Source organism: Azospirillum himalayense (assembly GCF_042657465.1).
Lineage (GTDB): Bacteria > Pseudomonadota > Alphaproteobacteria > Azospirillales > Azospirillaceae > Azospirillum > Azospirillum himalayense.
In genome coordinates this window covers 1-55,769 of the sequence record NZ_JBHSLC010000036.1, presented here as the reverse complement: position 1 = coordinate 55,769, position 55,769 = coordinate 1, and the positions used below count along the sequence as shown (strand labels likewise).

Genomic DNA, 55,769 nt, shown 5'->3' with positions numbered 1-55,769 from the left:
CGTTCTCGCGGTCGTCGCGCTGGATGGAGACGAGACGGGCCACCTGCTCGCTGACGTCGCCCGCGGCCTTGGCCATGGTCTTGGAGGCGGCGCGCTGGCTCTCGCTGGTGGTGACGAGGGCGGCGAACTCCCCATCGAAGGCCTGGGCGGCCTCGGTGATGGCGGCGATCAGCGCGCGGCCTTCCGAATCGACGAGCACGGCTCCGGCCTGGGTGGCGAGGGCCAGTGTCTCCTTCACCGCGCCATGCACCCGCGCGCGGGCATCGTCCCCGTTCATCAGGATGAAGTCGCGCTGCCCCAGCATCGCGGACTGCGCGCCCTGGATCAGGCGCATGGCGATGCCGCGCAGCAGGACGGCCTCGTTCACTTCGCTCTGGGCGAAGTTCGCGGCCTCCTGCAACGCGGTGGAGACCATCGCCTGATTCTCCTGCATCTCGTGGGCGAGGTTCTGGATTTCCTGGGCATGGCGGTCCAGCGCCTGGATGCGGCCGCTGGCCGAATCACCGGCACCTTCGGCGCCGGTTTGCTCGAACACCATCCGGTAGGCGCCGGCGATCGTGACGATCCTCTGGGCCAACTCCTCGTCGTTGGTGCCGACGAGATCCTTCTCGATGGTTTCCGCGTTGGCCAGCAGGGCGGCGATGGCCTCTCCGGCGGCCGCCATCGTGGCGGGGTTGCGGGTGTGGGCGAAGTCGGACTGGAGGCGCCGCGCCTCCAGCACCATCTCGATCAGCCGGTCCGCGCGGTCGGAGGTGTCGCGGCTCTGGCGCACGGCGTGCTCCGCGTCCTTCAGGCTGACCATGTTCTGGTCGTAGCGCTCGGACTGCTGGTTGCCGATCTTTTCCGCGATTTCCCGCAGGGCCTGGGCGCGCGTCTCCATGCTCTGGGTGCGGGCGCGGGCCTCCTTGTCCTGGGCGACGAAGTTGCCGAAGGCGCTGCGATAGCCGGCGATGCCGGCCAGGATCTCGTCGACCAGCCGGATGCTGCCGGCGTCCTCCAGCGCGGACCGCGTGCCCTGCGCCTCGTCGCGCAGCCGGTCCAGCATGCCGGGCACGTTGTCGGCGGCCTTGGAGTCGCGCTCGGTGACGAAGCGGGCTTCCTCAATCCGCACGGTTTTCAGCCGGGCGTCCAGTTCGGCGGTGTGGGCCGCCAGATCGACACGTCCGGCGTAGGTGCGCAGGCTGTTCCAACCAACGAACGCCACGGCAACCGTCATCAGAAGGACCGCTGCAAAACCGAGCGCAATCCGCGTTCCAATCGTCATGAAATCGGGCTCCCCCGGATCGTACGGCCTTATGCGATGGCCGTCGTCATGCCTTTGTCGCTAAGGGATACATCAGAAAGGGTTAATTTCTGGTTTGATAAACACGACTGGTATCACCGCTTCAGAACCGGTCCGGCATCCAAGGCGCCGGACCCGAGAAAAACAGCGACGCCAGCGCCAACGCCTCTTCCCCTCCGCGCAAAAGGCCGACCTGACGGAGAACGTGAGGCCCTTTGTGCCCGCTGTAGAGGCAGGCGAGCGCGGCGATGGACAGCGACAGCACCGCTTTGCCCGTCCTCCCGCCGGCCTTGTCAGCGTTGTTCAGCGCCCTCGGCAATGGCCGTACGGAAGCCTTTCCATCGGACAGGCTCAACCGGAAGCAGCCGGAATTCTCCGGAATCAGCGCGTCCGACACGTCCAGGGTCAGCTCTCCGGCAACCCCTGGTGGGTATCCGCGGCTTTCCAAAGCACGCGGCAGGTCGAGAATGCGCAACAACCATTCGTCGCACGCATCGGCACGCACCCCACGCTCCGCCGCCAGCAGAACCAGCGGGTCGTCGGGGCCGCCGCGCCACGTCACGCGGTCGACCTGCGCCCGGTAGCCGCCCAGGAAGCCCTGCGCCAGCCGCACCGCCCGCGGGCTGAGAAGGCAGAGATCCGCAACATTGAGTTTCCTGTCAGCCGGCGGCGCCACCGCAATGTAACCCTCAAGACCGCCAGAACCACCCAAAGTGTAAACATCGGACGGCGCACCATCCGGGCAGAGGGCGAAACTCCACAGGCCCTCATTGCGCTCGACCAGACCGTTGGTCGTGGTGAACAGGCTGCGGCGTAGCGCCGCAAGCTGGCCGGCGTCGCTGGCGTCGGTGCGGCGAATCCACCCGTCCCTCGGCGGCGGCCCGGCGGACAGCGCGGCCGGCGGTGCGCTCCAGTCGAAGGACACCCCGCCCCGTCCGAAGCCCAGACGGGTGTAGAGCGGCAAGGTCGCCGGGTAGAGCACCGACAGCGCGGCGCCCCCGGCCCGCGCCTCCTCCAGCAGGCCGCGCATCAGGGCGGTGCCGTAGCCGCGCCCGCGCTGCGCCGGATCGACGGCGACCGCCGCCACACCGCAGGACGGCACCGGACGTCCGCCGAACCATTGGTCCATCGGCCAGACGGCGGCGCAGGCCACGAGCCCGCCGGCGCTGCCCGCCTCCGGTCCGGCGCGCAGGCCGCGCATCACGCCCGGCCCGAACAGCTCCACCGACCGGTCGAAATACTCGCGGGGAATGCCGAAACCCTGGCGGACCAGGGTCGCGGCGTCCACCCGATCCTCGGGCAGAAGGGGGCCGAAGCCCCCGGGCACAGCGGTCACACCTTCGCTCCGTTCAGCGCGCGGGCCTGATCGCGCAGCACGTATTTCTGGATCTTGCCGGTCGAGGTCTTCGGCAGGGCGGTGAAGACGACGGTGCGCGGGCACTTGAAATGGGCCAGATGCTCGCGGCAATAGGCGATCACCTCGGCCTCGGTCAGCTGCTTGCCCTCCTTGACGGTGACGAAGGCGCAGGGGGTCTCGCCCCACTTCTCGTCCGGGCGGGCGACCACGGCGGCCTCGACGATGTCCGGGTGCTTGTAGAGGACCGATTCGACCTCGATGGTCGAGATGTTCTCGCCGCCGGAGATGATGATGTCCTTCGAGCGGTCCTTCAGCTCGATGTAGCCGTCCGGATGCCAGACGCCGAGGTCGCCGGTGTGGAACCAGCCGCCGGAGAAGGCTTCCTGCGTCGCCCGCGGGTTCTTCAGATAGCCCTTCATGACGGTGTTGCCGCGCATGAAGATCTCGCCCATCGTCACGCCGTCCTTACGGGTCGGCTGGAGCGTGTTGGGGTCGGCGACCATCAGCCCTTCCAGCGTGGCGTAGTTCACGCCCTGCCGGGCCTTCAGCGCCGCGCGCTCCTCCAGCGGGAGGTCGTTCCAGTGCTCGTGCCAGGCGCAGATGGTGACCGGGCCGTAGACCTCGGTCAGGCCGTAGACGTGGGTGACGTCGAAACCCAACCGCTCGATCTTCTCGATCACCGCGGCGGGCGGGGCGGCGCCCGCGGTCATCATCTTCACGCCGCGCGGGATCTCCCGCTTCTGGTCCTCCGGCGCGTTGACGATCAGGCCCATGATGATGGGGGCGCCGCACATGTGGGTGACGCCGAGGTCGGCCAGCGCGTCGTAGATGCCCTTGGCGGTGATGGTGCGGACGCAGACGTTGGTGCCGGCCATGGCAGTGACCGTCCAGGGGAAGCACCAGCCGTTGCAGTGGAACATCGGCAGAGTCCACAAATACACCGGATGATGCGGCATCGCCCAGGTCAGCACGTTGCCCATGGCGTTCAGGTAGGCACCGCGGTGGTGGTAGACGACACCCTTGGGGTTGCCGGTGGTGCCGCTGGTGTAGTTCAGCGCGATGGCCTGCCACTCGTCGGCCGGCATCGGCCACTCATAGGCCGGGTCGCCGGTTTCCAGGAACTGCTCGTAGGTCTGCTCGCCGATCAGCTCGCCGCCCTTGGCCTGCGGGTCGTCGATGTCGATGACGATCGGGCGGCGCTTCGGCTCCAGCATGTGGACGGCCTTGGAGATGACACCGGAGAATTCCCGGTCGGTCAGCAGGACCTTGGCCTCGCCATGCTCCAGGATGAAGGCCAGCGCCTCGGCGTCCAGACGGATGTTCAGGGCGTTGAGGACCGCGCCGGCCATCGGCACGCCGAAATGCGCCTCGAAGGATTCCGGCGTGTTGGGGGCCATCACAGCGACCGTGTCGCCCAACCCGATGCCGCGCTTCGCCAGCGCCGAGGCGAGGCGCACGCAGCGCTCGTAGGTTTCCGCCCAGTTGCGGCGGACCGGGCCGTGGATCACGGCGAGGCGCTGCGGATAGACGGCGGCGGTGCGGCGCAGGAAGGAGAGCGGCGACAGCGGCACCGTGTTGGCGGCGTTCTGGTCGAGGTCGGTCTCGTACGGGTTGTGCCGGGCGTCAGTCACGGATGCCTCCCTGATGCGTCTCTGTTCAAGAACTCGTTGGAAAGAGTCTTGCCAGAGAATCCAGAGGCTTGGAAGGGGGGTGACCCGGCGATGCGCGGTCATGCCGCGCTGCGGCATCCTGCCCGGTTGACCGGCGCGATTGTCGGATGGTCAGCCCTTGCGGATGGCTTCGACCCGCCCGCCGGTGATGGTGACGAGTTCCGCCGGGGTCAGGCGGAAGACAGCGTTGGGGGTGCCGGCGGCGGCCCAGATGGCGTCGAGGCCCATCAGATCGGCGTCGATCAGAACCAGCGGCGGCACCGCGTGACCGATGGGCGGCACCCCGCCGATGGCGAAGCCGGTGGCCTCGCGGACGAAGTCCGGATCGGCCCGCTCGATCGTCTCGCCGATCAGCCGGCCCACCGCCTTCTCGTCCACCCGGTTGGCCCCGCTGGCCACCACCAGCACCGGCCGGCCGCTGTCCTTCGCGCGGAAGATCAAGGACTTGGCAATCTGCGCCACGGCGCAGCCGACGGCGTTCGCGGCGTCCTCCGACGTGCGGGTGCTGCCCTCATGCTCGACCACGCTGTGGCCGTGGCCGAAGCCGTCCAGCAAGGCCTGAACCCGTTGGGCGGAAGGGCTGAGGGCCGCCATGGCGCGTTACTTCGCCAGTTCGCGGGAGCGCTTCGCGGCGGCGGCAACGGCGCGGTCGAACAGCGGCTGCATGCCATCCCCGGCCATCAGGACGTCGAGCGCCGCCTGGGTGGTGCCGTTGGGGCTGGTCACCGCCTTGCGCAGGTCGGCGGCGGCGGTTGGGGACTGGTGGAGCAGTTCGCCCGCCCCCGCAACGGTGGCCCGCGCCAGACGCATGGCAAGCGCGGCGGGCAGCCCGGCGGCCTCGCCGGCCTTCGCCATCGCCTCGACCATCAGGAAGACGTAGGCGGGGCCGCTGCCCGAGACGGCGGTCACCGGATCGAGAAGCGACTCGTCCTCCACCCAGGCCACGTCGCCGACCGCGCGCAGCAGCGAATCGCACAGCGACGTCTGCGCCTCGGTCACCACCGGGTTGCCGACGGCGACGGTCATGCCGCGGCCGATGGCGGCGGGCGTGTTGGGCATGGAGCGGACGATGGCCGCGCCCTCCCCCAAAGCGGATTCGAAGGAGGCGATGGTCTTGCCGGCGGCGACGGAGAGGAACACCGTGCCGGGGCGGACCAACACCCGGTAGGCCGGCAGGACCGAGTCCATCACCTGCGGCTTCACCGCGAGGACCACCACGTCCGGTGCGAAGCCGGCGGGCAAGGCGTCCGGGCCGCTCGCCAGGACGACGGCGGGGTTCGCGCGCAGGGACTCCGGCAGGCCGGACGGCTCGACCACGGCGACGCTGGACGCGATGCCGGCCTTCAGCCAGCCGTCGAGCATCGCGCCGCCCATCTTGCCGCAGCCGGCCAGCAGCAACGTGCAGCCCTGCGTCCCAGCTTGCGCCCCACTGTGCGTCATGGCGGTCACGCCTCCCCGGCGGTGTCGAGGATGGCGGCGGACACCGCCTCCGACGCCGACTTGCCGCCCCAGATCACGAACTGGAAGGCGGGGTAGAAGCGCTCGCATTCCGACAGGGCGATCTCGACGAGGTCCTCGAGCTGCTCCACCGTCGCGCCGCGCGAGCCGCGCAGCAGCATGGTCTGGCGGAACATCGGAGTGTGCTCCTCGGCGCAGACGTCGAAATGACCCAGCCACATGCGCGCGTTCACTTCCGCCAGCAGATCGTTGACGGAGGACCGGCGCGCTGCCGGGACCTTCATGTCGAACTGGCAGGAGAACTGCATCGCGCTGACGTCGGACTGCCAGACGAAATAGAGCCGGTAATCGCACCAGCGCCCGCCGATCTCGACGATCAGCTCGTCTTCGCCGGCCCGCTCGAAGGGCCATTCGTTGGCGGTGACGATCTCCTCGACGATGTCGAGGGGATTGTGCGCGGATGAGGGGGTGTCGACGGCAACAGCCGACATATCGGCGTCCTCCTGTAAAGGCGCGGTGGACGGAACCGCCCCGGGGCCGGTCCGCCTTCGCGCAAGAAGGGGAAGCCCCGAGATGTTGTGGCTGGCAGACGGATGGATACCACCAAGAGCACCGTGCCAAAAGGGTCTGGCCGGCGCAACTGGTTTTCGGCGGTGCATCCGTGAAGAAGTGGAGGCGTGGCGGAGTCCGGGTCAGACCGGCCCGCTGCCCCCTCCGGCGATGGGACCGACCGCCGGAGCGGAGGCGCCCGCTTGCGGCTTAGGATCGTGTTCGGCCTTGAGCGCCGCGACCGTGGCTTCCAGCGCGGCGAGCCGCTCGGCCATGGTTTCCTGCTCCTCGCGAGCCTTGGCAGCCATGGCGCGGACAGCCTCGTATTCCTCGCGGCTCACCACGTCCATCCGCGACAGAACGCGCTCGAACTGCTGGCGCATCTGCGCCTCGGCTTCCTCGCGCAAGGACGACAGCGCGCCGAGCGCGCCGCCCGCGACGCGGGCCAGATCGTCCAGAATCTTATTGTCCACCTGCATCGACTCAAAATCCGCTTCTTGTCTGCCGCATTATGGGACCCGTCCCACGGAACTTCAACGGGCTTGGACGCGATGCGTCACGGGGCTTGGACGCGATGCGTCACGCGCGTCCACACTCTCAACGCCTCAGACCGTCGATCAACCCCTTCAACAGCGCGTCCGGCTTCGGAGCGTTGCCGCCGCCGGGAATCGGCAGATCCTTCGGCACCACCCTGTTCAGCAGTCCCTCGGCGGCGCGGCGGGCGAAATACTCCTGCACCTCCTGCATCTCGAAGGATCGGGTGGGCTTGTCGAGCGCGCCGGTCATGCGGACGGTCAGCGGCGGCAACGACTGGTCGGACTGCACGGTCAGGCGGACGCGCATGTCGATGGTCTGCGCCGGCAGGTTGACCTGCCCCGCCGCCACCGCCTCGCCCAGGTCGGAGGTCAGGCGCATGTCCTCGGTGCGCGCCACGCCCTTGTCGATGGCGAAGCTGCCGTCCAGCCGGGCAAAGCGGGTCTGCCCGCCTTGAAGGCCGCCCATCACGGCGCCCAGCAGCTCCTGCGGGCGCTCCAGCCTGGTCAGCCGGTCGCGCAGGGCGCCGAGGTCGAAGCCGCGCAACAGGCCGTCGCGGGCGCTGATCCGGCCCTGGCCGGCCAGCCCCTTGAGCATGGCGTCGCCACCGGCCCCGCTGGTCGTCAGGTTGGCCTCGGCATCCAGCACGCCCCCGGCGATCTCCAGCGCGCCGCCGCCGAGGCTGCCCCCCGCCGCCTCGGCCAGCTTGGCCTTGGACAAGGTGATCGTGGCCTCGGCGGTCGGCGTCTGATTGCCCGGCGCGGCGAGCCGGCCGGTGGCGCCGAGCTGGCCGCCCATCAGGGCGCCGTCGAAGCGCTCCACCGTCAGCACGCCGTTGGTCACGGTGGCGCGCAGGGCCGGGTTCTCGATCCGCGTGCCGCCCTTGACGAGGGCGGAGGCGGTCAGCGCAAAGCGTCCATCGAAGCGGCGCAGCCCGCTGAAATCCCCGGTCGCGGCGGCGGGCGCGCCCGGCGACGCCTCGGCCGCCGGGGAAGAGGCCCCCGCGGGACGGGCCGAAGCCGCGGGAAGCGCCGCCAGCCGATCCAGCTCCAGGTCGCCGGTCTGCAGGTCGGCCTCCACCCTCGGCTTGCTGCCGTTCAGGTCGGCGCTGGCCTTGCCCTTGACGGTGACGCCGGCCAACACGCCCTGGATGTTGCCCAGGGTGAAGGCTTTCCGCGTTCCCGCCAGTTCCGTGTAGAGGTCCAACGGGCCGTAGGAGCCCGACGGGTCGTCGGCGAAGAGGCTGGCCAGCCGAGCCAGTTCGGGATGCTTGACGCGCAGCTTGAGGTCGGCGCCGAGGTCCTTCTCGACGTTCAGAAGCGTACCGCCCGCCTCCAGGGTGGCTTCGGCCGCGTCAACGCCCAGTTCGACCGCCAAACGCTCCGCATCGCCCGACAGGCGGGCCTGCGCCTTCACCGCACCCAGCCGCTCCGGCGAAGGGGCGCCCTCCGGCCAGGGGACCGCCCGGGCGACCCCTTCCAGGCTGGGGGCCTCGGCGTTCAGCGTCAGATGCGCGCCGCGCAGCGGCTCCAGCCCGGCGATCTGCCCGTCCAGGCGGAGCTTCACCCCGGCGGCGTCCTGCACCGTCGCCTCCTTGATCGACAGGGCGCCGCCCGCGGCGGTGGCGTCCAGACGCAGCCCCTGGACCGGCGTGTTGCGCACGGTCAGTTGCCCGACCGACAGCTCCAGATTCGCATCGACGCCGGCCAGCAGCCGGGCCGGAGTCATCGGCGAACTCCCGGACGCCCCCCCTGCCGAAGTCCCGTTGCGACCAGGCGCCGGAGTGGCCGTTCCGTTGGCGGCCGCCGGGGCCGTGCCGCCGGTCGGCGGCGGCAGATAGGCGTCGAGATTCAGCCGGTCGAGGTCGAGCCGCGCCCCGAAGGCGGGCCGGCCACGGTCCACATAGGCGACGGCACCGCTGAGGCGGCTGGCATCCACCCGGAGATCCAGGCCGTTCACGTCCAGCCGCCCCGGACGCCCCTGCAGCTGCGCGGTGACGGACGCCCGGCGCAGGCGGTCCGCCGGCACGGCGCGGACGTCCACCCGCAGCCACTCCAGCAGGGCGCGCAGGTTGTCGGCGTTCGCCTCCATCCGCAGGTCGAGATTTGGCTGGCCGTTGGCCGACGCCAGTTCCCCCGCCGCCACGATGTCGGAGCCGCCGGGCAGGAGCGCGCTGACGCGGTCGATGTTCAGAGTGCCGCCGGCCAGGCTGGCCTCCACCCGCCCCTGGCGGATCACGCCGCCGTTGTAGGTGATTCCGTCCACCGCGAGGTCGAGCTTGGCGTCCAGCGCATCCGGCAGGGCGAACCCGCCCGGCTGCGCCGTGCCGCCGGATGCGGCGCCCCCGGATGGGGCGCCACCTTGAGCGTTGGGCGTCGCGCCCTTGGCACCGTTTCCATTGCGTGCGTTGGACGGGGTGGCGGCTTCCGAGCCGCCGGCCCGCGCACGGTCCAGCCAAGCGTCGAGGTCGAGCCGGTTCAGGGCCAGCGTCAGCTCCGCCCGTGCCGGCGTCCCGCTGCGCAGGGTCGCCGTGCCGGTGGCGCGCGTGTCGCCGAGTTGCGCCTCCAGATTGGTGAAACTCGCCCCGGCGGGGGACGCCTCGACCACCGTGCGGATGCCGAAGGACTGGGCGAGCAGCGCGTTCGCCTTCTTGTTCTCGCCAGCCGCCGAACCGCTGCGGACCAAAGCCAGCGCGCGGGACAGGTCGCTGCCCTCGGCGCGCAGGTCGCCTTGGGCGCGCGAGCCGCCGCTGCCCGGCGGATTGGTCACGATGCCGGCGAAGCGCAGCGTGGCGTCGGTGTCGGCCATCGACAGGGCCGCCCGGACCTGCACGGCAGCGCCGTCGATCAGGCGGCTGACGAACATCTCCCCGCGCAGCGGCACGCCGCGCGCCCGGAAGCTGCCCTGACCCTGGAACGGTCCGGTGAAGCTGCCGGCAACGATCCGCGCGTCGATCTGGTCGATCACCTCGGATTGGCCGGTGCGGGCGTCGCGGTACTGGACGGTGCCGTTCTGCACCGTCACCTGATCGAAGCTGACCGCCGAGGCCAGCCCGTCGCCGGACCCGCTCCGCGCGCCGCCATCCGGACGCCCGGCGCCGGACAGGTCCCAGTTGAAGCGCCCGTCGGGCAGCGTTTCGAACAGGAAGGTGGGATCGATCAGGCGGATGCTCTGCACCTGGATGTGGCCGCTGAGCAGCGGGCCGAGCGCCACGCGGACGTCCAGCTCCTTCAGACGGGCCATGTCCTGCTCCGACCCGCCGGGCGCATTCGCCAGACGGGCGTCGCGCACCGTCAGCGCCGGGGCCGGCAGCAGCGACAGGCCTATGTCGCCCCTCAGCTCCACCTCGCGCCCCGTGGCGGCGGACACCCGCTCCGCGATCTGGGATTTGTAGGCGTTCCAATCGACGACGCTGGGCACGACCAACACCGCGGCCACCAGCAGACCGACGAGTATCAGAGCTGCGATCAGGAATCTCTTCACCGGTTGACCCGCCTTCCCCACCGTTCGGCTGTTGAGTCGCCGTATTTCCGCCACAAGCCGCGAGAACCGCTGGCGCCCGCTCCGGTCTTCCGGGTGGCACGGGGTTCCGCTAAACTATCGTCCCGAAAGAGAACAAGCAATTTGGGCATTCCAACGGCCGAATTGTCCAAAAGACGATATGCCCCGCCCGCAGGAGACGCGCCCTATGGCCGATGTCGTGAACCTGAACCGCTTCCGGAAGATGCGCCAGAAGGAAGAGCGTGAAAAGACCGCCGAGGAGAATCGCGTCCGCTTCGGGCGCACCAAGGCCGAGAAGCTGCGCGACCGTCAGGGCGCCGAGCGCCGCGAGGCGGAGCTTGACGGCAAGAAGGTCGAGGGCAGGACGTTCGGCGCCGAGCGGGACGATGGGTGACGGCCGAGCCCGTGCTTTGGTATCGCTTTTGTGACAATTTGGTACTCTAACAATTCGTCCATAAGACAATCTGGATCGTTGCGGACCGCTTTGCTACAGTTCCCCTCACGAGAGGCGCAATGGGCAAAGGGGAGGACCATCATCATGGTCGACATGTCGTCTCACCGCGGTGCGTCCCAATTCCATAGGCCGGTCCGGCGCAAGGCGCCCTCCGAATTCCACAAGCCGGCATCCTATCTTCCACGAATCCGCAGCGTCGACGTCGACCGCCCCTGGCTGTGGCTGAGCGCCGGCTGGCGCGACATGTGCGCCAGCCCGACGATCAGCGCCGCCTACGGCCTGCTGGCGGTGCTGTCCAGCCTCGCGCTGGTGGCGGTTCTGTCGATGCAGGACATGCAGTATCTGGTCCTGCCGATGGCCGCGGGCTTCATGCTGCTGGGGCCGGTGTTCGCCGTCGGCCTCTATGAGACCAGCCGCCTGCTGGAGCGGGGGGAGACGCCGACCCTGATGAAGGTCGTCGGGGCCTACCGCCGCAACGGCGTGCAGATCGCCGGGATCGGACTGGCGCTGATGCTGGCCATGCTGGCCTGGATCCGCATCGCCTTCCTGCTGTTCGCGCTGTTCTTCGCGACGGAGCCGCCGGCCTTCGACCAGCTCGTCGACCGCATCTTCTTCTCGGCCCAGACGATCCCGTTCCTGCTGACCGGCACCCTCGTCGGCGGCGTCATCGCGACGGCGGTCTTCGCGATCAGCGTGGTGTCGATCCCGATGCTGCTCGACCGCGAGACCGACAGCTTCACCGCCATGGCGACCAGCGTCGCAGTGCTTCGCGAGAATCTGCGGACCATGGCGGGCTGGGCCTTCCTCATCGTGCTGTTCACCGCGGCCGGGATGGTCACCGGCTTCCTCGGGCTGGCGCTGGCCCTGCCGCTGATCGGCCACGCCTCCTGGCACTGCTACCGCGATCTGGTCGGCGCGGACTGAGATATATGGCCTTAAACCCCTCTCCCGTCCCGGGAGAGGGTGGCCCGAAGGGCCGGGTGAGGGTAAGGCCGATCATATGACAGCCCGTTGCCGGCCCCTTCACCCTTCCCGCGCCTTTGCGCGGGCCCCTTCCCTCTCCCGGGGCGGGAGAGGGAAAATCTTCACTCCCCCTCCTCAGGACGGCTTCTTGAAGAAGGCTTCCGCGGCGTTCTTCTGCACCTCCTTGGCGGCGATGGCGGCGCGGGCGCGAACGATCTCGGCCTCCAGCCCGGCGATGTAGTCCTTCAGCTCCGCCACGCCCAGCGCGGTCAGGTCCTTCAGCGCCGGCTTGGCCTTGCGCGGCTCCAGATCGTCGATGTCCATAGTAGAGCTTCTCCTCCCGCTTTCGCGCATCCCTGCCCCGCGCCGTCCGCTTCCCGCTCGTCGGAAAGGCCGGCGAGGCGTGCTTGTCAGCGCCGGTGCGGAATTCTAACTTTGGACGCCTGCGGACACAAACGGCCCGGCCGCCTGGATTGGAGATGACCGGACCGGTGGACGCCGCGTCAACGAGGAATGGGGGAGACATCATGGGCATCGCCCTGCCGGACAGCATGACCTGCGTGGAAATTTCGCAACCCGGCGGCCCGGAAGTCCTGCGCACCGTGCAGCGCCCCGCCCCGGTGCCCGGCCCCGGCGAGGTTCTGGTGGCGGTGGAGGCGGCAGGCGTCAACCGTCCGGACATGCTGCAGCGCCAGGGCCGCTATGACCCGCCGCCGGGCGCCTCCGACCTGCCCGGCCTGGAGATCGCCGGGCGCGTCGTCGCCCTCGGCGAGGGCGTCACGGAATGGGCCGCCGACGATGCGGTCTGCGCCCTGATCTCCGGTGGCGGCTATGCCCAGTATTGCGTTGTTCCGGCACCGCAGCTCCTTCCCGTTCCCAAGGGCTACGGCATGGTCGAGGCCGCCGCCGTTCCGGAGACCTTCTTCACCGTCTGGACCAACGTGTTCGAACGCGGCGCGCTGAAGCCCGGCGAGACGCTGCTGGTCCATGGCGGTTCCAGCGGCATCGGCACCACGGCCATCCAGCTCGCCAAGGCCTTCGGCTCACGAGTCTTCACCACCGCCGGCAGCGCCGAGAAGTGCCGCGCCTGCGAGGAACTGGGCGCCGACCGTGCCATTGACTACAAGACCGAGGATTTCGCCGCGGTCATCCAGAAGGAGACGGGCGGACGCGGCGTCGACGTGGTGCTGGACATGGTCGGCGGCGACTACATCGCCCGCGACATCGGCATCATGGCCCCCGACGGGCGGCACGTCTCCATCGCCTTCCTCCAGGGGCCGAAGGTCTCCATCAACATGTTCCCGGTGATGACCAAGCGCCTGACCCTCACCGGCTCCACCCTGCGCGCCCGCTCGGTGGAGGAGAAGGGCCGCATCGCCGCCGCCCTGCGCGAGAAGGTCTGGCCGCTGCTGGAAGGCGGCACGGTCAAGCCGGTGATCCACAAGGTGTTCACGCTGGAGCAGGCGGCCGAGGCGCACGCCCTGATGGAATCGAGCGCGCACATCGGCAAGATCGTCATGACGGTGGCCTGAGGGCGCGGGCTGACCGTCGCCGCACCCGCGAACCACTCAATTGCGAAGGGAATTCCCCGCCTGCACAGCCGGGAATTCCCCTTTCAAGCATTTTTTTCGCTTCATTCTTGTTCCCGGACAGCCGGGTGGGCTTGCTAAAGCGCGCCAAGACGGTTAGCAGAGGGATCGGTGTCCGGGTTTTCCCGGCCGCCTGCCCGAGCACGCTTACATCGACCGGTTCCGGCCCTATATGGAGGGCGAAGCTCGGGACCATCCGGTAAAGTATGGCCGATCGCGCCACCCGCCAGCGGGTGCGGTCGGGTTGGAGTTGTCAGGAGGGACGATGGCACTGCCCTTGATGCCGAAAGCGACGGCCGTCTGGCTGGTCGAGAACACATCCTTGACCTTCGAGCAGATCGCCGCCTTCTGCGGCCTGCATTCCCTGGAGGTCCAGGCCATCGCCGATGGCGAGGTGGCGGTCGGCATGGTCGGGCTGGACCCGGTGGCCAACGGTCAGTTGACCAAGGGCGAGATCGAACGCTGCGAGCGCAACCAGGATCTGCGCCTGAAGCTGCTGGTCCCCGACCTGCCGCTGCCGGCGGCCCGGTCCAAGGGGCCGCGCTACACCCCGATCACCAAGCGCGGCGACAAGCCGGACGCCATCGCCTGGCTGCTGAAGCACCATCCGGAGCTGTCGGACGCCCAGCTCTGCCGCCTCATCGGCACGACCAAGCCGACCATCGCGGCGGTCCGCGACCGCACGCACTGGAACGCCCCGAACATCAAGCCGCGCAACCCGGTGCTGCTCGGCCTGTGCACCCAGCGCGAGCTGGAGGAGGCCCTGGCCCTGGCCGTCCGCCGCGGCGGCGTCCCTCTGTCGCAGGAGGAGCGCGAGGCCCAGGACGGCGAGGACGGCTACGGCGACGAGTCGCCCTATTCGGAGCAGGAAGAGGCGCGCTGACGCCGCCTTCCCGGCCCCTCTCCCCCGGCGGGAGGGGGGCTTTTTGCTTTTGTGCGCCGGGTGCGGCCCGTCCCTCCGCCCCCGGCGCCGGGCCCGTGAAGGGGTCCATAGGACCGCGCCCTGGACGACGCCCGGCCCACGCGCTACTTCTTCGGCATGACTGCACCCTCCCGTCTTGTCGTCGGCATCAGCGGAGCCTCGGGCGTGATCCTGGGCATCCGGCTGCTGTCGGTGCTGCGCCGGATCGGCGTCGAATCGCACCTCGTCGTCAGCCGCTCCGCCGAAATCACCCTGGCCCATGAGACGGACATGAAGGTGGCGGAGCTGCGCGCTCTCGCCGACGTGTCCTACGCCGCCGCCGACATCGGCGCGGCCATCGCCAGCGGCAGCTTCCGCGCCATGGGCATGATCGTCGCCCCCTGCTCCGTCCGCACGATGAGCGAGATCGCCACGGGCGTGACCTCCACCCTGCTGACCCGCGCCGCCGACGTCACGCTGAAGGAGCGCCGCCCGCTGGTGCTGATGGTGCGCGAGACGCCGCTGCATCTGGGGCACCTGCGCACGATGACCCAGCTGGCCGAGATGGGCGCGGTGATCGCCCCGCCGGTCCCCGCCTTCTACAGCCGCCCGCAGACCATCGACGATCTGGTGGACCATGCCGTCGGGCGGGCGCTGGACCTGTTCGGGCTGGACGCGGGCATCGTCCGCCGCTGGGGCGAGCCGACGCCTGCGGAGGTTCTGGAAACATGACCCGGCCTGGGCTATACCGCATCCGCTAAATCCCGACCGAAGAGGGGTATCAGAACGATGCCACACACCCGCGACCAGGACGTTCCGATTCGTCAGCTTCTCGCCGGGATGAAAGGCTTCCGCGCCCGCTACTACGAGCGCCGGCCCGACAGCATGCGCCAGCTCGTCGAGGAGGGGCAGAAGCCGAAGATTCTGATGATCGGCTGCTCCGACAGCCGTGTCGATCCGGCGCTGCTCACCCAGGCGGAGCCGGGCGAGATGTTCGTCGTCCGCAACGTCGCCAATCTCGTCCCGCCCTACCAGCCGGACGGCAGCTACCACGGCACCTCGGCCGCCATCGAATACGCGGTGCGGGTGCTCCAGGTCAGCCACGTCATCGTCCTGGGCCACGCCCTGTGCGGCGGCATCCAGGGGCTGATCCGCCTGCGCAAGGGCGAGCCGGACCAGAACGACTTCGTATCGCCCTGGGTGTCGATCGCCAGCGCGGCGCTCGATCCCTACATCCCGCCCGCCCAGGGTGACACCGACGAGGAGCGGCGCAAGGCCGAGTTCGAGCGCCTTCAGCAGAAGCCCGACGTGATCGAGCGCGCCGCCGTCCGCACCTCGGTCGACAACCTGATGACCTTCCCCTTCGTCCGCGAGCGGGTGGAGGCCGGGACGCTGGAACTGCACGGCTGGTGGTTCGACCTGGACAGCGGCGACCTGTGGGCCATCAACGCCCAGACCAAGATGTTCGAGCCGGTCGATTGAGGGCGATGGGTGGGCGAAAGCTGCCCAGCGGACGGTGATAAGCCAAGTCCGCCGGGAAATTTCTGCCCATCCCTTGGTTTCGGCGGCCTGAGCAAACCCCTCCCCCACCACGGAAGAGGGTTGTTTCAGCGGCTCCCCGCCTTCTGGCACGACGATTGCAATTCCTTGTTCGGCGCGTTCCGGCGGACGCGCGCGGACGGGAATGAGGCGGCCGGACCATGGGCATCACCACGATCTTCAACAATGGCGTTCTCGGGCTGACGGCGCAGAACCGCGCCCTGGGCACCATTTCGAACAACATCGCGAACGCCTCCACGTCCGGCTTCAAGGCGTCGGAGACGCAGTTCTCCGACTTCGTGCTGAGCGACCGCACCGGCAACAAGGACCCCGGCAACGGTGTGCGCGCCTTCGAGCGGCTGGACCACAGCGGCGGCACCGTCACCCAGACCGGAGTCACCACCAACGCGGCCATCGTCGGCAACGGCTTCTTCCTCGTCCAGGACCTGGATGCCCAAACCGGTACGACCGCGACGGCCACACAGACGAGCGACGATACGGTCTTCCTGACGCGGTCGGGCGACTTCTCTCCCGACAAGGAGGGCCGTCTGGTGAACGGCGCCGGCAAGGCGCTGATGGGCTTCAAGCTCGACCCCGCCAGCGGCACCGGCTCCTTCGGCAGCCTCAGCAGCATGACGCCGGTTTCGTTGAGCGGGTTGCAGGACTACCGCGAAGCCTCGACCCAGGCGTCACTGAACCTCAACCTGCCCTACGACCAGGAGCCGGTCACCGGCGAGATCACCACGGCGAACACCACCGGCGTCGTTCTGAACATGATCGACAAGAACGGGGCCGACGGGGCGATGGCCCTGCGATTCCTCAAGACCGGGCAGGCGGAGGACGGCACCTCGACATGGCAGGTCTTCAACGCCGGAGTCGTCGGCGCCGACGGCAAGCCGGTGGGCAGCGGCAACGTGAACGACCCCACCACCTGGCAATCGCTCGGCACGCTGAGCTTCGCCCGCAACGGCACGCTGACCGGCGGTCCCACCGGCACCCCGGCGACCCTGACCCTGAATCCCGGCGGCGACTTCGCCCAGACGACGCTGGATCTCGGCTCCTATGGCAAGATGACCAACTCCATCACCAGCATCGCGGGCATGGAACTGGGCATCGTCCAGGGCAACAACGGCATCCGCGCCGGCACCTACCAGGGGTCGGAGCTGACCGCCGACGGCTTCGTCGCCGCGAATTTCCAGGGCGGGAAGCAACGCCACATCTACCGCATCCCCGACGCGACGGTGATCAACCCGACCGACCTGGAAAGCGTGTCCGGCACCATGTTCCGGACCACCGCCAATTCAGGCGCCATCCGCCTGAACTCCTTCGGCAACCTGTCGAATGAGACCGGCACCAGCGCGCCGAAAACCGTCGGGGCATCGCTGAGCACGGCCAGCGTCGAGGGCTCCAACGTCAAGATCGAGGAGCAGTTCACCACGCTGATCCAGGCGCAGCGCACCTACTCCGCCGCCTCCAAGCTGGTGTCCACCGCTGACGAGATGACCCAGACGACGATCACCCTCAAGTCGTAAGAGCCGCGGCACGCAGCGCGTCGGCGACGCGCCCGGCCACCTCCGTCCAGTCGCCGCTCCGGGTCTGGCGGAACAGGCGGGCGGTGGGGTACCAGGGGCTGTCCTCGCGCGCCAGCAGCCAACGCCAATCCGGCGACAGGGGCAGCACCACCCAGACCGGCACCCCCAGCGCCCCGGCCAGATGGGCCGGCCCGGTGCAGGAGGAGATCACGAGGTCCATGTTGGCCATGATCGCCGCCGTATCGGCGAAATCGGCGATGTCCGGTCCGAGGTCGGTGAAGGAGGACGGCATCGCCACCCGCTCCAGATCCTCCCGCCCCGGCCCTTTCTGAAGACCGAAGAAACGCACCCCCGGCACGTTCAGCACCGGGCGCAGCCCGGCCAGTCGGGGCGAGCGCAGCGCGTCGCCGGGAAAGCGCGGGTTGCCCGCCCAGACCAGCCCCACCCGCAGCCCCTTCCCGTCCGACAGCCGCTCGCTCCAGGCGGCGGCGCGTTGCGGATCGGGGCGCAGATAGGGCACGGCAGCGGGCACGGCGCCCAGGTTGGTGCCGAAGGCGCGCGGCAGGCTCATCAATGGGCATTCCAGATCGAAGTCCGGCAGCGGATCGCCACGGGCGATCAGCCTCTCCACCCCCGGCAGGCCCGACAGAACGCTCATCAGGGGTCGCTGCACCTCCAGGATCACCCGTGCCCCGCGCTCCGCCACCAGCGGGACGTAGCGGACGAACTGCAGGGTGTCGCCCAACCCCTGCTCGGCGTAGAGCAGGATGGTGCGCCCGGCGACGTCCCCGCTGGTCCATGTGGGCTGGGCGAAGCGGCGCCAGGGCGGCTCCGCCCGTGTGTCGTTGCGGCGCCAGTCGAACTCTGGCCAGCCGCCGTCGTAATCACCGGCCAGAAGCCGGGCGAATCCACGGTTCCAGCGCATCCCGGCGTCGCCGGGGCGGGCCTCCAGCACCCGGTCGAAATCGGCGAGAGCCTCAATCGGCCGGGCCATGGCGAGCAGGGCGTTGCCGCGCGCCGACCACAGGGACGGTCCGGAGAAGCCGCGCTCCTCTGCCGCGGCGAAGGCCGCCAGCGCCTCGTCGAAGCGGGTCCGCCCGGCCAGCAGCGAGCCGAGATTTCCCCATGCAGCGCCATAGCCGGGGGCGATATCCAGCGCCGCGCGGTAAGCGGCCTCCGCCTCGTCCCAGCGCTTTTGTGCCGCGCAGGCGGAGCCGAGCATCATCCGGGCCGCCGGCGATCCCGGCGCCAGCGCGGCAGCGCGGCGGGATGCCCGCCCCGCCTCCTCCGCCCGCCGTTCGGCCAAGGCCGTTTCGGCGAGATTCACGAGGGCGTCCGCCGAGGCGGGGAGCAGCGCCAGGGCCCGCCGCGCCGAACGGGCAGCCTCCGGCACCCGGTTCAGGTCGCGCAGGGCGCCGGCGCGGCTGGCGTGGGCGTCGGCAAACAGCGGGTCCAACCGCAGGGCGCGGGCGTAGCCGGCCTCCGCCCCCGCCGCGTCGCCCATGGTCTGAAGCGCGCCGGCCAGGTTGGATTGCCCGCCCGCCGAGTCGGGACGCAGCGCCAGCGCCCGGCGCAACAGCCGCGCCCCGTCCGCCGGGCGGCCCGTCTGCGCGTGGAGCACGCCCAGGAGCTGGGCGGCGTCGGGCTGCTCCGGATCGGCCTCCAGAATCCGCCCATAGAGCGTCGCCGCCTCGGCCGGACGGCCCGACTGGTGGTGGTCGATGGCGGCCAGGAGGGCCTCGATGATCGTCGCCATGGGATGTGACCGATGGAGTGAGGGGTACCGGAAGCCGATGAAACAGGCGGGTCCACTGACGGATTGGTCACAAGTCCTGCCGTTCCCGCAACCCACCCACGAGAAGCCCCGCGTTGCATTTCACTTTTGCAAAATTTATTCTGCACCCCATGCCCTGGAGCATACTGGGGTATTCAGCGCGAGGACCGGTTCCCGCTTATGAAAAGTATACCGTCGATGACAAGCACCTTGAACGTCTGTGCCCTTGCCCTGACCTGCGCCCTCGTCCCGGCGATCCTGACCGCGGCACCTGCCGCGGCCAACGAAAAGCCTGCCGGCGGCGGATGCCCGTGGGCGCAGGACGTCAAGCTGGACCTCAACGGCAAGACCCTCACACTGAACCAGGATGCCTTCTCCGCGAAGGGGGAGCCGCTTGACCTCGAGGGCTATCAGATATTCCCGCTGCTCGACCAGTTGAAACTGCGCATCCTCGGCCCGCGCGGGCAGGAGTGGGAAGCCGGGCTGACCCGCTTGTCCGGCGGCAAGCGTTGCCAAGCCTTTTACGTCGGCAAGCCCTTCCAGGTCTCCGACGAGACGGGCGATCGCAACAGCCTCATCCTGGTCCGCTGATCCCCGCATCCATTCCGGTCTGCCAGCGGTCGCGCCCGATCCGGTAGAGGACGTGCCGCTTCAGACGATGCCCGTCGGGAACCCGCGGGTGGTCGAAGTCGCCCGCCGCATCGCGCTCCATCCCCAGCCTCTCCATAACCCGCTGCGACCGCCGGTTCTTTGGCACGGTGAAGGCCACGATCTCATCGAGCCCGACCGCATCGAACCCGTGGGCCAGCGCCAGTTCGGCGGCCTCGGTCGCCAGTCCTTGCCCCCAATGGGCGGGGTCGAGCCGCCACCCCACCTCGACAGCGGGGGCGAAGGCTGCGTCCCACGTCACGAGGGCCAGCCCGACGAAGCCGATGAACGGGCTGTGGCCGGGCCGCTCCACCGCCCAAAAGCCGAAACCGTGCCGGTCGAAATGCTCGCCGATGCGCCGAATCACCGCGTCGCTGGCCTCCCGGTCGGGAAGCGGCAGCAGATGCTCCATCACCGCGGGGTTCTGCGACAGCGCGTGGAAAGCGTCGCCGTCCCCGTCGCGCCAGGGACGCAGGATCAGCCGGGGCGAGGTGAGGACGGCCGGAGTCGTCATCGCACTGGCTCCGTCAGGGCTCGGGCGGCGTGTCGAGCGCCGCGAGCAGAGCCATCACCGCCGGGTCGCCCTCCGGCACCAGCCGGAAGAGGTTGGCCGCGGCCAGCGCGACACCGCCGCCCGGCGCGGGGGTGAGCCCGGACAGGGCGAAGAGACGGTCCTGCTGGACGCGCTCCGCCTCCAGTTCCGCCGCCTTCAAGCGCTTGTAGAGGGCGTCGTCCTCGCCTTTCGCCCGGCGGCGGACGGCGCGCAGCGGGCGGACCACCTCGTCCCGCCAGGGGGCGACCGCGGAGTCGATCCGCGCCAGCTCCTCCCCCGGCAGGTCGGCGTTGCAGGCCATGCCCGCCCAGGCGGCGAACAGCAGAAGGTTCACGTCCCGGCCGAGCCGGTCCTGAAGGTCGAGGCAGGCGGCGGGCACGCCCGGCCGTCCGTAGACGGCGAGCGAGAAGTCCCAGAGCGGGTTTTCCGACATCGCCGCGCCTGCCTCCCCATATGCCTCCCCACAGGCCTCCGCTCAGTCGCCCAGGCTGATGCCCAGGCCGCGGGCGGTCTTGACCATGGCGCCGTCCAGCTCCACGCAGGCGTATTTGGCGATGGCCTCGGTGATCGGCACGTCGATGACGCCGCGGTCCGACCAAGCGACCATACGGTCGAACTTGCCCTCGGCGATCAGGTCCACGGCGTGCACGCCGAAGGCCGAGGCGACCAGACGGTCGCGCGGGCTGGGCATGCTGCCGCGCTGGACGTGGCCCAGGACGGTGACGCGGGTCTCCGCCCCCGTCGCCTCGGCGATCTTCTCGCCGATGTAGTCGCCGATGCCGCCGTAGCGCTTCTGGCCGCCCTGGAACAGCTTCTGCACGCCGGTGCCGTCCACGGTCTTCACCGCCTCCGATACCACGACCAGGGCGAAGTTGCGGCCGGTCGAGCGCACCTGCTTGATCTTCTGGGCGATCTTCTCGATGGAGTAGGCGATCTCGGGGATCAGCACCACGTCGGCGCCGCCGGCGATGCCCGCGGCCAGCGCGATGTGGCCGGCGTCGCGCCCCATCACCTCCAGCACCATGACGCGGGCGTGGCTGGCCGCGGTCGGCTGGAGCCGGTCGAGCGCCTCGACCGCCACGCCGACGGCGGTGTCGTAGCCGACCGACACCTCGGTGAGGCCAAGATCGTTGTCGATGGTCTTGGGGATGCCGACCATCTGGAAGCCGCCCTTGTCGGCGAGCTTCTTCAGGATGGCGAAGCTGCCGTCGCCGCCGATGCCGATCAGCGCGTCCAGCCCCAGCTCGCGGTAGCCGCCGATGATCTCGTCCGACCGGTCCTTCTGCGTGCCGTCGGCCATCGGATAGGCGAAGGGGTCGCCGCGGTTGGTCGTGCCGAGGATCGTGCCGCCCATGCGCATCATGTTGCCGTCGACCTGCGGCAGGTCGAGCACCTGATACTGCACCGGACGCTGCAGCAACCCCTGGGTGCCTTCCTTGATGCCCAGGACCTGCCAGCCGTAGGTCAGGACGGCCCGGTGGACCACCGCGCGGATGACCGCGTTCAGCCCGGCGCAGTCGCCGCCGCTGGTGAGAATGCCGATGCGCTTGCCTGCTGTCATGGATGACTGTCCCGTGTCGTCTGGAACCGCTGCGAAAGGTAGTCATACCAGAACGTTGCTCCACCGCAATGGTTCTGGTCCTCCGAGTATATTACATTCCGGCGGCCGGATTATAACCCTGCGAAGAATGCGTGGTTTCGCACTGCCGTTGCGCCGGAAATCTGGTATAGTCCCCGCCGCTCAGCCAGCGGGCCCCGCGCGTATGAACGAACAAGAGATGCTGAAGGAAAAACTGGCCACGCTTCGCAGCGAGCATCGCGACCTCGATGACGTGATCGCCCGACTGCACGAACGTGCGCCGTTCGACCAGCTTCAGATGCAACGTCTGAAGAAGCGCAAACTCGCGCTCAAGGACCAGATCATGGTGCTGGAAAGCCGTATGCTGCCCGACATCATCGCCTGACGCGACTTTTCGGCGGGGAACATGGCCCGGCGCATCGCGTCGCGCTGGACTCCGCGTGCGCGCTTTCTATAATGCGCCGCTTTCCGGACCTAGAGGAAAGCGCGCGCCGTGTCCGCATCCATCGCCGCCACCACCGACCGCAAGCCGCTGGTCGGCATCATCATGGGCAGCCAGTCGGACTGGACCACCATGAAGCACGCCGCCGAGACGCTGAGCGCGCTCGGCGTCCCGCACGAGGTCCGGATCGTCTCCGCCCACCGCACCCCGCAGCGTCTGGTCGAATACGCCACCACCGCCCGTGACCGCGGCCTGAAGGTGGTCATCGCCGGGGCCGGCGGCGCCGCCCATCTGCCGGGCATGGCCGCCTCGATGACCCCCCTGCCCGTCTTCGGCGTCCCGGTGGAAAGCCACGCGCTGAAGGGCATGGACAGCCTGCTGTCGATCGTCCAGATGCCCGGCGGCGTTCCGGTGGGCACGCTGGCCATCGGCAAGGCCGGCGCCATCAACGCAGCATTGCTCGCCGGTTCGGTCATCGCCCTGATGGACCCGGCGGTTGCGGAAGCGCTGGACGCTTGGCGCGCCCGCCAGACCGCCGCCGTCGCCGAAGCCCCCGTCGACGAGCCCGCCTGAACCATGGCCCACCGCATCCTTCCGCCCGGCTCGACCATCGGCATGCTCGGCGACGGGCAGCTCGGCCGCATGACCGCGCTCGCCGCCGCCCGTCTGGGCTACAAGACGCACGTCTACGCGCCGGGATCGCAGGGCAGCCCCGGCGCCCAGGTCGCGGCCGCCGTCACCTCCGCCGGCTGGGACGACCTCGACGCGCTGGAGGCCTTCGCCCGCTCGGTCGACGTGGTGACGCTGGAGTGGGAGAACGTCCCGGTCGCCGTGGTCGAGCATCTGAACCGCTTCACCCCCGTCCACCCCGGCGGCAAAGTGCTGTCGGTCGCCCAGGACCGGGTGGAGGAGAAGTCCTTCGTCAACGCGCTGGGCATCGGCACCGCCCCCTGGCGCCCCGCCCGCAGCGCCGACGAGGTGGCGAAGGCGGTGGCGGAGATCGGCCCGCGCTGCATCCTGAAATCCACCCGCCTCGGCTATGACGGCAAGGGACAGGCGCGCATCGAGCCGGGCAGCGACCCGGCGGAGGCGTGGGCGGCCATCGGCTCCGACGCCGGCATCGTGGAGGGCTTCGTCTCCTTCACCTGCGAGGTGTCGGTGATCGTCGCCCGCGGGCTGGACGGCGGCATGGCCGCCTACCCCGCCGTGGAGAACCGCCACAAGGACGGCATCCTCGACAGGACCATCGCCCCGGCCCGCGTTCCGGCGGAGACCGCGGCCGAGGCCGAGCGGGTCGCCCGCCGCATCGCCGAGGCGCTGGACCTCGTCGGCGTGCTGGCGGTCGAGATGTTCGTGACTCCGGACGGCGGCGTGCTGGTCAACGAGATGGCCCCGCGCCCGCACAATTCCGGCCATTGGACCATGGACGCCTGCCATTCCTGCCAGTTCGAGCAGCTCGTCCGCGCCGTCTGCGGCCTGCCGCTCGGTTCGGTGGAGCGGGTGGCCGATGCCGAGATGGAGAACCTGATCGGCGCCGACGCGGACCGCTGGCCGGCGCTGATGGCCGAGCCGGGCGCCCGCCTGCACCTCTACGGCAAGGCGGAGTCCCGTCCGGGCCGCAAGATGGGCCATGTGACCCGGCTCCGTTCGCGCGCCTGAACGCTCCGTTCGATTCCCCCCGTTTGATCGTCACGGCGGGCCGTTTCCTGTTCGGGAACGGCCCGCCTTCCTTTTTTTCGCGCGACGGGTGCGATAATCCGGCGCGGCTCAAAACCACATTTCTCGCTAAATCATTGAAAATTCTACGTTCCGATTTTTTGTTCGGAACGGCGGGGCAAATCTTGCCGCTTTTTTCAGAACGGGAACACAGCTAGTCTCCATTCAATGAATGACGCAATTCGATAAACTTTTTCTCAATTTCGGACTATTGCCGATGCAGCTTGCGCATGACTCGATCAGACGCCCGGTGCCGCAGACCAATACACAGGTCCGGCGCCCGTCGCACCGCGAGCGCGACCGCTTCGTCGGCTTCGCCTTCGCCGCGGCGGATCTGCTGATCGAGACCGATGCGAAGGGCACCATCCTGTTCAGCGCGGGTGCGCGCTGCCGCCTCACCGAAGGCGACGTGGCGGGTCTGGTCGGCAGCAGCCTGCTCGACGTCGTGGCGCCCAATGACCGCAAGTATGTCACCGTCCTGTTCAAGCGCATCCAGGACAAGGGCCGCATCAAGCCGGCGCGCGTCGTCTTCCAGGGCTGCGACGGCAACCGCTTTCCGGCGTTGCTCGGCGGCTGCCGGCTCGACTCCTGCCCCGGATCGCTCTTCCTGACCGTCCTGCTGGCCTCCGGCCCGCGCAACACGAACGAGGCGCTGGCCGCAGCCGGCCAGCTTCTCGACGGCAACGCCTTCACCCACATCCTGGAGGACCGCATCCTCAAGGCGCGGGAGAAGGGGCTGGACAACGCCCTGACCCTGCTGCTGATCGACGGGCTCCAATCGATGGTGGACGCCCTGCCCGAAGGGGCGGCGAGCGAGGTGATGCAGGGGATCGAGGCCTATCTGCGGGCGATCTCCGCCAACGGCGACAGCGCCGGGCAACTGGCCACCGACCGCTACGGGATCGTCCACGCCTCCGACATCGACGGGCAGGAGGTGCAGGATCACATCACCCAGATCATCCAGAGCGCCGGCGGCGAGCTGCCCGGCGGGATCCGCACTTGGTCGCTGGACGTGTCGGACGAACGGCTGGACCCCGCCGACGCGGCGCGCGCGCTGGTCTACACCGTGCAGGCCTTCGCCTCCGCCCAGGGCGGCGAGTTCACCATCTCCAGCCTGGAGGACGGTGCAAAGCGCATGCTGTCCGACGCGGTGGACCGCATCGGCCGGCTGCGCGCGACCATCGAGAAGCGCGACTTCTTCGTCGTCTACCAGCCCATCGTCGACATCGGGACCCGGACCGTCCACCATCTCGAAGCGCTGACGCGGGTTGAAGGTATGCCGTCCCCGGCGGACTTCATCACCTTCGCCGAGGATGTCGGGCTGATCTACGACTTCGATCTGCTGCTGACGCAGTCGGTGCTGGACACCATGCACGCCCACCGCAAGGAACCGACCCTGCCGGACGTGGCGATCAACCTGTCCGCCAAGACGCTGATGAGCCCGATCTTCCTGCGCCAGTTCATGGCGGTGACCGAGCCCTATGGCGAACTGGCCCGCAAGCTGCTGATCGAGGTGACCGAGACCGTCGTCGTCACCGACATCGCCAAGCTGAACGAGGTCCTGCAGAAGCTGCGCGCCGCCGGTTTCCGCATCTGCCTGGACGACGTCGGGGCCGGTTCGACCTCCTTCCAGTCGCTCTACGGCATCCAGGCCGACTTCGCCAAGATCGACGGGCATTTCGTCCGCGGCGCGGTGCACAACGGGCGCGACATGGCGATGCTGCGTTCCATCGTGGGCGTGTGCGGCCAGCTCGGCCTCGGGCTGATCGGGGAGCAGGTGGAAGGGCCGGAGCACGCGCAGCTTCTGACGGAACTGGGGGTGCCGCTGGCGCAGGGCTACCTCTACAGCCGCCCGTCCCGCGACTTCGCCTATTTCGCGAAGGATTGGGCGAAGATGGCCGGCACGGGCGGCAAGGTCCTCAGGAAGGGCTGACGCGCGGCGGGGGCCGGCCACGCCCGTCCGACGTCAGGCCAATTCGTGCGCGGCGTCGATGCAGTGGCGCGCCTGATCGAGAAGCTCACGGTTGCGGTCCATAAACTGCTTGGCGGCGCCGCAGGCCCCCGGATGCAGCCGGACTTCCGCCAGAAGCCGCTCCGCCTCGTCCAGCGAATTCAAGACCGAGACCGCTGTGTCGATGTCCATGGCCAACCCCCTTGAGCATGGCGTGCTGCATTGCACGCGTTCATCAGGCGGCTATGACAAAAGCATTAATTTGCGCTGCAGCGTATTGGCCATAACGTCGCAGATTTAGAACATTTTAACATATTTCTCACCAAAAGCGTGCATCATGGTCCTTTGCGTCTCTCCAGCGCATCCACCTGTACGCGGATGACCTTCTCCGTCGCGGAGAAGCCCTGCCGGCGGGTCAGGACGACGATCACCGCCGCGGTGGACACCATGAAGAACCAGGGGCCGAGCATCCAGGCCAGCGCCGCCATGGCGAAGTAATAGGCGCGCATGCCGCCGTTCAGCGCCTTGACAGCCAGCGTCATGGCGGCGGCGATGCTGTCCGCCATCGCCGTCTTCTCCTCCGGGGGCACCGGGGGCAGCGGGGCGGAGCCGATCAGGGCGCAGCAGTAATTGTACTGGCGCAGTGCCCAGGTGAATTTGAAGAAGCCGAAGGTGAAGATCGCCACGAGCAGCAGCATCTTCAACTCGAAGAACTCGCGCGTGGTCTGCACCGTGAAGGACAGCGTGCCGACCAGCTTGTGGGCGTTCTCCACCGCGCCGAAGGCGCCGACCAAACCGGCCAGCACCAGCATGTTCGTGCTGGCGAAGAAGGTGCAACTCTGCATCGTGTGGCCGACGAGCTGCGAATCCATGATGCGGTTGTCGCGCTCCAGCATCCGCTCCATCCAATGACGGCGCACCTTCTTCAGATGCTGGTTGACGACCATGCGCCCGCCCAGCATGTGGTCCTGGATCAGCGTGAAACCCGCCCAGCAGGCGAGGAACCACAGGAAGGCGACGGTGTCGAGGAGGGTGATGTCGGGCGTCACGGGCGGACACTCTGGCGCGAGGGGAAGGGGACGGTCCGGCGCAAGGGTGTAGCCGCCCCCCCGCCGCCTGTCCAGGGGCGCCCGGCGGGGACAGGAGGCCCCTACCCCCGCCCCTGCACCGCGTTCAGCACATGGACGCGGATCGCGCTCGACAGGTTGCCGCTGCGGGTCGAATCGATCTCCTCGATCAGCGCGTTGACCGATATCCTCCGCGCCTGCGCAAGGCCCTTCAGCGCCTCCCAGAATTCCTCTTCCAGGGAGACGCTGGTCGGGTGACCGGCGATGAGGACGGAGCGCTTCTTCATGGACGGCGCATGGCCCCGGTCACCGGGGCTTCACCATGGTTTCCGGCTTGACCCACTGATCGAACTGCTCCTCGGTCAGCAGGCCCAGCGCCACGCCGGCCTGTTTCAGGGTCGTTCCCTCCTTGTGCGCCTTCTTGGCGATCTTCGCCGCGTTGTCGTAGCCGATGTGCGGGTTCAGCGCGGTGACCAGCATCAGGCTCTCGTTCAGCAACTGGCCGATGCGCTCGCGGTTGGCCTCGATGCCGACCACGGCGTTGTCGGTGAAGCTGTTGCAGGCGTCGGCCAGCAGCCGGATCGACTGCAGCACGTTGTAGGCGATCACCGGCTTGAAGACGTTCAGCTCGAAATGGCCGGTGGCGCCGGCGATGCTGACGGTGGTCTGGTTGCCCATCACCTGGGCGCAGACCATGGTCATCGCCTCCGACTGGGTGGGGTTCACCTTGCCGGGCATGATCGAGGATCCAGGCTCGTTCTCCGGCAGGGCGATCTCCCCGATGCCGCAGCGCGGGCCGGAGCCGAGCAGGCGGATGTCGTTGGCGATCTTCATCAGCGACACCGCCAGCGTGTTCAGGCTGCCGTGGGCGTCCACCAGCGCGTCGTGGGTCGCCAGCGCCTCGAACTTGTTCTCGGCTGTAACGAAGGGCAGCCCGGTGATCGACGCCACCTCCGCCGCGAAGGCCTCGGCGAAGCCGGTCTTGGCGTTCAGCCCGGTGCCCACCGCCGTGCCGCCCTGGGCCAGCCGGTAGAGCTGCGGCAGCGACGCTTTCACCCGCTCGATCCCGTAGGCGATCTGGGCGGCGTAGCCGGAGAACTCCTGCCCCAGGGTCAGCGGCGTGGCGTCCTGGAGATGGGTGCGCCCGATCTTCACGATGTCGGCGAATTCCACCGCCTTCGCGGCCAGCGCCGCGTGCAGGTGCTCCAGCGCCGGCAGAAGCTCGTGGTGGATCTGCTCGGCCGCGGCGATGTGCATGGCGGTGGGGAAGCTGTCGTTGGACGACTGCCCCATGTTGACATGGTCGTTGGGATGGACCGGCTTCTTCGACCCCATCTCGCCGCCCAGCGCCTCGATGGCACGGTTGGAGATGACCTCGTTCGCGTTCATGTTGGTCTGGGTGCCGGAGCCGGTCTGCCAGACCACCAGCGGGAAATGATCGGCCAGCGTGCCGTCGATCACCTCCTCCGCCGCCTCGACGATGGCGCGGCCCAGCCGGGGGTCGAGCACCTCCAGCGCCATGTTGGCGAGCGCCGACGCCTTCTTCTGGATGCCGAGCGCGCGCACCAGCGCCGGCGGCATGCGCTCCCCGCCGATGCGGAAGTTGCGCAGCGAGCGCTGCGTCTGGGCGCCCCAGTAACGGTCGGCGGCAACCTCGATCGGTCCGAAGCTGTCGGTCTCGGTGCGCATCCCGGTCTTCCCGGTCATGGTCAGGTCCTCGTCGGTTCGAACATCGTTCCGGTCAGCGCATTTTTTCCCGAATCGCCCGCCGGGCAAGGGGAATCAACGCGGAATCCCCTTTGGGCAAGGGTCCGGCCGAATTTGTTCTTGTTGCGTTCCGTTTCCTGCGTTACCGTTTCCGCGTGACCGGCCCTGCCGCCCCCGTTCCGCTGATCCCGTCCAGCCCTGGGAGATTCGAATGAGCGATTTCGCCATGGACCATGTCCGCGCCTTCATCGCCAAGACCCGCGTCGCCGAGATGACGGCGAAGGGCTGGCGCGTGGTCGGCCCCGGCGAGGAAGGCTCCCTGCTGATGGAAGGGCCGCAGCTTGGCGGGGCACCGGTGCGCCTGTCGGCCTTGGTCAACGATCTGTTCGACGACCTGGTCGCCCAGGCGCTGGAGCGCGCCGACCGCATCGACCACGCCGCGGGCCGGCTGCCGCGCGCCGCGTAAGGAGCTACGCCCGGCGCACCGGGCCCCGCAAAGGATGTACTCCGCCCGGCGGGACGGCCTGTTAACGCCCCGCCGCGGCGGCTTAAGGCTTGCGGACGCCGCCGTTCAGGCTCCGCCTCCCTCCCGCCTATGCCGGTCCGGCCGCTACGACCTTCGACGGAAGTCCTTGAAAAGTCTCGCAGCCTCAGAAAGGCGCCCGCTTGTTTAAAGAAAAGTGGTAATCCTTCCGGGTAAAAACTCCCTATATTTGTCGGTCGCGGGGTTACCCCTCAAGACACCAGCCCCGCGGAGCCCCCGTTAGTAAGTCGTTAACCGGGGCATGGCCAAATAGAGACATCACGAACACACAAGACAAAACGGAGTTTTAAAATGCTGATCGCCACCACCACCGAACAGATTACCTCCTCCTCTCGCGTTCACATCGCCCTGGTCGATGAGTTCATCCAGCTGGCGCTGAACCGGATCGACGGCCAGAACGACCCCTTCGTCCGCGAAAGCCTCGCCGACCTGCTGTCCACCCTGCGCGAAGAGCGGTCCGGCTACCTGGACCTGCTGAACGCCGCGATGCCGGCCAAGGCCGCCTGAGGGTCCCGGACGACCTGGGCATAAGCACCCGGGCATAAGTACCGCGTGGTGGCGATGAGGTCGGGGCCATCGACAAGCCCCGACCGTCAGCCCACCGAAGCAGAACAGCGCTTTCGTTCCCTCAAGCCTCATCCGCCTGCGCGGCCAGTGCCGCGATCGCAGCGCCGGTGAGACGGTAGGGAAGCCACTCCTCCATCTGTTTGAAGCCGATGCGCAGATAGAAGTCGCGCGCCGGGTTCCAGTGCAGCACATTCAGGTCGACACGGCGGCAGCCCCGCTCGTCCGCCAGTTTCGCCACCGTCGCCAGCAGCTTGCGGCCTACGCCATAGCGCCGCGCCTCCGGGGTGACGTAGAGATCCTCCACGAACAGACCGGCCCGCCCTTCCCAGGTGGAATAGTTGCGGAAGCACAGCGCGAAGCCGACGGGCTCCCCGTCCAGTTCGGCGATCAGCGCCTCGAACACCGGACGCTCGCCCCAGCCGTCGCGCCGGAAGTCCGCCTCGCTCGCCTTCACGGCGTGGGGTTCGTTTTCGAACGCGGCGAGTTCCCGGACGAAGCGGAGGATGGTCGTGCAATCGGCCTCGATGGCCGGACGGACGGTCACGGTGGGCATGGCAACTCCAGGTCTCACGATGGCGCGACGATAGCCGCGCCGGCCTCACGGCAACAACCGCTTTGCCATCGCCCCCGGGCGGGCCTAGGCTGCGCGCCATGCGGGACATCCAGACCATCGGCGGCTTTTCCATCCGCGAAGCCCGGCCCGGCGAGCGCCACGCCCTGCTGGCCCTGGTCGCGCGGATCGACGCGGAAAGCGATTTCCTCCTGCGCGAGCCCGGCGAGCGGCCCTTCTGGGCGCGCGACCTCGCCGCCTTCCAGGCGTCCGGCAACTCCACCATCTTCGTCGCCGAGGCCGCCGGCAACCGTCCCGCGGACCTCGTCGGCTATCTCAGCGCCCATGGCGGGCGGTTCCGCCGCAACCGCGGCGCGGTGACCCTGGCGGTCGGGGTGCGGCGCGACTGGAACGGGCGCGGCGTCGCCACCGCGCTGTTCGCCGCGGCGGAGACCTGGGCGCGGCGGACCGGCGCGCACCGGCTGGAACTCACCGTGGCCGAGAGCAACAGCCGCGCCCTGTCCCTTTACGAGCGGCTCGGCTTTCTCGACGAAGGGCTGATGCGCGACGTCCTGCGCGTCAACGGCGCGTGGCGCAGCGAGCGTCTGATGGGCAAGGCCATCGGAGCGGAGGGTGTTTCCGAATGGCCCGTCCCGATGCCCGATCCGACGGTCGGAGCGCCGCTCCCGGCGCGGATCGGGCGGCTGGAGATCCGCCCCGCCCTGCCCGCCGACGCCGCCGCCTATCTCGCCTACGACCACGCGGTGCGGAGCGAAACCCACTTTCTGATGCGCAGCGCCGCCGAATCCCTGCCGGACGTTGCGGCGGCCCGGCGGTTCCTTGCCGAACAGAGGATCGGCGACCGGACGGCCACCCTGCTGGCGATCGCGGACGGAACCATCGCCGGGTCGCTGTCGCTGTGGACCGGCGCCTACGCCCGCACCGCGCACGAGGCCGGTCTGGGGCTGGCGGTGCGCCGGGACTTCTGGGCGCTGGGCGTCGGGGGACGCCTGATCGCCGCGGCGGAGCTCTGGGTGCGGGCGCGGCGGCTGCACCGTCTGTCGCTCTGGGTGTTCGGCCACAACAGCCGCGCCCGGCGCTTCTACGCCAAGCACGGCTTCGAGGAGGAGGCGGTGGCCCGCCGCCACAGCCTGATCGACGGGCGGCTGGCCGACCAGCTGTCGATGGCCAAGCTGTATTGAACCAAACCGTAAAGGGGGAGTTACGCCACTCCCGCCGCTGCCCCCACCCCTCCCCCGACCAGTTCCTCGAACCGCGCCAGATAACGTTCCGTCATGCCATCCAGCGAGTAGCGGGCGCGGGCGACGGCGCGGCAGGCGTCGGGGTCCAAGCCCTCGCAATCCTCGATGGCGCGGGCCATCTCCTCGGCGTCCTTGACCAGGAAGCCGGTGACGCCCGGCTCCACGAGGTCGGCCAGGGCTCCGGTCGGGAAGGCCACCACCGGGGTGCCGCAGGCCAGCGCCTCCAGCGCCGCGACGGGGGTCGGCTCCGACATCAGGCTGGGCGCCAGCAGGCAGCGCGCCGCCCCCAGCATCCAGCGCTTGCGCCCGAAGCCGATCCGCCCGAGGAAGCGGCGCTTGGGGTCCAGCCGGGGCCGGATCTCCTCCTGAAGGTAGCGCTGCTCCTCGGCACCGCGGGACAGGCCGCCGCAGAGAAGAAGCTGCATGTCGATCTGCCGCGCCGCGTCCAGCGCGATGTGGAAGCCCATCTCCGGTTCGATGTCGCCCAGGCAGACGGCGAAGCGACGCTTCGGCACACGGATGTGCAGGCGGTCCACCGCCACCCCGATCTCCAGCGGCGGCAGGAAGGTCAGCCCCGGCGAGGCCCCGCGCACCTGCGCGGCGGACACCGGCTGGAGGTGCAGTTTCGCCCGCCGCGACGTCAGGGCCTCCGGCCGGTAGCGGTCCAGCGGCTGGTAGAGCGTCGCCAGGACCGGCACGTCCTGCGGCGGCAGCAGGGCGTCGAAGTCCCGGACATGGATGTGGACGAGGTCGGGCGCATGGTCCTCCACCGCCCCGGCGACCACGGTGGCGACGCGCCTCAGAACGGCCGCCTGCGCCCGCTCGTCCGGCGCCTGCCCATGCGCCCCGCCATGGACGCGCGCCAGCGGGATGTGCGTCCCGGCCACCGCCGAATCCTCCGGCGCGATGACGATCGAGCGGTGCCCGGCGCGGACCAGGGCGGCGTCGATGGCGCCGGCCACCTGCTCCGCCGTGCCTTCGTTCTCCGGATCGGCGCCGATCGGAGCAAAGGGCGACGCCACGGTGAGAATGGTCAATGCCATCGCAGCGCCTCCAGGAAAGGAAGGCCTGAAGGGGCGCCGACGCCCGGGTGAGTGTCTCCTGCCGGGCTGTTCCTACGCTTCACCGCTTCGTTCATCCCATGTCCCTGTGGTGTTATTCATTGGAACTTATTGTCTGACGCACGCCCTTCTTTCTCTCCGACATTTTGGCGGCCCGGAGAACAGCCGGAATCGGGACAGTCCAGTCGCGATAGCACCCTCTTTGTTTTCTACGAAAAAGGGCTTCCGGTAACCGGGGTATTGGAAGTGGTTCGACTCGCGGAAGGGATAGCCGTCCTGCACCGGGCTGCCGACCTCGGAACCGGAAACCCGACCGGACGTCCACAACGCCCAAGGCGGCTTACTTCCAACAGAGGCAAGCCGGGCAACAGAGGCAAGCCGGGCAACCGGGGAACGTCGGATCAATCATCACCGCCCCCCTTGATGTCGAGGATGGAGCGCAACTCCCGCACGCGCCGTTCCGCCGTGTGCTCCTCCAGAACGCGCGACCGCGCGCGCTGGGCCAGCGTGGCCAGATGGCCGCGCGGCAGCATCATCGCTGTCGTCACGTCGTCGGTTTCCCGCGCCACCAGGATGTCGCGCCCCGGCTCGAAGAAGGCGCCGATCCCCTCCCATTCGTCAGAGATCACCGGAACGCCGCTGGCCGCCGCCTCGAACAGCCGGACGGACGGGCACCAGCCCATTGCCTTCAGGGGTTCGCGCGTCACGTTCAGCGTCAGGGTGGAGGAGCAGAAGAAGGCCGCATGCTCCGCCGGGGGCAGATGCTGGACACGCTGGATGTTGGCGCCCCAGGACGCGTCGTCGGGGTAGCCGCCGCCGGCCAGGATGAACCGCCGCCGCCCCAGCCGCCGGGCCGGCTCGAAGAACAGCGCCTCCAGCGCCGCGCGCCGGTCCTCGACCCAGGCGCCGAGATGACAGAGGTCACCGAGATAGCGCCGCACCGGTTCGGCGGGCCGATGGAGGTCCGGGTCGACCCAGGCGTAGAGCGGCGCCACGAACCGCGCGCCCAATTGCGTCTTCAGCGCCTCCAGCGCCTGCCCGCCGGTGCTGCTCAGCACGGTGTCGAATCCGCCCAACCCCTCCGGCGGCAGATAGGCCGGCCGCTCCCCCGTTTCGGAGCGGGACAGGGTGATGTGCGTGTCGAGGTCGTAATAGACCGTGCGCTGCGCCTTCGACCCCAGCACGAGGTGGGAGGCCGCCGCTCCATCCGCACAACCGGAGGTCACCATCGCGACGTCCGCCTCGTCGGCGTGACGCCGCGCCGCCGCCGCCACATCCTCCCAGCGGTCGTAGAGCAGAAGCTCCCCGCCCGGGATGTCCCACAGGTCGCGGTGCTCCGCCCGTTCGGGCGCGTCGCGCTCCAGGAAGACGACGCGGTTGCCCCGCCGCGCCAGGGCCTTGATCAGTCCCCGCCACAGGGTGGCGTGCCCGTTGCCCCAGGAAGAGCTGATGGATTGTCCGAAGATGATGATTTTCATGATGCTGGCGCCATGCTTCCGCCCCCGAGCCTCCATCCCGATGGCCCTTCCGGAACAACGTGCCCCGTCCGATCGTGTTCCGGGCGCCGGGCCCGCGCGGAGGGGGTGCCCCGAGGGTCCGCGGTCTGAACCGGCACGCTGACTTTTCCTTGCCAGAGCTGCATCCACTGCGTGCAGGTTCTGGAAGGCACCTCGTCGTGAAAAAATTTGTATTAAAATGTCGTTTAACCACCTTGAGGGGATGTGAGAGAATAAAAACGCGAAAAAGGGAAATCATCCAATCGTATGACAACCCTTCACCGACGCCCAGAACAACCCAGGCACCGGGACACATCATGCGCAAGACTCTCCTTCCCGCCGCGCTTGCGATGGCTGGCGGCATGGCTTTGTTCAGCACGCCTGCCGCCGCCTGCAACGACGAATCGTACATCGGCACCATCTGCACCTTCGCGTTCGACTGGTGCCCCCGCAACTACATCCCGGCCGATGGCCGGACGCTGGCGATCCGCGAGTATCAGGCACTGTTCGCCCTGGTCGGCTTCCGCTACGGCGGCGACAACGCGAACACCTTCGGCATCCCCGACCTGCGCGGCCGTGCCGCCATCGGCACCGGGACCGGACCCGGCCTGACGAACATCGCCATCGGCGCCAAGGTCGGCCAGCAGGAGCTTCTGCTGTCGGCGGCCCAGGTCCCGCTGCAGCCGCACACCCACACCGCCACCTTCACCGGCACGGGCGGCGGCTCGGGCGGCTCGACCACCGTTCCCTTCACCGGCACGGTCAGCGTTCCCATCACCAACGGCGGCACCCCGGTGTCGGCCCCGACCTCGGGCACCGTCTATCTCGGCGACGCCTCGATCGATGACGGCGGCGCCGGCATCATCCTGAAGGGGCCGTACAACACCAGCGGCCCGGGCACGGGCGCCAAGGTCGCCGGCACGGCCAGCGGCTCCATCACGGTGCCCAACACCGGCATCACCGGCGGCACCGTGGCCGTCGCGCCCGCCTCGGCCGGCGCCACCCAGAAGGTCTCCACCCAGTCCCCGGCGATCGGCCAGACCGTCTGCATCGCCACCGTTGGCCTCTACCCGAACCGTCCGTAACACCGGTGTGGGAAGCCCCTTCCAGCAAGGAGGGGGCTTCCCACCGTTGCGCTCACCAGTAGATCATGGCGTCGGCGTAGAGCCCGCGCAGGTCCTCCTCCGTCACCGGGCGGGGCGCGATGGTCAGCAGCCGTTGCTGGGCCATCGCGCCCCGCACCAGATCCGGGATGTCCGCCGCGCCGTAGCCGAGCGCCGACAGACCGTTGGGCAGATGGGTGGCCCGCATCATGGCGATCAGCCGGGCGGCCAGCACCGCGCCGCCGTCCGCCGGGGAGACGTCGCGGACCTCGGCCCCCAGCGCCTCGGCGGCGCGCAGATGGCGCTCGGGCTCGGCGGAGCCGGTGAAGCGGAAGGCGGCCGGGGCGTTCAGCACCACCGAGATGCCGTGCGGCACCATCGGGTTGGCCTTCTCGTAGCCGCGCGCCGTGAAGCGGTGGTTCATCCCGGCGACGGAGTAGGACATGGCGTGCGGGATATGCACCCCGGCGTTGCCGAAGGCCAGCCCGGCCAGAGTCGCCGCGAACATCAGGGCGTCGCGCGCCTCCTCGTCCGCCGGGTCGTTGACGGCGCGCTCCAGATACTGCCCGCCGAGCCGGATCGCCTGGAGGCTGCCGATGTCCGACCAGGGGTTGGCGCCCTGGTAGGGCGGACGCGGGTTGGCCGCGTCGGGCTTCGGTCGGGAGCGGTAGGAGCGCGCGGTGTGGCTCTCGATGGCGTGGGTCAGCACGTCGAAGCCGGTGGAGGCGATGACGCCGGGCGGCAGGCTGTCGATGGTCGCCGGGTCGACCAGCGCCAGGTTCGGCCGCAGGTAACGGGAAGAGATGCCCGTCTTCACCCGCATCTCGACATGGTCGAAGATGGCGACGCCCGTCGTCTCGCTGCCGGTGCCGCAGGTCGTCGGGCAGGCGATGTGCGGCTTGACCGGACCCGGCACCGGGCGCCCCTCGCCCAGCGGCTTGTTGACGTAGGCGAGGAAGTCCGCCGGGTGGGTGGCGTAGAGGTTCGCCGCCTTGGCCGTGTCGATCACCGACCCGCCGCCGACCGAGACATAGCCGTCGAATTGGCCGTCGCGGGCAAAGGCCGCCGCCTCCAGGAAGGACGCGCTAGTCGGCTCCACCGCGCAGCGGTCGTAAACCGCAACGTCCAGCCCGGCCGCCTTCAGCGACTCAAGCGCCGCCGCGAAGGGCGCGATTCCGGCCACGTGGGGGTCGGTGAACAGGGCCACCCGGCGCATCCCCATAGCCTTGGCGTCGTTCCCCGCCTCCGCCAGCATGCCGCGGCCGAACTTCATCGAGGCGGCCTCCACCGTGAAGCCGCTGTCGCCGTTCGGCAGGATGGGATGGGCGATGGGGGTGGTCATGGGGTTGGTCATGGCTGCGGGCCTCCCTGGCTTTTCTGCGTTCGTTGCCATCATCGGAGCGCGAGAGGGGCCGCCTGTCAACCCGACCGTTCGCTCAGGCGACTGTTTGCCCTCCCTGCGGCGCGGTGCCCTGGAGCCGCCGGTAGAGATAGCCGACGCCGATCAGGCTCAGCCCCAGCCCGAGGAAGGAGGCGACGCGGTACAGCCCGCCCAGCTCGGCCATGTCGCTGAGGAAGACCTTGGCGACCACCGCCAGGATCAGCGCCATCGCGGCGTGGCGCAGCCAGCCCAGCCGGTACCGCAGGGCGGCCACCAGCATCAGCACCGCCGCTACCAGGAAGCCGACGGAATAGCCGTACCATTCGGCGTCCGGCAGGTCCGGGCCGGAGAGGACCGGCCCCTGGAAGGCGTGGCGGATCTCCAGCGCCAGATTCGTGCCGAGCAGCGCCAGCGGCAGCAGCGCGACCCACGGGCGCAGGCGGGCCGGCAGCGGCTCCACCCACAGGAACAGCAACCCGAGCAGGGCCGGAAGCCCATAGGCCAGCAGCAGCGTGTTCGCCACCGGCCACGCGCCCACCGCCTCGTCGCTCCACAGCGGGTTCAGGGCGACGAGATGCAGCGCCACCGCCTGGAGCGCCGCCAGTCCCGCCAGGATGCGCCGTCCCCACACCGCCACCGGCCGCGTCCGCCAGCGCCGCCCCGTCGCCAGCAGCAGGGCCAGCGCCAGCCAGACCAACGTGTGCAGCGCTACCTCGCGCAGCGTGTCGGGCGGCTCGTCCAGCGTGCCGCGGGTCAGCGCCTGGATGCCGAGCGACAGCAGCAGCGTCACGAAGGCCAGCCCGCCGGCCTCAAGCAACGCCACGACCCCGTCGTCGCCCTTGCCGTCCGGCGCGGAGCGCAGCCAATGGGCGGCCAGGAAGAAGCCCGCCGCCGGCAGGCCGTAGCCGTAGACGATCCAGCCAAGGCCGTCCTCCCCATACTCCAGCACGGACGGATTCAGCGCCAGCCGGACCAGCACGGCGCCCGCCACCAGCAGGATCACCGCGCGCAGCGAGCGCAGCCCCATCCGCCGCTCCAGCCACGCCAGCACCGGCACCTGTGCCGCCAATGCCACGGTCAGCCACGCCTCGCGCAGCATCATGACGGCGCCGAGGCTGAGCGCCCCGACCGCCCCGGCGGCGAAGGCGGCCAGCCCGAGGCCGACGCCCGGCTGGTGGCGGTGGCGGGCCAGCGGGCCGGTTCCGGCGACCAGCAGCGCCGCCAGCGCCAGACTGGACACCGGCCACAGCGTGTCGGCCTGCGGCGGGTCCAGCCGCCAGTAGGCGAGCGCCAGAAGCACCACCGGCATCCAGGCCGCCAGCGACGACCACAGCGCCGCCCGCGCCGACCGCCACAGGGCGATGAAGCCACACATCCCGTACAGCAGGGCGAAGCCGCCCACCGCCCACAGGAACCGCCCGGACTGGAACGGCAGCCCCGCGCCCGGCGGCGGCACGATGGGGTGACCGTCGGCGGTGACGGCGGGCGGCGGCAGGGGCCAGCGCGGCACCGTCCAGCCGGCGAAGGCGAGCAGAACCGCCAGCGCGCCGATCCAGGCGACGCCGGCGATCCGCTCGATCCGCCGCCCCGCCGCGACGCAGAGCAGCCCGAACAGGGCGAGCATCACCAGCGAGCCTGTGCGATGGCCGTCCACGGTGACGAGCATCGCCATCAACAGCCCCAGAACCGCCACCGCCGCGACGGCCAGACGGTCGGCGCGCGGGCGCCCCGTCCAGCGCAGCATGTCGAACAGGGTGGTGCGCGGCATCGCCTCGACCGGCCCGGCCAGCAGGGCCGGCATCAGGAACAGCCCGGCGGTCAGCAGCAGGTAGATCCCGACCGGCAGGGCGTCGCCGGGGTTCCAGCCGCCGACGTACCAGACCGGCACCCAGCCCGCCGCCCCGATCAGCGTGCCCAGCCCCAGCCAGCGCCATCCGCGCCACAGCACAACCGTCATGCCGGCGCCCGACAGGGCCAGCAGATAGGCGAACAGCCCCCAGGCCGATCCCCCGATGGACGAGACCAGCAGCGGCGTCGCGAAGCCGCCGAGCAGCCCCAGCGCCGCGATGTACGGCCCTTGGAGCAGCGACAGCGCCATACCCAGCGCCGCCAGCCCGCCGAGCAGCGCGAAGGCGACCGGCGGGGCGAACAGGTCGTAGAGCACATAGCCGCCATAGACGCTGGCGAAGCCGGTGAACAGGCCGGCCGCGGTCAGGGCCGGCGGCACCGGATCGCGGCCACCCGGCTCCGCCCCTCCGCCGCGCTGCCGCAGCCATTCCCCGCCGACCATCAGCGCCGCGGCGGACAGCAGGCCGAGCGTGACGCGCACGCCGGGGCCGAGCCAGCCCTGCTCGATCGACATCTTGATGAAGAAGGCCGCCGCCAGGGCGACCGTGGCCCCGCCCAGCCAGATCAGCCAGCGCCCGGCCAGAGCGTCCTCCAGCCGGCTCCACACGGACAGCGGGGGTGGCGAGGGCTCCGGCGGCGGCTGGACCGGCGGCGGTTCCGGCGGAGCTTCCGCCATGACGGCGGCGTCCACAGCGGGAGCCTCGACCGGCGCGGCGTCGACCGTCACCGGCCCCTGCACCCGCTCCAGTGCCTGCCGCAGCCGGGCGATCTCGCGCTCCTGCGCCGTCAGCCGGCGGTTGAGCCGATGGGCGACGATGGCCCCGATCAGCACCAGAAGAATGACGTCCATGCCCGACCGTCCCGGCTGCGCTTGCGTTCGCGCAACGATAGCGGTCAGGCGCCGGGCTTGTCTCTCTGACCTGTGGAGGCACCCAAACGGCTCATCAGCGTCAGCGCGTCGTCGACCGCATGAAAGTCCGCCGTGTTGTCGAAGACGCACCAGACCGGCCGCTCCCGCGCCTCGTCGCGGAAGCGCCGGGCCAGCCGGTCCAGGACGTCCAGCGGATAGGCGCTGCGGTACATCACCGGCGATCCGTGCAGCCGCCAATAGCGGAAGCCATCCCAGCCCGCCGGCTCCGCCGCCGCGGGCACCGGGGCCGGATCGGCGGCGGCGCGGGCCACGGTGTAGTCAACCAGCAGCCGGTCCGGCTCCGCCGCGAACCAGCTCGGGTGGCGTGGTTCGCAGACGACGAGGCCGGCGAAGCGCTCGCGCAGGACCGCGAAGAAGGGGCCGGCCACCGCCGGCTCGAAGCGCAGCGTCGGCGGCAACTGCACCAGCAGCGGCCCCAGCCGGTCGCCGAGATGCCCGACCTCGTGCAGGTACTCCGTCAGCGGGCCGGCGCAGTCCTTCAGCCGCTGCTCGTGCGTGATGGCGCGCGGCAGCTTGACCGCGAAGCGGAAGTCCGGCGGCGCCGAGGCCGCCCAGCGCTCCCAGGTCTCCGGCTTGTGCGGGCGGTAGAAGCGGCTGTTGACCTCGGTCATCGGGAAGACGCGGGCGTAGCGCTCCAGATGCGTGCCCTCCGCCGGGAAGGCCGGGGCGGAGAGCTTCGGGATGCTCCAGCCGGCGCAGCCGATGCGGATGGCGTTGATGGTCCCTTCGGCCAAGCCTCTGCTCTCCCTGGACGCGTGCGTTCCCGCCTTAGAACAGCGTCGGTTGCCGCTCGTCCCGCCGTGCGGCGCCACCCGATTGGTCCGCGTCCGCGATCAGCCGGGCCATCTCCCGGCGCGCCTTCTCCGCCTCGTAGCCGCCGCGGTAGCGCCCGATGAAGCCCTTCTGGCAGGCTCGGCTGAAGCGCTGCGACGCGGTTTCCCAGTCGTCGCCGGGGCGCAGCCAGCTCACATAGGTGGTGCCGGTCCGCGGGTCGGTGCGCAGGTAGCGGCCATGCCCCTTCGGACCCCGCACCCATTGGCCGGGATTCAGGCGCAGAGCCCCCCGCGCCAGCAGCAGGGACACCTGCGGGGTGAGTTCGATGGTCGGAAAATACGGCATGGCGAACCCTCTCGGCGGCGCGCCGGGGGGCGGGCCGCGAACGTCTCGTCTCTGGTTTCGGAATGCCCTGGATATGGGGATTTCAGCCCGTTTGTTCAAGTTTTGTTCACGGTCAAGCCCTGGCTGCTTGAGCGGTTATTCGGGCCGTGCTCCCTGAACTTGTCCGTTGAGTGGAAGGGCCGTCCGTCCTAGGCTCCGGCACAGCTTTTCCCTGATGGTCACGAGAGCGCATGCGCCCCCTGCTGTCCCTTCCCGTCCGCCTCCTGCTCGCCACCACGATCCTGGCCGGTTGCCAGACGACGGGCGCCCCGCCCGTGTCGGCGACCACCACGTCCGGAACCGCGAAGGCGACGGCCGCCGCCCCGGCCAGCGTGGCCCCGGCCCAGCCCGCCGTCAGCTTCGCCGACTGGCTGAAGGCCCTGCGCGCCGAGGCGCTCGGCCAGGGCATCCGCGCCCAGACCTTCGACCGCGCCTTCGCCAACGTGAAGCTGTCGGACCGGGTGGTCGAGCTGGATTCCTCCCAGCCGGAGTTCAACCGCCAGCCCTGGCAGTATCTGGACAGCGCGGTCAATGATCGCCGCATCCAGGCCGGGCGCCAGCGCATCCAGGACAACGGCGCGCTGCTGCGCCGCATCAGCCAGCGCTCCGGCGTCCCGGCGGAGATCCTGGTGGCCTTCTGGGGCGTCGAGACCGACTTCGGCAATTTCACCGGCGGCTTCTCCGTCGTCGACGCGCTGACCACGCTGGCCTACGAGGGCCGCCGCGCCAGCTATTTCCGGACGGAGCTGCTAGCCGCCCTGCGCATCCTCGACAGCGGCGACATCCCGCCGGAGAAGATGAGCGGTTCCTGGGCCGGCGCCATGGGCCAGACCCAGTTCATGCCGACCATCTTCCTGAAGCACGCCACCGACGAGGACGGCGACGGGCGGCGCGACATCTGGGGCAGCCTGCCCGACGTCTTCGCCTCCACCGCCAAGTTCGTGCAGGCCAACGGCTGGCGCACCGGCGAGCGCTGGGGCGAGGAGGTCACCCTGCCCGCCGGCTTCCCCTACGAGCAGGCCGAGTACAACATCGCCAAGCCGGTGTCCGAATGGCGCCGCCTCGGCGTCCGTCCGGTCACCGGCGGCGAGCTGAGCGGCGGCGAGGAGGAGCGGGCCGCCGTCCTGATGCTCGCCGGGGCGCAGGGACCGGCCTTCCTGGTCCGGGAGAATTTCCGGGCGATCATGAAGTACAACCCCTCGACCAGCTACGCGCTGGCGGTGGCACTGCTGTCCGACCGTCTCGCCGGCCGGTCCGGCGTGCAGGGGAGCTGGCCGCGCCACGAGCCGGCGCTGAGCCGTGACGAACGGATCGAGCTTCAGGAGCGGCTGGCCTCGCTGGGCATGGAGCCGGGGACAGCGGACGGCATCGTCGGCGCCAACACCCGCAACGCCGTGCGCCGCTTCCAGCAGTCGATCGGCGCCGTGCCGGACGGCTTCGCCACCAAGACGCTGCTGGAACGGCTGCGCCAGTCCGCCGCCCCCGTCCCGGCGGCGGGCTGACGGCCCGCGATGCTGGCGGCGGCGAAGGGCTGGGCGCGGCGGATCAAGCGCGACGTGATCGCGCTCTATCTGGCGGCGCGCGACCCGCGGACGCCGTGGTACGCCCGTGTGGCCGCCGCCGCGGTGGCGGCCTACGCGCTCAGCCCCATCGACCTGATCCCCGACGTCGTGCCGGTCCTGGGCTATCTGGACGACCTGCTGATCGTGCCGCTCGGCATCCTGCTGGTCATCCGCCTGATCCCGGCGGCGGTGCTGGAGGAACACCGCGCCACCGGCGCCCGGCTGGCCACCCGGCCGGTCAGCTACGCCGCCGCCGCGCTGATGGTCGGGATCTGGCTGGTCGCCGCCGTCGCCCTGTTCCGGTGGCTCGAACCCCATGTCGCGGGCTGGCTGGGGTAGACGCGCGGGCGCCTGGCCCTCACTCGCCCAGCAGATGCAGCGCCAGGGTCCGCTCGTGGGGCCGGGTGCGGTGCTCGAACAGGTAGATCCCCTGCCAAGTGCCCAGCGCCATCCGCCCCTCCAGCACGGGGATGGACAGCTGCACCGTGGTCAGCGCGCTGCGGATGTGGGCGGGCATGTCGTCCGGCCCTTCCAGCGTGTGGTCGTAGAGCGCCGGGTCTTCCGGCACCAGCCGCTTGAAGAAGCGCTCCAGATCGCTGCGCACGTCGGGGTCGGCGTTCTCCTGGATGACCAGCGAGGCCGAGGTGTGCCGGCAGAAGACGGTCAGCAGACCGCTCTCCATGCCCTGGGCGGCGACCCAGCGGGCCACCGGCTCGGTCACCTCGGACAGGCCCTGGCCGCGGGTCCGGGTGGTCAGCGTCGTGACGGCCTGCCGCATGTTTGTCGCCCTCCGTGCTCGATTGCGCGTCTTGGAAGCGGGTCATCCATACACCAAATCGCTTGGCATTTCCGGCCCAACAACTGGCCCGACCAACAACAGGTGATCCATGGAACTGAACGGCCAGTACCGGATTCCGGCGGCGCGCGAGCGGGTCTTCACCGCGCTCTGCGATCCCGCCGTGCTGCAACGCTGCATCCCGGTGCTGGAGGAGATGGACCGGCTGTCACCCACCGAATACACCGCGCGCGTGCGCGCCACGGTCGGGCCGCTGAACGCGCGCTTCGCCGGGAACGTCCGGGTGGCGCCGGAGGACGCGCCGCGCTTCTACATCCTCTACGCCGAGGGCAAGGGCGGCCTCGCCGGAGCGGTCAAGGGCGAGGCCCGCATCACGCTGGAGGAGGTGGACGGCCACACGCACCTGTCCTTCACCCTCGCGGCGGCGCTGGGCGGGGCCGTCGGGCGGCTGGCGGTCAAGCTGGTCAAGGCCAAGGCCGACCGCGTCATCGACGGCTTTTTCGAGCGCTTCACGGCCGAGGTTCTGAACGGCTGACGCGGATGCCGGAAAGGCTCCGGCAACGCATCCGGAAAAAACCACTTCGCAGTTGCGGGAATTTGATCCACCATCATGGTCATGACCGAACAACCCCCCGACGCGGGAGTTCGCCGACCATGATTGCCGACACCGTGATGGCCGCCCCTCTGGTTGCCGACATCGCCGATCCCGCGGTCTTCTCGCTCCACCCGCCCGCCGACGCCCTGGACGGCGTTCCGGATGGCCCGGCCCTCGACCGGCTGCTGTTCAGCCGCATCGTCGGGCTGGCCGTGCAGCATCCCAGCGGCGTCACAGCCTCCCTGGGACTGACGCGCGAGGCGCTGGTCGAACTGATCCGGCGGCACGCGGTGGGCTTCGTCCACCTTCTCCCTTCCCTGCCCGACGGCAGCGGTGAGGACGCCATCGAGGAGGAGGATCTGCGGGCCTTCCTGCTCGACCACCGCGCCGCCGGGACCGTCGAGGAGGAATGGCTGGCCGCCATCGTCGCCCGCCGCACGCTGGGGCCGAACCATCTCTGGCAGGACATGGGCTTCGCCAACCGGCGGGAGCTGAACGCCATGTTCCGCCGCCATTTCCCGTCGCTGGTCGCGCTGAACAGCGGCGACATGAAGTGGAAGAAGTTCTTCTACCGCCAGCTCTGCGAGCGCGAGGGGCTGATGCTCTGCAAATCCCCGAACTGCGAGGTCTGCGACGACTTCAGCGCCTGCTTCAGCGCGGAGGACGGCGACCCGCTGAGCGCCCTGGCCCGCGTCGCCCGTGGCGAGGGAGCCTAAACAAAGATGCGCTGCGGGTGAAGAAAGCCGCTTGACCGGAGGGCCGCTACCCGTTAGATAACGCCACCCGCCGGACGGAAGGCCAAGCAAGGCCCGATGAACGGCAGGTCTCCGATGGTCGCGTCAAGCATCAGCGGAAGGGTGGCCGAGTGGTTAAAGGCAGCAGACTGTAAATCTGCCCGCGTAAGCGTACGCTGGTTCAAATCCAGCCCCTTCCACCATCTGACGCGGCCGGTTCATGACAGGGTCATGGCCGGCCGTTTCCTTTTCCGGACAGTGTTGAATTGTCGGCGCATCAGCGCGCCGTATCAACGTGGTTGTGCCCCCAGATCCTCGAAGGCCAAGCCTTTGTCGGTGCGGGTGAAGCGACCCTTGCCGTTGACGGTCATCGCCGTCGCGCCCGGCTGCGGCGCGAAGGTTGCCGCGTAATAGCAATCATATTGCTTGTCGTCCGGCTTCGGAGCGCCATTGCGGTACTTGGTGTCGACGCAGCCCTGCTTGCGGAAGCTCTCGAAGCCGCGGAAGCCACCCTGCCCCTGGCCGTCCAGCGCCCGCTTGGTGTGCGATTCCACCAGCTTGCGCATGTCGGACTCGCCGGGCTCCCCCGAACAGGCAGCCAGCGGCAACAGCGCCAGACTGCAGATCACCACAACCCGCAAGCCTCGCATCCTCTCCCTCACCTGCCGGCCAGCAGGCGGTCCACCCGCTCCTTCAGGGCGCCGAAGGACGGCGGCTTCACGACGAAGCCGTTGACGCCCAGGGACATGGCCTTCTTCACGATTTCGGATTCCGTGTGGTTGGTCAGGAAGACCACCGGCGTGCGGCGGTTCCTCACCTCCGCGCTGGCCCGCAAATCGGCCAGGAACTGCAGGCCGGACACCGGCTTCATGTCGATGTCGCAGACGATCACGTCGGGGGTGGCGCGGATGCACTCCCGCATGCCGGTTTCCCCGTTGTCGGCCTCGGCGATCGAGCGGAAGCCGATCTGCGACAGGATTTGCATGATGGTGCGGCGCACGAAGGGCTGATCTTCGATGACCAGGATGCTGTACTGCCCGTAATCGACCGGCTTCCTGTCCATCGCCGCATCCTCCCTCGCCAGAACCGGTCCAGCCAGCCCATGGTCATACAGTCGAACACTGATAGAGCGAGTCCGGCGAACGAGCAACCAAAGGACGGTTACAACTTTTAAAGAATGGCGATTTCCCTGCGGCCGGACACGGCGACGAGCCGTGCGAACCCGCACGGCCCTTGGTTCTCCGTATGATCGAAGGCGCTCCCGGCTTCCAGCGGATGTTAGCGCCGACTGGTCCCCTGCAACCCCAAGAGGGTGGAGATCACGCCGGCGACGAACCGGCGCTCCGGGTGCAACTCATGCACCGCCACCGCGCGCCCGGCGAAGGACAGCGCCGCTTTCGCCATGCCCGCCGGGTCCGGACAGGCTTCGCCGTCGATCCGGAAGCGCGTGACGGTTTTGGTCAGTTCGTGCATCGCCGTCAAAGGCGGGATGCACATCAGGAAGCGGGCGCTGGCGATCGGCGTGAAGCCGCAGCGCTCGAACATGGTCTGCACGGTCACCGGGACACCGTCCGGCCCCTCGGTCCCGACCTGATAGCGGAGCAGGCGCTGCGCCCGCTCCTCCACCGCCTCGGACCAGCCAGCGGTGGCCGTAATCATGGGGTTGATCAAACCTGCCTCCAAATGCACCAGCCGCGGGCCATGCAGGCGCCAAGGACGTTAGATTGTTTACTCAACGAACAAGGTCAAGAAACATCCCGTATGGTGGAAACCCGCATCCGTTTGATTGCGAAGCAATCACCGTGCCAGCGCATAGGGGCGGCGGTGCAAAGCCGCCCCGCCCGGTCGCCGGATTCCCGCATCGTGTTGAGACTCCAGTTGATTGCTCCATAGCGCCCGTATCGACGCCGGAACGGCGCCTTGGGAATCAACAGCGCCATGACCATCCTGGTGCCGTCATCTCCGCTTCCCGGGCGAACAGAACACGTTGCATATGCGACAACCTGCCACCCTTTTGGGCACGGCGTGTCGCTGCTCCGCAACCGACACCCTGTGGGCGATGATCAGGAACCCTGCACGCGCGTGAATCGTTATGCCCACGAAAACAATTCCTGTTCTGCGCTGTTGTGACCTGACGCACGTGGATTCATGAGCCGGAAGTTGTTTTGCGGCTTGTTTTGCGGCGGTGAGCGGGGGCCATCGTGGAGACGTCCATGCCAAAAGATGCGGATTCGGATAAACCGGACAGGAGTGTCCTAACCACGGGAAAGGCCCTGCGTGACAGCCTGGAGGTGTTGAACCGCAACCTTGCCGAGGGGGTTCGAACCGCGGACCGTCTCCAGCGCGACGCCAGCCGTCTGGTCGAGGAAAGCGCGCGCCTGGCTGCCGAACTGGCTGAGCAACGCCGCGAGATGGGCCGGCTGCGCGACCGGCTGCATCGCGCCGAGGACCGCCGCGGCGCTCGGGAGGAGGAGCTTCGCCGCGCCCATGAGGCGGCGGAGCGCGCCGACCGGGCCAAGGCGCGCTTCCTGACCGCCGCCAGCCACGACCTGCGCCAGCCGATCCAGGCGGCGGCGCTCTACGCTCACATCCTGCGCGGCGCGGTCGGCGCCAACCCGTCGGCAAGGGAGGCGGCGGACCTCCTCCAGGCCTCCATCGACAGCCTGAGCGGCATGCTGAGCGGCCTTCTGGATCTCGCCCGGCTGGAGGCCGGGGCGGTGGACGTCATGGTCACGGAATTCCGCCCCGATGCGCTGATGCGCCGTCTGGCCCAGGAGTTCCGGGCGACTGCCACGACCGAGGGAATGAGCCTGCACGTCCACCCCTGCGGCGTGGCGGTGCAGACCGACCCGCGGCTGTTGGAACGGATTCTGACCCACCTGCTGTCCAACGCCGTCCGCCACGGCGGTGGAAACGGAGGACGCGTTCTTCTGGGTTGCCGTCGGCGCCCCGGCGCGCTGGAGTTCCAGGTGTGGGACGACGGGCGCGGCATCCCCCCCGACGCCCGTGCCGCCATCTTCGAGGAATTCCACCAGCTCGACAATCCGGAGCGCAGCGCGGCCAAGGGCTTTGGCCTCGGCCTGCCGCTGGTGGCCCGCATGGCGCGGCTGCTCGGGCTGACGCTGGATCTCCGGTCACAGGTCGGGCGGGGCACGGTCTTCACGGTGACCGTTCCACGCGCCGCACCTCCCTCCGAACCCGACCGCCGCCTGACCGCCGCCGCCCGCGCCATGGCCGTGGCTGCGACCAGCGCGGCCGCCACCGCCTCCCCGACGGACCGGATGAAAGGCCGGCGGGTGCTGCTGGTGGAGGACGACGAGCGGGTGCGCCACGCCATGACCATGCTGCTGAAGCGCTGGGGTGTGCGGGTGACCGCCGTCGGCTCGGCCGAGGAGCTGGCCGACCGCCTGCCCCGGCTGCGCAGCCGTCCGCACGTCGTCCTCGCCGACCACCGCCTCCCGCGCGGGCAGACCGGCCGCACGGTGGCGGAACTGGTCCGCCGCCGCTGGGACGTGCCGGTGGTCATCATCACCGGCGACACGGCGCCGGAGCGGCTGCGCGAAGCCCGCAAGATCGGCTGCCGCCTGCTGCACAAGCCGGTGGAGCCCGGCGACCTCGCCGCCACGCTCGACGACGTCATGGAGCGGTGAACTCTCAGAACAATCTCCCGCTCCGCCTGTTCGCATCGTGGGAGGAGCGCGCATGGGGCGAAGGAAGACACGGCTCGGGGTGATCGGCGGGGCCGCCGTCCTGCTGGCGCTCGGTGCCGGAGCGCTCGCCTGGGCGTGGGAGGCGGCGATCCCGCCGCAGCCGCGTCCGGCGGCGGATGGCTTTCCGCCGGAGCTGGTGGCGGAAGGGGCGCGGCTGGCCGCGGTTGGGAATTGCATCGCCTGCCACACGGTACCGGGCGGACGGTCCTTCGCCGGCGGCTTGGCCCTGCCGACGCCCTTCGGCACCATCCATTCCACCAACATCACGCCCGACGAGGAAGCCGGCATCGGCCGCTGGAGCGAGGAGGCCTTCATCCGCGCCATGCGGCGCGGGGTGGACCGCGACGGGCGGCATCTTTACCCCGCCTTCCCCTACGACCACTACACGCTGGTCAGCGACGCCGACAACCGCGCGCTCTACGCCTACCTGATGACGCGCACCCCGGTGCGGGCGGAGGCGCCCGCCAACGACCTGCCCTTCCCGCTGAACATCCGCATGGCGGTGGCCGGGTGGAAGCTGCTCTATTTCCGTGAGGGCGCCTTCACCCCCGACCCGGCCAAGCCGGAGGTCTGGAACCGCGGCGCTTATCTGGCGGAGGGGCTGGGCCATTGCGGCGCCTGCCACAGCCCGCGCAACGCGCTGGGCGCGGTTGAGGAGAATCGCGCCTGGTCCGGTGGCGAGGCCGAGGGCTGGACCGCCTACCCCATCAACGAACAGTCTCCGGCCCCCATCCCCTGGACGGCGGACAGCCTGACCTTCTACCTGCGGCACGGCTGGCACCCGGCGCACGGCGTGTCGCGCGGGCCGATGGCGGAAGTCACCGGCAACCTCGCCGGGCTGCCCGACGCCGAGGTGGCCGCCATCGCCGCCTACGTCGCCGACCGCATGGGTTCCCCCAGCCCCGAGCGCCTGCGCCGCGGCGAAGACCTGCAAGGCCTGGTTCCACGCCTCACCGCCGACGGCATGACCCGCCCGCCCGCCGCGGACTCCCAGGGCGACGAGCGGGGCGAGGCGATCTACCGCACGGCCTGCGCCGCCTGCCACGAGTCCGGACGGCCGCTGCCCTTCGGCGGGCTGCCCTTCGCGCTCAGCACGGCGGTGAACGCGTCCAACCCGCAGAACATCGTCAACGTCACGCTGTTCGGCCTGCCGCCCGGCGACGGCACCGTCAGCGCGGTGATGCCGGCCTTCGGCGGCGCGCTGACCGACGCCGATATGGTGGCCCTGCTGCGCCACCTGCGCGGGCGCTTCAGCGATCAGCCGCCGTGGGAGGGGTTGGAGCGGCTGGTGGCCGACACGCGCAGCGGGACGCATCGCGTGGCCGTCCGCCCCGCCGACGGCATCGAACGGGCGCCCCGGAACGTCGGCGCCGCCGACTGAACCAAAGCGCACCCAACAAGGGAGCCCATCATGGCGATCGACCTCACGGTGAACGGCATCCCCCAGCGGGTGGAGGCGGACCCGGACACGCCGCTTCTCTACGTGCTGCGCGACGATCTGGGGCTGAACGGGGCGAAGTTCGGTTGCGGGCTCGGCCAGTGCGGGTCCTGCACGGTGATGGTGGACGGGCGCGCCGTTCTGTCCTGCGTCACGCCGATCCTGCTGCTTCAGGGCCGCTCCGTCACCACGGTCGAGGGGCTGGGCACCGCCGAGGCCCCCGGCCCCATGCAGCGCGCCTTCATCGAGGAGCAGGCGGCCCAGTGCGGCTACTGCATCCCCGGCATGATGATGCGGGCGCAGGCCCTGCTCCAGGAGCAGCCGGACCCCGACGACGCCGCGATCCGCCGCGCGCTGGAGTTCAACCTGTGCCGCTGCGGCACCCACATGCGCATCCTGCGGGCCATCCGCCGCGCCGCCGACACCATGCGCCACGCGGCAACCGGCGCTCCGAACGGGAGGGCCGGATGATGAGCGACCACAGCCCCTTCCCCCTGACCCGCCGCGGCCTGCTGGCCGGCGGCGGTGCCCTGGTCGTCACCGTGTCGCTGACCCGCCCCCTGACCGCCCAGACCGGCGGCGGCGGTGGCGCCCGGTCTCCCAAGCCCGCTCCGGGCAGCCTCGCGCAAACGCCCCGGCTCGACGCCTGGATCCGCATCGGCGCGGACGGCGCCATCACCGTCTTCACCGGCAAGGCCGAGCTCGGCCAGGGCATCCGCACCGCCCTGATCCAGGTCGCCGCGGAGGAACTGCGCGTCCCGCCCGCCGCCATAACCCTGGTCACCGCAGACACCGCCCGCACCCCGAACGAGGGCTACACCGCCGGCAGCCAGTCCATGCAGAACAGCGGCACCGCCATCCGCGCCGCCGCCGCCCAGGCCCGTGCCCTGCTGGCGCAGGAAGCGGCGCGGCGCTTCGGCGCGCCGGCCGACGCGCTGGGCGTCGTCGACCGGCGGGTGACGGCGCCGGACGGGCGCTCGCTCGGCTATGGGGATTTGGCCGCGTCGCTCGACATGACCGTGGACGTCCCGGCGGACGCCCCGCTGACCGCGCCGGACCGGCTGTCGGTGATGGGCAAGCCGCTGCCCCGCGTCGACATCCCGGCCAAGGTGACCGGCGGCGCGGCTTATGTGCAGGATCTGCGGCTGGAGGGCATGCTGCACGCCCGCGTCGTCCGCCCGCCCAGCCCCGCCGCCCGGCTGACCGCGCTCGACGCCGCCGGTGTGGAGGCGATGCCGGGGGTGGTCGCCGTTCTGCGCGACGGCAACTTCCTGGCCGTGGTGGCCGACAAGGAGTACCGGGCGGTCAAGGCGATGCGCGCCCTCGCCACCGCCGCCCGCTGGGAGGAGCCGGCGACCCTGCCCGGCGACACCCCGATCCCCGACCTGCTGCGCGGTTTGGAACGCGAGGTCGGCACGGTGGACGCCAAGGGCGAGGCCGGCGCCTTCGCGGACGGGCCGCGCAGCCTGCGCGCCCGCTTCACCCGGCCCTATCAGCTCCACGGCTCCATCGGCCCGTCCTGCGGCGTGGCGGTGATGGGCGAGGACGGGCTGACCGTCTGGTCGCACACCCAGGGCGTCTATCCCGACCGCAAGGCCATCGCCGAGATTCTGCGCCTGCCCCTGGATCGGGTGCGGGTGATCCACACGGAGGGGTCCGGCTGCTACGGCCACAACGGCGCCGACGACGCGGCGGCGGACGCGGCGCTGATCGCCAGCAAGCTGCCGGGCCGCCCCGTGCGGGTGCAGTGGATGCGCGAGCAGGAGCACGGCGGGGAGCCCTACGGACCGGCCATGATGATCGAGGCCGCGGCCTCCCTGGACGGAAACGGGCGCATCGACCGCTGGACCTTCGACGTCTGGTCCAACACCCACACCACCCGCCCCGGCGGTGCCGGCGCCCTGCTGGCAGCCCGCCATCTGGCCGAGCCCTTCCCGGCGGAACCGGCGGCGATGCAGATCACCCCCGCCGGCAACGGCGACCGCAACGCCATCCCGCTCTACGCCATTCCGAACACCCGCATCCTCTGGCACTTCCTGCCCGACATGCCGCTGCGGGTGTCGGCCTTGCGATCGCTCGGCGCCTACGCCAACGTCTTCGCGCTGGAAAGCATGATGGACGATCTGGCGCTGCTGGCCGGCGCCGATCCCGTGGAGTTCCGCCTGCGCCACCTGGAGGACCCGCGCGCCCGCCGGGTGGTGGAACTGGCGGCGGAGCGCTTCGGCTGGACGGGCGCCGCGCCGGCGCCGGGCTTCGGCCATGGCTTCGCCTTCGCCCGCTACAAGAACCACGCCGCCTATCTGGCGCTGGCGGTGGAATTGGCGGTGGACCGCGGCAACGGACGGGTGCGGATGACCCGCGCCACCGCCGCCATCGACAGCGGCGAGATCGTCAACCCCGACGGCATCCGCAACCAGACGGAAGGCGGCATCATCCAGGCCATGAGCTGGACCCTGTTCGAGCGCGTCGCCTACGACGACACCCGCGTCACCTCGGTGGATTGGGCCAGCTACCCCATCCTGCGCTTCGCCAGCGTGCCCGACCGCATCGACGTCCACATCGTCGAACGGCCCGGCGATCCCTTCCTCGGCACCGGCGAGGCGGCGCAGGGCCCGACCGCCGCGGCCATCGGCAACGCCATCCGCTCGGCGACCGGCCGACGCCTGCGCGATCTGCCCTTCACCCCCGACCGGGTGCGGGAGTCGACCGCCACCGGATAGTGCCGGGTCGGCGGAGATTTCCGCAATTCTTCCGGTGAATAGAACGAAAGGCTTGTCACATGCGATTGAAAAACGATGGGAGCTCAGCCCGGCGTTAGGCAGCCACGCCACGCCCTATCGTTGCGTCGTGCCAAGATGCGCGGAGCAGAAAAGCGCGGGCGTTGCTTGCTGCCACGACTCTCCATTGCGCCACCTTTACTAGTATAATTCAGGACAACTCGCGGCAAATCGAAATAAAAATTCCGTCAATACACGGATTGACCATTAATAGACAGAATATTAATAACGCATTAACGCGTCAAATAATGCAATATTCCGCAATATGTAACATTAGAATGACGGCTTATGCTTGCTATTGACAAGAAGCCTCCTGTGCCAAATGCAGTGATATTGCGTTGTATTCATTGACCCGGACGTCCGGTTGTGGGCATGTCAAATCAAAGGAGGCACCCATTTCTTTCGAGAGATGGCTCCTCCGGATTGCGCCCCACTCAGGAAATGTCCGCCATGACCGAAGCGTCCGCCGCCGCCTCCACCACGCGCGTTATCACCTCTGGTCGCGTCCTCGACACGGCGGCCGAGATCGCCGTCATCGACACCGCCCTCAGCGGTTGGCGGGACCTTCAGGCGGGCCTTCCCTCCGGCATGGAAGCCGTGCTGATCGGCGAAGGCTGCGACGGCGTGACGGTCATGGCACAGGCGCTGGCCAATCGCTCCGGCATCCGGGCCATCCATGTGCTGTCCCACGGTTTCGAGGGCGGGCTCCAACTCGGTGCGACCCGACTCGACGCTGCATCGCTTCCGAGACGGGCGGCGGAACTGACGGCCATCGGTGCCTGCCTTGCCGATGAAGGCGACATCCTGCTGTACGGCTGCAACGTGGCGAGCGGCCATGGCGAGGCGTTCCTGGACGCATTGTCCGACATCACCGGCGCCGGCATGGCGGCGTCGCGGACACTGACAGGTGCCGCGGATCTTGGCGGCAATTGGGATCTCGACTGGACGCGTGGCGTCGTGCAGACCGAGGCGCTGCGGATCGAACGCTACGCGGGCGTGCTGATGGCGGCCCCCGAAGCCGTGGACACCGTTGCCTATGTCGGCGAGTCCACCATCACTGTGACCTTCGACGGCAATCTCGACAGCGTCAGCCAGCCGGCCCTGTCCACCTTCGATGCGATTTCGCCCGGCGACATGTCCTGGGGCACCAGTGCCATCCTGATCAACGGAACGAAGGTCAACGTGACCGCCGCCGTGGTGTCCGGCAAGACCGTAACGCTGACCGTCAGCAGCACCTTCGCAGCCGGCGACTACATTGAATTCCGATACGTCGATCCGGCGGGCGACAACACCAGCGGAGTTATTCAGGCCACCAACGGCCTCGACGTCGCCTCGACATTCCTCATTACCACGGTCATGGGGCCACGCCCCGCGGTGGTGCCGGTCCTGCAGAGCGCGACGGTGGACGGAACGACGCTGGTTCTGACCTACGACGTCGCGCTGGACGCCGTGAACGGCCCGGCGGCAAGCGCCTTCGAAGTCAAGGTCGGTGGCAGCACGGTGACCGTCACCGGCGTCGCCGTGAACAGCGTCAACAAGACGGTCACTCTGACCCTGGCCCAGGCGGTCCAGCACGGGCAGACGGTCACCGTCAGCTACACCGACCCCACCAACGGCAACGACGCGGCGGCGATCCAGAACGCGACCGGCGGGGCGGACGCGGCCAGCGTCACCAACCAGTCGGTGACGAACAACACGGCGGACACGACGCCGCCGTCGATCACCAAGGTCGCCATCCCCAACCAGCCGGCCAAGGTCGGCGACGTGGTGACGGTGACGATCACCGTGGCGTCGGACAGCGACACCTACACGCTGGGCAGCGGCAGCACGGTCGACGGCTTCGCGCTCGCCAACCTGACCAAGGTCAGCGCCACCACCTACACCGCCACCTTCACCGTCACCGCCGACGGCCAGCGCACCGGCAACCTCGCGGCCAACCAGGATATCCCGGTCAACATCGTCCTGGTCGACGGCGCCAGCAACGCCAACACCCCCTACACCACCCCGATCAACCAGAACAACGACCGCATCGACACCAACGCCCCGCCGGTCCTGGCCGTCCCGACCACGCCGGCGACTCTCGTCGACACCGCCGCCAACGACAGTTTCCCGCTGATCGACGGCCAGCTCTCCGCGACGGACCTGGAAGGCGACACGCTGACCTACTCCATCGCCGGCTCGCAGGCCTCCCCGCTCCAGTACGGCAGCGTCACGCTCAGCAACGGCGTCACCTACGACATCTGGTCCACCGGGCCGGGCGGCACCTCCTATGTCAACAGCCAGACCGGCCACTACGCCTATGTGTTCGACGCCGCCTTCCTCAACGGCGTCCCGGCCGGGCCGATGCAGGGCACCAGCACCTTCACCGTCTCCGACGGCAACCGCACCGTCTCGCAGCAGCTCACCCTCAACTTCACCGGCGCAAACGACAGCCCGATCCTGTCCAACGACGTCCGCAGCCTGACCACCATCGACCAGGGCATCGCCGACGCCGCGAACAGCGGGATGACCGTCACGGCGCTGCTGGCCTCCGCCGGCACCGCCACCGACGCGGAGTATGACAGCCCGTTCCCGATGGTCACCGTCCTCCCGCTCGGCATCGCCGTCACCGGCGTGACCAACACCAACGGCACCTGGCAGTACAAGGTCGGCACCGGCGCCTGGACGGACATTCCCACCGGGTCGTCCAACGGGGCGGCGTTGCTGCTCGCCGGGTCGGACCGTGTCCGCTTCGTGCCGAGCGGGTCGGGCTTCACCAGCACCGACACCGGCGGCCTCACCTTCAGGGCCTGGGACCGGACCAGCGGCACGCCGGGCGCCACCGCCGACACCACCACCGCCGACGCCTTCAGCGCGGGCAGCGCCACCGCGACGATCACCGTCGACGCCGTGCCGACCCTGACCGCGACCGGCGGAGCCAAGACCTTCGGCGTCGGGGTGGACAGCTCGACCAACCTGTTCAGCGGCGTGACGGCCTCCACGGTGGAGGCCGGGCAGAGCTTCCGCGGCGCGGTGTTCACCGTCGGCGGGGTGGTCGACGCCACCGAGATCCTGACCATCGGCGGCATCGACGTCGTCCTGACCAACGGCGCCACCGCCACCCTGACCGGGCTGGGCGTGGCGGGCGGCAACGCCAGCGTCACCGTGTCGGTGATCGGCGGCGTCGCCACGGTCACCCTCAGCGGGTTGGAGCGCAGCGACGCGCAGATGAGCGTGCTGCTCGGCGGCGTCGCCTACAAGAACACCAGCGGGACGCCGACGCTGGGCGACCGCACGGTGGCCATCGCCAGCCTGACCGACAGCGGCGGTGCCGCCGGCAGCGCGACCATCTCCGGCGTCAGCGCGGTGGTGAGCGTGGCCGACGTGACGCCGCCCGCGACTCCGGTCATCACCAGCGCCGCGCTGAGCAACAGCGCCACGCCGATCCTGACCGGCACGGCGGAGGCCGACAGCACCGTCACCGTCACGGTGGGTGGGGCGACCTACACCA

The 55,769-nt window shown here is 69.6% G+C and carries 52 protein-coding genes, 1 tRNA gene and 1 pseudogene (1 of these 54 running past the window's edge); 26 read left to right on the top strand and 28 right to left on the bottom strand.

The window, feature by feature from the left end:
* The 8 genes from ACFPMG_RS17950 to ACFPMG_RS17915 all read right to left on the bottom strand — a co-directional run.
* Positions 1–1,264, bottom strand: the 5' portion of a protein-coding gene (locus tag ACFPMG_RS17950) for a methyl-accepting chemotaxis protein (protein ID WP_376996476.1). The gene continues 1,139 nt to the left of window position 1, outside the view; only the first 1,264 of its 2,403 coding nucleotides appear in the window; its start codon is at positions 1,262–1,264; its stop codon lies beyond the left edge, outside the window.
* A 121-nt stretch (positions 1,265–1,385) separates the two neighbouring features.
* Entirely contained in the window at positions 1,386–2,618 is a 1,233-nt protein-coding gene (locus ACFPMG_RS17945) for a GNAT family N-acetyltransferase (protein ID WP_376996475.1), read from the bottom strand.
* Positions 2,615–4,270 carry an acyl-CoA synthetase gene (locus tag ACFPMG_RS17940; RefSeq protein ID WP_376996474.1) on the bottom strand — a complete coding sequence of 552 codons (1,656 nt, stop codon included), beginning with the start codon at positions 4,268–4,270 and terminating at the stop codon, positions 2,615–2,617. The genes ACFPMG_RS17945 and ACFPMG_RS17940 overlap by 4 nt, the downstream gene beginning before the upstream one ends.
* 150 nt (positions 4,271–4,420) lie before the next feature.
* Positions 4,421–4,903, bottom strand: coding sequence for a YbaK/EbsC family protein (locus ACFPMG_RS17935; protein WP_376996473.1), 483 nt, complete (start codon positions 4,901–4,903; stop codon positions 4,421–4,423).
* Positions 4,904–4,909: 6 nt separating this feature from the next.
* Positions 4,910–5,749: a pyrroline-5-carboxylate reductase gene (gene proC, locus ACFPMG_RS17930; RefSeq protein WP_376996472.1), complete on the bottom strand. Its 840-nt coding sequence runs from the start codon at positions 5,747–5,749 to the stop codon at positions 4,910–4,912.
* 5 nt (positions 5,750–5,754) lie between these two features.
* Entirely contained in the window at positions 5,755–6,258 is a 504-nt protein-coding gene (locus tag ACFPMG_RS17925; protein WP_014239927.1) for a type III secretion system chaperone family protein, read from the bottom strand.
* A 201-nt stretch (positions 6,259–6,459) separates the two neighbouring features.
* Positions 6,460–6,795, bottom strand: a complete 336-nt coding sequence (locus ACFPMG_RS17920; RefSeq protein WP_376996471.1) for an accessory factor UbiK family protein — start codon at positions 6,793–6,795, stop codon at positions 6,460–6,462.
* Between the two features lie 118 nt (positions 6,796–6,913).
* Complete coding sequence (locus tag ACFPMG_RS17915) at positions 6,914–10,333, bottom strand: AsmA family protein (RefSeq protein WP_376996470.1); 3,420 nt, start codon at positions 10,331–10,333, stop codon at positions 6,914–6,916.
* A 205-nt stretch (positions 10,334–10,538) separates the two neighbouring features.
* On the opposite strand from ACFPMG_RS17915, the gene ACFPMG_RS17910 reads away from it, so the two are divergent.
* Together ACFPMG_RS17910 and ACFPMG_RS17905 are read left to right on the top strand one after the other, a co-directional pair.
* A complete protein-coding gene (locus ACFPMG_RS17910) occupies positions 10,539–10,745 on the top strand; it encodes a DUF4169 family protein (RefSeq protein ID WP_376996469.1) in 207 nt (68 codons plus the stop codon).
* 144 nt (positions 10,746–10,889) lie between these two features.
* A complete protein-coding gene (locus tag ACFPMG_RS17905) occupies positions 10,890–11,729 on the top strand; it encodes a DUF2189 domain-containing protein (RefSeq protein ID WP_376996468.1) in 840 nt (279 codons plus the stop codon).
* A 174-nt stretch (positions 11,730–11,903) separates the two neighbouring features.
* Here the strand turns inward: ACFPMG_RS17905 and ACFPMG_RS17900 are convergent, their stop codons facing one another.
* On the bottom strand, positions 11,904–12,092 hold the full coding sequence (locus tag ACFPMG_RS17900; protein WP_376996467.1) for a DUF1192 domain-containing protein: 189 nt from the start codon (positions 12,090–12,092) through the stop codon (positions 11,904–11,906).
* A gap of 203 nt (positions 12,093–12,295) precedes the next feature.
* Between ACFPMG_RS17900 and ACFPMG_RS17895 the strand changes: the two genes are divergently transcribed.
* From ACFPMG_RS17895 to ACFPMG_RS17875, 5 genes are all read left to right on the top strand, one after another.
* The gene (locus ACFPMG_RS17895) at positions 12,296–13,300 is read left to right on the top strand and encodes an NAD(P)H-quinone oxidoreductase (RefSeq protein ID WP_376996466.1); all 1,005 of its coding nucleotides are present in this window, start codon (positions 12,296–12,298) and stop codon (positions 13,298–13,300) included.
* A gap of 322 nt (positions 13,301–13,622) precedes the next feature.
* Positions 13,623–14,240, top strand: a complete 618-nt coding sequence (locus tag ACFPMG_RS17890; RefSeq protein ID WP_014239918.1) for a DUF1013 domain-containing protein — start codon at positions 13,623–13,625, stop codon at positions 14,238–14,240.
* A gap of 156 nt (positions 14,241–14,396) precedes the next feature.
* Complete coding sequence (locus ACFPMG_RS17885; RefSeq protein WP_376996465.1) at positions 14,397–14,990, top strand: UbiX family flavin prenyltransferase; 594 nt, start codon at positions 14,397–14,399, stop codon at positions 14,988–14,990.
* Positions 14,991–15,047: 57 nt separating this feature from the next.
* On the top strand, positions 15,048–15,740 hold the full coding sequence (locus ACFPMG_RS17880; RefSeq protein WP_376996464.1) for a carbonic anhydrase: 693 nt from the start codon (positions 15,048–15,050) through the stop codon (positions 15,738–15,740).
* A gap of 218 nt (positions 15,741–15,958) precedes the next feature.
* Entirely contained in the window at positions 15,959–17,329 is a 1,371-nt protein-coding gene (locus ACFPMG_RS17875; protein WP_376996463.1) for a flagellar hook-basal body complex protein, read from the top strand.
* Here ACFPMG_RS17875 and ACFPMG_RS17870 read toward each other — a convergent pair.
* Positions 17,319–19,085: a tetratricopeptide repeat protein gene (locus ACFPMG_RS17870; protein WP_376996462.1), complete on the bottom strand. Its 1,767-nt coding sequence runs from the start codon at positions 19,083–19,085 to the stop codon at positions 17,319–17,321. The genes ACFPMG_RS17875 and ACFPMG_RS17870 overlap by 11 nt on opposite strands.
* 216 nt (positions 19,086–19,301) lie before the next feature.
* Here ACFPMG_RS17870 and ACFPMG_RS17865 point away from each other — a divergent pair, with 216 nt between their 5' ends.
* Entirely contained in the window at positions 19,302–19,694 is a 393-nt protein-coding gene (locus tag ACFPMG_RS17865; RefSeq protein ID WP_376996461.1) for a hypothetical protein, read from the top strand.
* Here the strand turns inward: ACFPMG_RS17865 and ACFPMG_RS17860 are convergent.
* The 3 genes from ACFPMG_RS17860 to ACFPMG_RS17850 are packed head-to-tail and all read right to left on the bottom strand — an operon-like array spanning position 19,678 to position 21,865.
* Positions 19,678–20,265: a GNAT family N-acetyltransferase gene (locus tag ACFPMG_RS17860; RefSeq protein ID WP_376996460.1), complete on the bottom strand. Its 588-nt coding sequence runs from the start codon at positions 20,263–20,265 to the stop codon at positions 19,678–19,680. The genes ACFPMG_RS17865 and ACFPMG_RS17860 overlap by 17 nt on opposite strands.
* A gap of 13 nt (positions 20,266–20,278) precedes the next feature.
* Positions 20,279–20,737: a TIGR02444 family protein gene (locus ACFPMG_RS17855; protein WP_376996459.1), complete on the bottom strand. Its 459-nt coding sequence runs from the start codon at positions 20,735–20,737 to the stop codon at positions 20,279–20,281.
* Positions 20,738–20,779: 42 nt separating this feature from the next.
* The gene (locus ACFPMG_RS17850) at positions 20,780–21,865 is read right to left on the bottom strand and encodes an ATP-dependent 6-phosphofructokinase (protein WP_014239910.1); all 1,086 of its coding nucleotides are present in this window, start codon (positions 21,863–21,865) and stop codon (positions 20,780–20,782) included.
* Between the two features lie 217 nt (positions 21,866–22,082).
* On the opposite strand from ACFPMG_RS17850, the gene ACFPMG_RS17845 reads away from it, so the two are divergent.
* The 4 genes from ACFPMG_RS17845 (at position 22,083) to ACFPMG_RS17830 (ending at position 25,974) form a co-directional block, all read left to right on the top strand.
* Positions 22,083–22,268, top strand: a complete 186-nt coding sequence (locus ACFPMG_RS17845) for a YdcH family protein (protein WP_014239909.1) — start codon at positions 22,083–22,085, stop codon at positions 22,266–22,268.
* A gap of 162 nt (positions 22,269–22,430) precedes the next feature.
* Positions 22,431–22,898 (top strand): 5-(carboxyamino)imidazole ribonucleotide mutase, encoded by a 468-nt coding sequence (purE, locus tag ACFPMG_RS17840; protein ID WP_376996597.1) that lies wholly within the window; start codon positions 22,431–22,433, stop codon positions 22,896–22,898.
* A gap of 3 nt (positions 22,899–22,901) precedes the next feature.
* A complete protein-coding gene (locus ACFPMG_RS17835) occupies positions 22,902–23,984 on the top strand; it encodes a 5-(carboxyamino)imidazole ribonucleotide synthase (protein WP_376996458.1) in 1,083 nt (360 codons plus the stop codon).
* A gap of 274 nt (positions 23,985–24,258) precedes the next feature.
* Positions 24,259–25,974: an EAL domain-containing protein gene (locus tag ACFPMG_RS17830; protein ID WP_376996457.1), complete on the top strand. Its 1,716-nt coding sequence runs from the start codon at positions 24,259–24,261 to the stop codon at positions 25,972–25,974.
* Positions 25,975–26,007: 33 nt separating this feature from the next.
* Here the strand turns inward: ACFPMG_RS17830 and ACFPMG_RS17825 are convergent, their stop codons facing one another.
* From ACFPMG_RS17825 to fumC, 4 genes are all read right to left on the bottom strand, one after another.
* Complete coding sequence (locus ACFPMG_RS17825; protein WP_376996456.1) at positions 26,008–26,184, bottom strand: hypothetical protein; 177 nt, start codon at positions 26,182–26,184, stop codon at positions 26,008–26,010.
* A 143-nt stretch (positions 26,185–26,327) separates the two neighbouring features.
* Positions 26,328–27,041: a DUF599 domain-containing protein gene (locus ACFPMG_RS17820; protein WP_376996455.1), complete on the bottom strand. Its 714-nt coding sequence runs from the start codon at positions 27,039–27,041 to the stop codon at positions 26,328–26,330.
* Positions 27,042–27,142: 101 nt separating this feature from the next.
* Entirely contained in the window at positions 27,143–27,346 is a 204-nt protein-coding gene (locus ACFPMG_RS17815) for a ribbon-helix-helix domain-containing protein (protein WP_376996454.1), read from the bottom strand.
* Positions 27,347–27,365: 19 nt separating this feature from the next.
* Positions 27,366–28,766 (bottom strand): class II fumarate hydratase, encoded by a 1,401-nt coding sequence (fumC, locus tag ACFPMG_RS17810; RefSeq protein WP_376996453.1) that lies wholly within the window; start codon positions 28,764–28,766, stop codon positions 27,366–27,368.
* Between the two features lie 211 nt (positions 28,767–28,977).
* Here fumC and ACFPMG_RS17805 point away from each other — a divergent pair, with 211 nt between their 5' ends.
* Positions 28,978–29,232, top strand: coding sequence for a hypothetical protein (locus ACFPMG_RS17805; RefSeq protein ID WP_103041188.1), 255 nt, complete (start codon positions 28,978–28,980; stop codon positions 29,230–29,232).
* Between the two features lie 369 nt (positions 29,233–29,601).
* Complete coding sequence (locus ACFPMG_RS17800) at positions 29,602–29,817, top strand: hypothetical protein (RefSeq protein WP_014239900.1); 216 nt, start codon at positions 29,602–29,604, stop codon at positions 29,815–29,817.
* A gap of 121 nt (positions 29,818–29,938) precedes the next feature.
* Here the strand turns inward: ACFPMG_RS17800 and ACFPMG_RS17795 are convergent, their stop codons facing one another.
* Positions 29,939–30,430: a GNAT family N-acetyltransferase gene (locus ACFPMG_RS17795; RefSeq protein ID WP_376996452.1), complete on the bottom strand. Its 492-nt coding sequence runs from the start codon at positions 30,428–30,430 to the stop codon at positions 29,939–29,941.
* Between the two features lie 98 nt (positions 30,431–30,528).
* On the opposite strand from ACFPMG_RS17795, the gene ACFPMG_RS17790 reads away from it, so the two are divergent.
* Positions 30,529–31,629, top strand: a complete 1,101-nt coding sequence (locus ACFPMG_RS17790) for a GNAT family N-acetyltransferase (protein ID WP_376996451.1) — start codon at positions 30,529–30,531, stop codon at positions 31,627–31,629.
* Between the two features lie 20 nt (positions 31,630–31,649).
* On the opposite strand, the gene ACFPMG_RS17785 is transcribed toward ACFPMG_RS17790, so the two are convergent.
* Both ACFPMG_RS17785 and ACFPMG_RS17780 read right to left on the bottom strand, forming a co-directional pair.
* Positions 31,650–32,732: a glycosyltransferase gene (locus ACFPMG_RS17785; RefSeq protein ID WP_376996450.1), complete on the bottom strand. Its 1,083-nt coding sequence runs from the start codon at positions 32,730–32,732 to the stop codon at positions 31,650–31,652.
* A gap of 419 nt (positions 32,733–33,151) precedes the next feature.
* Entirely contained in the window at positions 33,152–34,228 is a 1,077-nt protein-coding gene (locus tag ACFPMG_RS17780; protein WP_376996449.1) for a CgeB family protein, read from the bottom strand.
* 335 nt (positions 34,229–34,563) lie between these two features.
* Here ACFPMG_RS17780 and ACFPMG_RS17775 point away from each other — a divergent pair, with 335 nt between their 5' ends.
* Complete coding sequence (locus ACFPMG_RS17775; RefSeq protein WP_376996448.1) at positions 34,564–35,331, top strand: phage tail protein; 768 nt, start codon at positions 34,564–34,566, stop codon at positions 35,329–35,331.
* 52 nt (positions 35,332–35,383) lie between these two features.
* Here ACFPMG_RS17775 and ACFPMG_RS17770 read toward each other — a convergent pair whose 3' ends face one another.
* The 4 genes from ACFPMG_RS17770 to ACFPMG_RS17755 all read right to left on the bottom strand — a co-directional run bounded on the left by ACFPMG_RS17770 (position 35,384) and on the right by ACFPMG_RS17755 (position 40,628).
* Entirely contained in the window at positions 35,384–36,703 is a 1,320-nt protein-coding gene (locus ACFPMG_RS17770) for a hydroxyacid-oxoacid transhydrogenase (protein ID WP_376996447.1), read from the bottom strand.
* 82 nt (positions 36,704–36,785) lie between these two features.
* The gene (locus tag ACFPMG_RS17765) at positions 36,786–39,428 is read right to left on the bottom strand and encodes a DUF2339 domain-containing protein (RefSeq protein ID WP_376996446.1); all 2,643 of its coding nucleotides are present in this window, start codon (positions 39,426–39,428) and stop codon (positions 36,786–36,788) included.
* Between the two features lie 44 nt (positions 39,429–39,472).
* A complete protein-coding gene (locus ACFPMG_RS17760; RefSeq protein WP_376996445.1) occupies positions 39,473–40,243 on the bottom strand; it encodes a DUF72 domain-containing protein in 771 nt (256 codons plus the stop codon).
* Between the two features lie 34 nt (positions 40,244–40,277).
* Positions 40,278–40,628, bottom strand: coding sequence for a hypothetical protein (locus tag ACFPMG_RS17755; protein ID WP_376996444.1), 351 nt, complete (start codon positions 40,626–40,628; stop codon positions 40,278–40,280).
* A gap of 230 nt (positions 40,629–40,858) precedes the next feature.
* Here ACFPMG_RS17755 and ACFPMG_RS17750 point away from each other — a divergent pair, with 230 nt between their 5' ends.
* Positions 40,859–42,169 carry a lytic murein transglycosylase gene (locus ACFPMG_RS17750; protein ID WP_376996443.1) on the top strand — a complete coding sequence of 437 codons (1,311 nt, stop codon included), beginning with the start codon at positions 40,859–40,861 and terminating at the stop codon, positions 42,167–42,169.
* A gap of 15 nt (positions 42,170–42,184) precedes the next feature.
* Positions 42,185–42,568: pseudogene (locus tag ACFPMG_RS17745) on the top strand (YkvA family protein); the annotation flags it as partial.
* Between the two features lie 19 nt (positions 42,569–42,587).
* Here the strand turns inward: ACFPMG_RS17745 and ACFPMG_RS17740 are convergent.
* Entirely contained in the window at positions 42,588–43,007 is a 420-nt protein-coding gene (locus tag ACFPMG_RS17740; RefSeq protein ID WP_376996441.1) for a secondary thiamine-phosphate synthase enzyme YjbQ, read from the bottom strand.
* A 109-nt stretch (positions 43,008–43,116) separates the two neighbouring features.
* On the opposite strand from ACFPMG_RS17740, the gene ACFPMG_RS17735 reads away from it, so the two are divergent.
* The 3 genes from ACFPMG_RS17735 to ACFPMG_RS17725 all read left to right on the top strand — a co-directional run bounded on the left by ACFPMG_RS17735 (position 43,117) and on the right by ACFPMG_RS17725 (position 44,557).
* A complete protein-coding gene (locus ACFPMG_RS17735; RefSeq protein ID WP_014239881.1) occupies positions 43,117–43,560 on the top strand; it encodes a CoxG family protein in 444 nt (147 codons plus the stop codon).
* Between the two features lie 119 nt (positions 43,561–43,679).
* Positions 43,680–44,336 (top strand): nitrogen fixation protein NifQ, encoded by a 657-nt coding sequence (locus tag ACFPMG_RS17730; RefSeq protein ID WP_376996440.1) that lies wholly within the window; start codon positions 43,680–43,682, stop codon positions 44,334–44,336.
* A gap of 135 nt (positions 44,337–44,471) precedes the next feature.
* Positions 44,472–44,557 (top strand) — tRNA-Tyr (locus ACFPMG_RS17725).
* Between the two features lie 87 nt (positions 44,558–44,644).
* Here ACFPMG_RS17725 and ACFPMG_RS17720 read toward each other — a convergent pair.
* From ACFPMG_RS17720 to ACFPMG_RS17710, 3 genes are all read right to left on the bottom strand, one after another.
* Complete coding sequence (locus tag ACFPMG_RS17720) at positions 44,645–45,004, bottom strand: hypothetical protein (RefSeq protein WP_376996439.1); 360 nt, start codon at positions 45,002–45,004, stop codon at positions 44,645–44,647.
* 8 nt (positions 45,005–45,012) lie between these two features.
* Complete coding sequence (locus ACFPMG_RS17715) at positions 45,013–45,417, bottom strand: response regulator (RefSeq protein WP_114861123.1); 405 nt, start codon at positions 45,415–45,417, stop codon at positions 45,013–45,015.
* 215 nt (positions 45,418–45,632) lie between these two features.
* A complete protein-coding gene (locus tag ACFPMG_RS17710) occupies positions 45,633–46,013 on the bottom strand; it encodes a hypothetical protein (protein ID WP_376996438.1) in 381 nt (126 codons plus the stop codon).
* Between the two features lie 635 nt (positions 46,014–46,648).
* Here ACFPMG_RS17710 and ACFPMG_RS17705 point away from each other — a divergent pair.
* The 5 genes from ACFPMG_RS17705 to ACFPMG_RS17685 form a co-directional block, all read left to right on the top strand.
* Positions 46,649–48,004 (top strand): ATP-binding response regulator, encoded by a 1,356-nt coding sequence (locus ACFPMG_RS17705; protein WP_376996437.1) that lies wholly within the window; start codon positions 46,649–46,651, stop codon positions 48,002–48,004.
* A 52-nt stretch (positions 48,005–48,056) separates the two neighbouring features.
* The gene (locus tag ACFPMG_RS17700) at positions 48,057–49,445 is read left to right on the top strand and encodes a c-type cytochrome (RefSeq protein WP_376996436.1); all 1,389 of its coding nucleotides are present in this window, start codon (positions 48,057–48,059) and stop codon (positions 49,443–49,445) included.
* A 30-nt stretch (positions 49,446–49,475) separates the two neighbouring features.
* Positions 49,476–49,973 carry a (2Fe-2S)-binding protein gene (locus ACFPMG_RS17695; RefSeq protein WP_376996435.1) on the top strand — a complete coding sequence of 166 codons (498 nt, stop codon included), beginning with the start codon at positions 49,476–49,478 and terminating at the stop codon, positions 49,971–49,973.
* Positions 49,970–52,222: a xanthine dehydrogenase family protein molybdopterin-binding subunit gene (locus tag ACFPMG_RS17690; RefSeq protein WP_376996434.1), complete on the top strand. Its 2,253-nt coding sequence runs from the start codon at positions 49,970–49,972 to the stop codon at positions 52,220–52,222. The genes ACFPMG_RS17695 and ACFPMG_RS17690 overlap by 4 nt, the downstream gene beginning before the upstream one ends.
* Positions 52,223–52,729: 507 nt before the next feature.
* Positions 52,730–55,769, top strand: a 3,040-nt coding sequence (locus ACFPMG_RS17685; RefSeq protein WP_376996433.1) for a DUF4347 domain-containing protein, incomplete at its 3' end; no start/stop codon positions are given.

Excerpts from the sequence above, each read along its gene's own strand:
- ACFPMG_RS17935 (WP_376996473.1), bottom strand. The coding sequence starts at position 4,903 with ATGGCGGCCCTCAGCCCTTCCGCCCAACGGGTTCAGGCCTTGCTGGAC.
- proC (WP_376996472.1), bottom strand. The coding sequence starts at position 5,749 with ATGACGCACAGTGGGGCGCAAGCTGGGACGCAGGGCTGCACGTTGCTG.
- ACFPMG_RS17925 (WP_014239927.1), bottom strand. The coding sequence starts at position 6,258 with ATGTCGGCTGTTGCCGTCGACACCCCCTCATCCGCGCACAATCCCCTC.
- ACFPMG_RS17920 (WP_376996471.1), bottom strand. The coding sequence starts at position 6,795 with ATGCAGGTGGACAATAAGATTCTGGACGATCTGGCCCGCGTCGCGGGC.
- ACFPMG_RS17910 (WP_376996469.1), top strand. The coding sequence starts at position 10,539 with ATGGCCGATGTCGTGAACCTGAACCGCTTCCGGAAGATGCGCCAGAAG.
- ACFPMG_RS17905 (WP_376996468.1), top strand. The coding sequence starts at position 10,890 with ATGGTCGACATGTCGTCTCACCGCGGTGCGTCCCAATTCCATAGGCCG.
- ACFPMG_RS17900 (WP_376996467.1), bottom strand. The coding sequence starts at position 12,092 with ATGGACATCGACGATCTGGAGCCGCGCAAGGCCAAGCCGGCGCTGAAG.
- ACFPMG_RS17895 (WP_376996466.1), top strand. The coding sequence starts at position 12,296 with ATGGGCATCGCCCTGCCGGACAGCATGACCTGCGTGGAAATTTCGCAA.
- ACFPMG_RS17890 (WP_014239918.1), top strand. The coding sequence starts at position 13,623 with ATGGCACTGCCCTTGATGCCGAAAGCGACGGCCGTCTGGCTGGTCGAG.
- ACFPMG_RS17885 (WP_376996465.1), top strand. The coding sequence starts at position 14,397 with ATGACTGCACCCTCCCGTCTTGTCGTCGGCATCAGCGGAGCCTCGGGC.
- ACFPMG_RS17880 (WP_376996464.1), top strand. The coding sequence starts at position 15,048 with ATGCCACACACCCGCGACCAGGACGTTCCGATTCGTCAGCTTCTCGCC.
- ACFPMG_RS17875 (WP_376996463.1), top strand. The coding sequence starts at position 15,959 with ATGGGCATCACCACGATCTTCAACAATGGCGTTCTCGGGCTGACGGCG.
- ACFPMG_RS17870 (WP_376996462.1), bottom strand. The coding sequence starts at position 19,085 with ATGGCGACGATCATCGAGGCCCTCCTGGCCGCCATCGACCACCACCAG.
- ACFPMG_RS17865 (WP_376996461.1), top strand. The coding sequence starts at position 19,302 with ATGACAAGCACCTTGAACGTCTGTGCCCTTGCCCTGACCTGCGCCCTC.
- ACFPMG_RS17860 (WP_376996460.1), bottom strand. The coding sequence starts at position 20,265 with ATGACGACTCCGGCCGTCCTCACCTCGCCCCGGCTGATCCTGCGTCCC.
- ACFPMG_RS17855 (WP_376996459.1), bottom strand. The coding sequence starts at position 20,737 with ATGTCGGAAAACCCGCTCTGGGACTTCTCGCTCGCCGTCTACGGACGG.
- ACFPMG_RS17850 (WP_014239910.1), bottom strand. The coding sequence starts at position 21,865 with ATGACAGCAGGCAAGCGCATCGGCATTCTCACCAGCGGCGGCGACTGC.
- ACFPMG_RS17845 (WP_014239909.1), top strand. The coding sequence starts at position 22,083 with ATGCTGAAGGAAAAACTGGCCACGCTTCGCAGCGAGCATCGCGACCTC.
- purE (WP_376996597.1), top strand. The coding sequence starts at position 22,431 with ATGGGCAGCCAGTCGGACTGGACCACCATGAAGCACGCCGCCGAGACG.
- ACFPMG_RS17835 (WP_376996458.1), top strand. The coding sequence starts at position 22,902 with ATGGCCCACCGCATCCTTCCGCCCGGCTCGACCATCGGCATGCTCGGC.
- ACFPMG_RS17830 (WP_376996457.1), top strand. The coding sequence starts at position 24,259 with ATGCAGCTTGCGCATGACTCGATCAGACGCCCGGTGCCGCAGACCAAT.
- ACFPMG_RS17825 (WP_376996456.1), bottom strand. The coding sequence starts at position 26,184 with ATGGACATCGACACAGCGGTCTCGGTCTTGAATTCGCTGGACGAGGCG.
- ACFPMG_RS17815 (WP_376996454.1), bottom strand. The coding sequence starts at position 27,346 with ATGAAGAAGCGCTCCGTCCTCATCGCCGGTCACCCGACCAGCGTCTCC.
- fumC (WP_376996453.1), bottom strand. The coding sequence starts at position 28,766 with ATGACCGGGAAGACCGGGATGCGCACCGAGACCGACAGCTTCGGACCG.
- ACFPMG_RS17805 (WP_103041188.1), top strand. The coding sequence starts at position 28,978 with ATGAGCGATTTCGCCATGGACCATGTCCGCGCCTTCATCGCCAAGACC.
- ACFPMG_RS17800 (WP_014239900.1), top strand. The coding sequence starts at position 29,602 with ATGCTGATCGCCACCACCACCGAACAGATTACCTCCTCCTCTCGCGTT.
- ACFPMG_RS17795 (WP_376996452.1), bottom strand. The coding sequence starts at position 30,430 with ATGCCCACCGTGACCGTCCGTCCGGCCATCGAGGCCGATTGCACGACC.
- ACFPMG_RS17790 (WP_376996451.1), top strand. The coding sequence starts at position 30,529 with ATGCGGGACATCCAGACCATCGGCGGCTTTTCCATCCGCGAAGCCCGG.
- ACFPMG_RS17785 (WP_376996450.1), bottom strand. The coding sequence starts at position 32,732 with ATGGCATTGACCATTCTCACCGTGGCGTCGCCCTTTGCTCCGATCGGC.
- ACFPMG_RS17780 (WP_376996449.1), bottom strand. The coding sequence starts at position 34,228 with ATGAAAATCATCATCTTCGGACAATCCATCAGCTCTTCCTGGGGCAAC.
- ACFPMG_RS17775 (WP_376996448.1), top strand. The coding sequence starts at position 34,564 with ATGCGCAAGACTCTCCTTCCCGCCGCGCTTGCGATGGCTGGCGGCATG.
- ACFPMG_RS17770 (WP_376996447.1), bottom strand. The coding sequence starts at position 36,703 with ATGACCAACCCCATGACCACCCCCATCGCCCATCCCATCCTGCCGAAC.
- ACFPMG_RS17765 (WP_376996446.1), bottom strand. The coding sequence starts at position 39,428 with ATGGACGTCATTCTTCTGGTGCTGATCGGGGCCATCGTCGCCCATCGG.
- ACFPMG_RS17755 (WP_376996444.1), bottom strand. The coding sequence starts at position 40,628 with ATGCCGTATTTTCCGACCATCGAACTCACCCCGCAGGTGTCCCTGCTG.
- ACFPMG_RS17750 (WP_376996443.1), top strand. The coding sequence starts at position 40,859 with ATGCGCCCCCTGCTGTCCCTTCCCGTCCGCCTCCTGCTCGCCACCACG.
- ACFPMG_RS17740 (WP_376996441.1), bottom strand. The coding sequence starts at position 43,007 with ATGCGGCAGGCCGTCACGACGCTGACCACCCGGACCCGCGGCCAGGGC.
- ACFPMG_RS17735 (WP_014239881.1), top strand. The coding sequence starts at position 43,117 with ATGGAACTGAACGGCCAGTACCGGATTCCGGCGGCGCGCGAGCGGGTC.
- ACFPMG_RS17730 (WP_376996440.1), top strand. The coding sequence starts at position 43,680 with ATGATTGCCGACACCGTGATGGCCGCCCCTCTGGTTGCCGACATCGCC.
- ACFPMG_RS17720 (WP_376996439.1), bottom strand. The coding sequence starts at position 45,004 with ATGCGAGGCTTGCGGGTTGTGGTGATCTGCAGTCTGGCGCTGTTGCCG.
- ACFPMG_RS17715 (WP_114861123.1), bottom strand. The coding sequence starts at position 45,417 with ATGGACAGGAAGCCGGTCGATTACGGGCAGTACAGCATCCTGGTCATC.
- ACFPMG_RS17710 (WP_376996438.1), bottom strand. The coding sequence starts at position 46,013 with ATGATTACGGCCACCGCTGGCTGGTCCGAGGCGGTGGAGGAGCGGGCG.
- ACFPMG_RS17700 (WP_376996436.1), top strand. The coding sequence starts at position 48,057 with ATGGGGCGAAGGAAGACACGGCTCGGGGTGATCGGCGGGGCCGCCGTC.
- ACFPMG_RS17695 (WP_376996435.1), top strand. The coding sequence starts at position 49,476 with ATGGCGATCGACCTCACGGTGAACGGCATCCCCCAGCGGGTGGAGGCG.
- ACFPMG_RS17690 (WP_376996434.1), top strand. The coding sequence starts at position 49,970 with ATGATGAGCGACCACAGCCCCTTCCCCCTGACCCGCCGCGGCCTGCTG.